The sequence below is a fragment of the Colwellia sp. F1 genome (assembly GCF_056238625.1).
This window is the reverse complement of sequence record NZ_JBWDLI010000008.1, coordinates 119,797-177,153: the sequence shown is the minus strand read 5'-3', so window position 1 is coordinate 177,153 and position 57,357 is coordinate 119,797. Positions and strand designations below refer to the sequence as shown.

Annotated in this window: 61 protein-coding genes (1 of these 61 only partly in view); 20 read left to right on the top strand and 41 right to left on the bottom strand. The window is 39.8% G+C overall.

Going from position 1 to position 57,357, the window contains the following annotated elements; genetic code table 11:
* From rlmD to rpoE, 13 genes are all read right to left on the bottom strand, one after another.
* Positions 1-733, bottom strand: the beginning of a protein-coding gene (rlmD, locus tag AC0UA9_RS09765) for a 23S rRNA (uracil(1939)-C(5))-methyltransferase RlmD (protein ID WP_475659585.1). The gene continues 761 nt to the left of window position 1, outside the view; the window shows 733 of its 1,494 coding nt (coding positions 1-733); it begins with the start codon at positions 731-733; the stop codon falls past the left edge of the window.
* 385 nt (positions 734-1,118) lie between these two features.
* Positions 1,119-1,361, bottom strand: coding sequence for a hypothetical protein (locus tag AC0UA9_RS09760; RefSeq protein ID WP_475659584.1), 243 nt, complete (start codon positions 1,359-1,361; stop codon positions 1,119-1,121).
* A gap of 160 nt (positions 1,362-1,521) precedes the next feature.
* Positions 1,522-1,953, bottom strand: a complete 432-nt coding sequence (gene acpS / locus AC0UA9_RS09755) for a holo-ACP synthase (RefSeq protein ID WP_475659583.1) — start codon at positions 1,951-1,953, stop codon at positions 1,522-1,524.
* Between the two features lie 149 nt (positions 1,954-2,102).
* Entirely contained in the window at positions 2,103-2,843 is a 741-nt protein-coding gene (pdxJ, locus tag AC0UA9_RS09750; protein ID WP_475659582.1) for a pyridoxine 5'-phosphate synthase, read from the bottom strand.
* Between the two features lie 45 nt (positions 2,844-2,888).
* Positions 2,889-3,611, bottom strand: coding sequence for a DNA repair protein RecO (gene recO / locus AC0UA9_RS09745; RefSeq protein ID WP_475659581.1), 723 nt, complete (start codon positions 3,609-3,611; stop codon positions 2,889-2,891).
* Between the two features lie 68 nt (positions 3,612-3,679).
* Positions 3,680-4,591: a GTPase Era gene (gene era, locus AC0UA9_RS09740; RefSeq protein ID WP_475659580.1), complete on the bottom strand. Its 912-nt coding sequence runs from the start codon at positions 4,589-4,591 to the stop codon at positions 3,680-3,682.
* A gap of 3 nt (positions 4,592-4,594) precedes the next feature.
* Positions 4,595-5,323: a ribonuclease III gene (gene rnc / locus AC0UA9_RS09735; protein ID WP_475659578.1), complete on the bottom strand. Its 729-nt coding sequence runs from the start codon at positions 5,321-5,323 to the stop codon at positions 4,595-4,597.
* Complete coding sequence (gene lepB, locus AC0UA9_RS09730; RefSeq protein WP_475659577.1) at positions 5,323-6,255, bottom strand: signal peptidase I; 933 nt, start codon at positions 6,253-6,255, stop codon at positions 5,323-5,325. Before lepB ends, rnc begins: the two co-directional genes overlap by 1 nt.
* Positions 6,256-6,320: 65 nt before the next feature.
* Positions 6,321-8,111: a translation elongation factor 4 gene (lepA, locus tag AC0UA9_RS09725; protein WP_475659576.1), complete on the bottom strand. Its 1,791-nt coding sequence runs from the start codon at positions 8,109-8,111 to the stop codon at positions 6,321-6,323.
* A 90-nt stretch (positions 8,112-8,201) separates the two neighbouring features.
* Positions 8,202-8,693 carry a SoxR reducing system RseC family protein gene (locus AC0UA9_RS09720; RefSeq protein ID WP_475659574.1) on the bottom strand — a complete coding sequence of 164 codons (492 nt, stop codon included), beginning with the start codon at positions 8,691-8,693 and terminating at the stop codon, positions 8,202-8,204.
* On the bottom strand, positions 8,693-9,814 hold the full coding sequence (locus AC0UA9_RS09715) for a MucB/RseB C-terminal domain-containing protein (RefSeq protein WP_475659573.1): 1,122 nt from the start codon (positions 9,812-9,814) through the stop codon (positions 8,693-8,695). Before AC0UA9_RS09715 ends, AC0UA9_RS09720 begins: the two co-directional genes overlap by 1 nt.
* A gap of 153 nt (positions 9,815-9,967) precedes the next feature.
* Complete coding sequence (locus AC0UA9_RS09710) at positions 9,968-10,597, bottom strand: sigma-E factor negative regulatory protein (protein WP_475659572.1); 630 nt, start codon at positions 10,595-10,597, stop codon at positions 9,968-9,970.
* Between the two features lie 86 nt (positions 10,598-10,683).
* The gene (gene rpoE, locus AC0UA9_RS09705) at positions 10,684-11,265 is read right to left on the bottom strand and encodes an RNA polymerase sigma factor RpoE (protein WP_475659570.1); all 582 of its coding nucleotides are present in this window, start codon (positions 11,263-11,265) and stop codon (positions 10,684-10,686) included.
* A gap of 240 nt (positions 11,266-11,505) precedes the next feature.
* Between rpoE and nadB the strand changes: the two genes are divergently transcribed.
* A complete protein-coding gene (gene nadB, locus AC0UA9_RS09700) occupies positions 11,506-13,164 on the top strand; it encodes an L-aspartate oxidase (RefSeq protein ID WP_475659569.1) in 1,659 nt (552 codons plus the stop codon).
* Here nadB and AC0UA9_RS09695 read toward each other — a convergent pair.
* Complete coding sequence (locus AC0UA9_RS09695) at positions 13,139-13,585, bottom strand: hypothetical protein (RefSeq protein ID WP_475659568.1); 447 nt, start codon at positions 13,583-13,585, stop codon at positions 13,139-13,141. The genes nadB and AC0UA9_RS09695 overlap by 26 nt on opposite strands.
* Positions 13,586-13,634: 49 nt before the next feature.
* Positions 13,635-13,919: an FAD assembly factor SdhE gene (locus AC0UA9_RS09690; RefSeq protein ID WP_475659567.1), complete on the bottom strand. Its 285-nt coding sequence runs from the start codon at positions 13,917-13,919 to the stop codon at positions 13,635-13,637.
* A 200-nt stretch (positions 13,920-14,119) separates the two neighbouring features.
* Between AC0UA9_RS09690 and ygfZ the strand changes: the two genes are divergently transcribed.
* Positions 14,120-15,097 (top strand): tRNA-modifying protein YgfZ, encoded by a 978-nt coding sequence (gene ygfZ, locus AC0UA9_RS09685; RefSeq protein WP_475659565.1) that lies wholly within the window; start codon positions 14,120-14,122, stop codon positions 15,095-15,097.
* A 94-nt stretch (positions 15,098-15,191) separates the two neighbouring features.
* A complete protein-coding gene (locus AC0UA9_RS09680) occupies positions 15,192-15,683 on the top strand; it encodes an FKBP-type peptidyl-prolyl cis-trans isomerase (protein WP_475659564.1) in 492 nt (163 codons plus the stop codon).
* A gap of 218 nt (positions 15,684-15,901) precedes the next feature.
* Here the strand turns inward: AC0UA9_RS09680 and AC0UA9_RS09675 are convergent, their stop codons facing one another.
* Positions 15,902-16,384 (bottom strand): YajQ family cyclic di-GMP-binding protein, encoded by a 483-nt coding sequence (locus tag AC0UA9_RS09675; protein ID WP_475659563.1) that lies wholly within the window; start codon positions 16,382-16,384, stop codon positions 15,902-15,904.
* A gap of 142 nt (positions 16,385-16,526) precedes the next feature.
* Here AC0UA9_RS09675 and AC0UA9_RS09670 point away from each other — a divergent pair, with 142 nt between their 5' ends.
* Together AC0UA9_RS09670 and AC0UA9_RS09665 are read left to right on the top strand one after the other, a co-directional pair.
* Complete coding sequence (locus AC0UA9_RS09670) at positions 16,527-16,928, top strand: VanZ family protein (protein WP_475659562.1); 402 nt, start codon at positions 16,527-16,529, stop codon at positions 16,926-16,928.
* Between the two features lie 8 nt (positions 16,929-16,936).
* Entirely contained in the window at positions 16,937-17,866 is a 930-nt protein-coding gene (locus AC0UA9_RS09665; protein ID WP_475659561.1) for a ketopantoate reductase family protein, read from the top strand.
* 20 nt (positions 17,867-17,886) lie between these two features.
* On the opposite strand, the gene thiI is transcribed toward AC0UA9_RS09665, so the two are convergent.
* The 3 genes from thiI to pomA form a co-directional block, all read right to left on the bottom strand.
* On the bottom strand, positions 17,887-19,341 hold the full coding sequence (thiI, locus tag AC0UA9_RS09660) for a tRNA uracil 4-sulfurtransferase ThiI (protein WP_475659560.1): 1,455 nt from the start codon (positions 19,339-19,341) through the stop codon (positions 17,887-17,889).
* Between the two features lie 165 nt (positions 19,342-19,506).
* Complete coding sequence (locus tag AC0UA9_RS09655) at positions 19,507-20,448, bottom strand: flagellar motor protein MotB (RefSeq protein WP_475659559.1); 942 nt, start codon at positions 20,446-20,448, stop codon at positions 19,507-19,509.
* A 23-nt stretch (positions 20,449-20,471) separates the two neighbouring features.
* On the bottom strand, positions 20,472-21,236 hold the full coding sequence (gene pomA, locus AC0UA9_RS09650) for a flagellar motor protein PomA (protein ID WP_475659558.1): 765 nt from the start codon (positions 21,234-21,236) through the stop codon (positions 20,472-20,474).
* A gap of 260 nt (positions 21,237-21,496) precedes the next feature.
* Between pomA and AC0UA9_RS09645 the strand changes: the two genes are divergently transcribed.
* From AC0UA9_RS09645 to dxs, 3 genes are read left to right on the top strand one after another with little or no spacing between them, the layout of a single operon-like run.
* Positions 21,497-21,763 carry an exodeoxyribonuclease VII small subunit gene (locus AC0UA9_RS09645; RefSeq protein WP_475659556.1) on the top strand — a complete coding sequence of 89 codons (267 nt, stop codon included), beginning with the start codon at positions 21,497-21,499 and terminating at the stop codon, positions 21,761-21,763.
* A complete protein-coding gene (ispA, locus tag AC0UA9_RS09640) occupies positions 21,760-22,650 on the top strand; it encodes a (2E,6E)-farnesyl diphosphate synthase (RefSeq protein ID WP_475659554.1) in 891 nt (296 codons plus the stop codon). Before AC0UA9_RS09645 ends, ispA begins: the two co-directional genes overlap by 4 nt.
* Before the next feature lie 33 nt (positions 22,651-22,683).
* On the top strand, positions 22,684-24,552 hold the full coding sequence (gene dxs / locus AC0UA9_RS09635; protein ID WP_475659553.1) for a 1-deoxy-D-xylulose-5-phosphate synthase: 1,869 nt from the start codon (positions 22,684-22,686) through the stop codon (positions 24,550-24,552).
* Positions 24,553-24,700: 148 nt separating this feature from the next.
* Here the strand turns inward: dxs and nqrM are convergent, their stop codons facing one another.
* The 10 genes from nqrM to AC0UA9_RS09585 form a co-directional block, all read right to left on the bottom strand.
* Positions 24,701-24,931 carry a (Na+)-NQR maturation NqrM gene (gene nqrM, locus AC0UA9_RS09630; RefSeq protein ID WP_475659552.1) on the bottom strand — a complete coding sequence of 77 codons (231 nt, stop codon included), beginning with the start codon at positions 24,929-24,931 and terminating at the stop codon, positions 24,701-24,703.
* Positions 24,932-25,033: 102 nt separating this feature from the next.
* Entirely contained in the window at positions 25,034-26,065 is a 1,032-nt protein-coding gene (locus AC0UA9_RS09625) for an FAD:protein FMN transferase (protein ID WP_475659551.1), read from the bottom strand.
* 333 nt (positions 26,066-26,398) lie between these two features.
* Positions 26,399-27,622, bottom strand: a complete 1,224-nt coding sequence (gene nqrF, locus AC0UA9_RS09620) for an NADH:ubiquinone reductase (Na(+)-transporting) subunit F (RefSeq protein ID WP_475659549.1) — start codon at positions 27,620-27,622, stop codon at positions 26,399-26,401.
* Between the two features lie 63 nt (positions 27,623-27,685).
* Positions 27,686-28,309 (bottom strand): NADH:ubiquinone reductase (Na(+)-transporting) subunit E, encoded by a 624-nt coding sequence (gene nqrE / locus AC0UA9_RS09615; RefSeq protein ID WP_475659546.1) that lies wholly within the window; start codon positions 28,307-28,309, stop codon positions 27,686-27,688.
* Positions 28,310-28,313: 4 nt separating this feature from the next.
* Positions 28,314-28,937, bottom strand: coding sequence for an NADH:ubiquinone reductase (Na(+)-transporting) subunit D (locus tag AC0UA9_RS09610; protein ID WP_475659544.1), 624 nt, complete (start codon positions 28,935-28,937; stop codon positions 28,314-28,316).
* Complete coding sequence (locus AC0UA9_RS09605; protein ID WP_475659543.1) at positions 28,937-29,707, bottom strand: Na(+)-translocating NADH-quinone reductase subunit C; 771 nt, start codon at positions 29,705-29,707, stop codon at positions 28,937-28,939. Before AC0UA9_RS09605 ends, AC0UA9_RS09610 begins: the two co-directional genes overlap by 1 nt.
* Positions 29,700-30,902, bottom strand: coding sequence for an NADH:ubiquinone reductase (Na(+)-transporting) subunit B (locus tag AC0UA9_RS09600; RefSeq protein ID WP_475659542.1), 1,203 nt, complete (start codon positions 30,900-30,902; stop codon positions 29,700-29,702). Before AC0UA9_RS09600 ends, AC0UA9_RS09605 begins: the two co-directional genes overlap by 8 nt.
* Before the next feature lie 2 nt (positions 30,903-30,904).
* Positions 30,905-32,242, bottom strand: coding sequence for a Na(+)-translocating NADH-quinone reductase subunit A (locus AC0UA9_RS09595; protein ID WP_475659540.1), 1,338 nt, complete (start codon positions 32,240-32,242; stop codon positions 30,905-30,907).
* 428 nt (positions 32,243-32,670) lie between these two features.
* The gene (gene fabV, locus AC0UA9_RS09590) at positions 32,671-33,861 is read right to left on the bottom strand and encodes an enoyl-ACP reductase FabV (RefSeq protein WP_475659539.1); all 1,191 of its coding nucleotides are present in this window, start codon (positions 33,859-33,861) and stop codon (positions 32,671-32,673) included.
* Between the two features lie 172 nt (positions 33,862-34,033).
* Positions 34,034-34,348, bottom strand: a complete 315-nt coding sequence (locus AC0UA9_RS09585; protein WP_475659537.1) for a BolA/IbaG family iron-sulfur metabolism protein — start codon at positions 34,346-34,348, stop codon at positions 34,034-34,036.
* A gap of 311 nt (positions 34,349-34,659) precedes the next feature.
* On the opposite strand from AC0UA9_RS09585, the gene AC0UA9_RS09580 reads away from it, so the two are divergent.
* From AC0UA9_RS09580 to AC0UA9_RS09555, 6 genes are all read left to right on the top strand, one after another.
* Positions 34,660-35,853, top strand: a complete 1,194-nt coding sequence (locus tag AC0UA9_RS09580) for a methyltransferase (protein ID WP_475659536.1) — start codon at positions 34,660-34,662, stop codon at positions 35,851-35,853.
* A gap of 59 nt (positions 35,854-35,912) precedes the next feature.
* Positions 35,913-36,512, top strand: a complete 600-nt coding sequence (locus AC0UA9_RS09575; protein WP_475659535.1) for a YajG family lipoprotein — start codon at positions 35,913-35,915, stop codon at positions 36,510-36,512.
* Positions 36,513-36,601: 89 nt separating this feature from the next.
* Positions 36,602-37,198 (top strand): peptidylprolyl isomerase, encoded by a 597-nt coding sequence (locus AC0UA9_RS09570; protein WP_475659624.1) that lies wholly within the window; start codon positions 36,602-36,604, stop codon positions 37,196-37,198.
* A 340-nt stretch (positions 37,199-37,538) separates the two neighbouring features.
* Entirely contained in the window at positions 37,539-37,868 is a 330-nt protein-coding gene (locus tag AC0UA9_RS09565; protein ID WP_475659534.1) for a hypothetical protein, read from the top strand.
* 85 nt (positions 37,869-37,953) lie between these two features.
* A complete protein-coding gene (locus AC0UA9_RS09560; RefSeq protein ID WP_475659533.1) occupies positions 37,954-39,204 on the top strand; it encodes an AmpG family muropeptide MFS transporter in 1,251 nt (416 codons plus the stop codon).
* A gap of 49 nt (positions 39,205-39,253) precedes the next feature.
* Entirely contained in the window at positions 39,254-39,424 is a 171-nt protein-coding gene (locus AC0UA9_RS09555; protein ID WP_475659531.1) for a hypothetical protein, read from the top strand.
* A gap of 5 nt (positions 39,425-39,429) precedes the next feature.
* Here AC0UA9_RS09555 and AC0UA9_RS09550 read toward each other — a convergent pair whose 3' ends face one another.
* Entirely contained in the window at positions 39,430-40,353 is a 924-nt protein-coding gene (locus tag AC0UA9_RS09550; RefSeq protein WP_475659530.1) for an ATP-grasp domain-containing protein, read from the bottom strand.
* Between the two features lie 148 nt (positions 40,354-40,501).
* Between AC0UA9_RS09550 and AC0UA9_RS09545 the strand changes: the two genes are divergently transcribed.
* Positions 40,502-41,341 (top strand): HDOD domain-containing protein, encoded by an 840-nt coding sequence (locus AC0UA9_RS09545; RefSeq protein WP_475659529.1) that lies wholly within the window; start codon positions 40,502-40,504, stop codon positions 41,339-41,341.
* A 47-nt stretch (positions 41,342-41,388) separates the two neighbouring features.
* Here AC0UA9_RS09545 and AC0UA9_RS09540 read toward each other — a convergent pair whose 3' ends face one another.
* The 3 genes from AC0UA9_RS09540 to AC0UA9_RS09530 form a co-directional block, all read right to left on the bottom strand.
* Positions 41,389-41,769 carry a YacL family protein gene (locus AC0UA9_RS09540; RefSeq protein ID WP_475659527.1) on the bottom strand — a complete coding sequence of 127 codons (381 nt, stop codon included), beginning with the start codon at positions 41,767-41,769 and terminating at the stop codon, positions 41,389-41,391.
* Positions 41,770-41,857: 88 nt separating this feature from the next.
* Positions 41,858-43,174 carry a hypothetical protein gene (locus AC0UA9_RS09535; RefSeq protein WP_475659526.1) on the bottom strand — a complete coding sequence of 439 codons (1,317 nt, stop codon included), beginning with the start codon at positions 43,172-43,174 and terminating at the stop codon, positions 41,858-41,860.
* Between the two features lie 57 nt (positions 43,175-43,231).
* Positions 43,232-43,456: a hypothetical protein gene (locus tag AC0UA9_RS09530; protein WP_475659623.1), complete on the bottom strand. Its 225-nt coding sequence runs from the start codon at positions 43,454-43,456 to the stop codon at positions 43,232-43,234.
* Here AC0UA9_RS09530 and AC0UA9_RS09525 point away from each other — a divergent pair.
* The gene (locus tag AC0UA9_RS09525) at positions 43,365-43,556 is read left to right on the top strand and encodes a hypothetical protein (protein ID WP_475659625.1); all 192 of its coding nucleotides are present in this window, start codon (positions 43,365-43,367) and stop codon (positions 43,554-43,556) included. The genes AC0UA9_RS09530 and AC0UA9_RS09525 overlap by 92 nt on opposite strands.
* On the opposite strand, the gene AC0UA9_RS09520 is transcribed toward AC0UA9_RS09525, so the two are convergent.
* The 3 genes from AC0UA9_RS09520 to tviB all read right to left on the bottom strand — a co-directional run bounded on the left by AC0UA9_RS09520 (position 43,553) and on the right by tviB (position 46,518).
* Positions 43,553-43,984, bottom strand: a complete 432-nt coding sequence (locus AC0UA9_RS09520; RefSeq protein WP_475659525.1) for a hemerythrin domain-containing protein — start codon at positions 43,982-43,984, stop codon at positions 43,553-43,555. The two genes, AC0UA9_RS09525 and AC0UA9_RS09520, sit on opposite strands and share 4 nt — an antisense overlap.
* A gap of 153 nt (positions 43,985-44,137) precedes the next feature.
* Entirely contained in the window at positions 44,138-45,178 is a 1,041-nt protein-coding gene (locus tag AC0UA9_RS09515; protein WP_475659524.1) for an NAD-dependent epimerase/dehydratase family protein, read from the bottom strand.
* A 59-nt stretch (positions 45,179-45,237) separates the two neighbouring features.
* Positions 45,238-46,518: a Vi polysaccharide biosynthesis UDP-N-acetylglucosamine C-6 dehydrogenase TviB gene (gene tviB, locus AC0UA9_RS09510; protein WP_475659523.1), complete on the bottom strand. Its 1,281-nt coding sequence runs from the start codon at positions 46,516-46,518 to the stop codon at positions 45,238-45,240.
* Positions 46,519-47,106: 588 nt separating this feature from the next.
* Between tviB and AC0UA9_RS09505 the strand changes: the two genes are divergently transcribed.
* The 4 genes from AC0UA9_RS09505 (at position 47,107) to serA (ending at position 51,593) form a co-directional block, all read left to right on the top strand.
* Positions 47,107-48,630, top strand: coding sequence for a peptide MFS transporter (locus tag AC0UA9_RS09505; protein WP_475659522.1), 1,524 nt, complete (start codon positions 47,107-47,109; stop codon positions 48,628-48,630).
* A gap of 84 nt (positions 48,631-48,714) precedes the next feature.
* A complete protein-coding gene (locus AC0UA9_RS09500; protein WP_475659521.1) occupies positions 48,715-49,311 on the top strand; it encodes a 5-formyltetrahydrofolate cyclo-ligase in 597 nt (198 codons plus the stop codon).
* A 137-nt stretch (positions 49,312-49,448) separates the two neighbouring features.
* Positions 49,449-50,105, top strand: a complete 657-nt coding sequence (gene rpiA, locus AC0UA9_RS09495) for a ribose-5-phosphate isomerase RpiA (protein WP_475659518.1) — start codon at positions 49,449-49,451, stop codon at positions 50,103-50,105.
* 237 nt (positions 50,106-50,342) lie between these two features.
* Positions 50,343-51,593, top strand: a complete 1,251-nt coding sequence (gene serA / locus AC0UA9_RS09490) for a phosphoglycerate dehydrogenase (protein WP_475659516.1) — start codon at positions 50,343-50,345, stop codon at positions 51,591-51,593.
* 114 nt (positions 51,594-51,707) lie between these two features.
* Here the strand turns inward: serA and maiA are convergent, their stop codons facing one another.
* The 5 genes from maiA to phhA all read right to left on the bottom strand — a co-directional run bounded on the left by maiA (position 51,708) and on the right by phhA (position 56,598).
* Positions 51,708-52,346, bottom strand: coding sequence for a maleylacetoacetate isomerase (gene maiA / locus AC0UA9_RS09485; protein ID WP_475659514.1), 639 nt, complete (start codon positions 52,344-52,346; stop codon positions 51,708-51,710).
* A gap of 45 nt (positions 52,347-52,391) precedes the next feature.
* Complete coding sequence (locus AC0UA9_RS09480; RefSeq protein ID WP_475659513.1) at positions 52,392-53,393, bottom strand: fumarylacetoacetate hydrolase family protein; 1,002 nt, start codon at positions 53,391-53,393, stop codon at positions 52,392-52,394.
* Between the two features lie 230 nt (positions 53,394-53,623).
* Positions 53,624-55,186 (bottom strand): transcriptional regulator TyrR, encoded by a 1,563-nt coding sequence (tyrR, locus tag AC0UA9_RS09475; protein WP_475659512.1) that lies wholly within the window; start codon positions 55,184-55,186, stop codon positions 53,624-53,626.
* Between the two features lie 199 nt (positions 55,187-55,385).
* Complete coding sequence (locus tag AC0UA9_RS09470; RefSeq protein WP_475659511.1) at positions 55,386-55,724, bottom strand: 4a-hydroxytetrahydrobiopterin dehydratase; 339 nt, start codon at positions 55,722-55,724, stop codon at positions 55,386-55,388.
* A 40-nt stretch (positions 55,725-55,764) separates the two neighbouring features.
* On the bottom strand, positions 55,765-56,598 hold the full coding sequence (gene phhA, locus AC0UA9_RS09465) for a phenylalanine 4-monooxygenase (protein ID WP_475659510.1): 834 nt from the start codon (positions 56,596-56,598) through the stop codon (positions 55,765-55,767).
* Between the last annotated feature and the right edge of the window lie 759 nt (positions 56,599-57,357).

The window sequence follows — 57,357 nt, the reverse complement described above, 5'->3', positions numbered from 1 at the left end:
TTAAAACAAGTTTGCGCTGCGCTTTAGTTGGCTCAGCCAATAACGCTGTACAATGACTGCCCCGCTCTCTCTGTTCCAGTTCATCGAGGCCAAGCACTTCAATATGGCCAATTGCTTTTTTAACACTTAGCTCGCTAATAAGCTTTTTTAACAGAGGAAAGATATGCTCTGCTTGCTCAACCAGTACAGGACACGATTTGATAGCAACCAGTTGATTCGTTGATTTTTGCCTAAAGCCAACCGTCGCTTGCGCGTTTTTATCAAACTGCACGCCTATTCTCGCTTTACGCCGGTAATGCCAAGGTGAGCTCACTATCGGTGTTTGCCAAGGAAGCGCTGCAACGGCATTATTCACATGTGTTGAGCGAGTAATGCCTGCACGGGAAAATAATTCAATCACTTTATTTTGTTTAAAGTTCAGTTGCTCTGAATAGTCAAGGTGTTGTAAGTCACAACCGCCACACAGTGTAAAATGCTGACACTTAGCTGTGACTCTGTTTTTACTCGCTTTGTTAACGGTTAATAATTTAGCAATACTATACTTATTTTTTTGTTCAACAACGCGAATATCCACGCTTTCATTAGGTAAAGCTGCAGGAATAAAAATAGGTTTTTTCTTGACATAAGCAACGCCACAACCGTTAAGATCGAGCTTTTGAACATTAACCGTTAATGTGGGTTTATCTTGCGCTTTAGCTAACTTTTTACTGTTTACTTTGAAGAAATTTGCCATGATTACATACCAAAGGGATTTTTTATTTAGTGTTAACTTACCTAAGTGGCTAAAGCTAAGCGCAACTATGCTGTGTAATAAGCACTGTTATTTATTAACACCATAATATAAGAGGCTAATGATGAGTATTTTACACGAGTTTTATACTCATTCCACCTGAAGATAGGCTTTTAATAGACTTGATATAAACAATGGTTAATTAGGCTGGTATGCTGGAAAACTCGGAATAGGTTTTATTTGGTTTTATTGAATAAAATGATAGCAATGCATATAAAAAAGCGTGTGGAGGTGTCGGGCAACTCACTTAACTAGTACGAATTACCGAATTAAGGTAGTCGATAAGGCTATTATTAGCATTCTTAGCTAAGTGCCTTTACACCCAATGTTATTTACGCATCGCAATATCGGGGGCTGTATTGATATCACCATCTTCGGTTATTACTGCCACGCCTGTATCACTACTAAGAACAGCTAAACTCTCGCCATTTTCATCGCGTACAAAAAGTAATTCATAACCAAACTTTCCTAAACTACTCGCTGAAAATTTTTGTGCTAATGAAAGTTTATCCCACCAAATAGATTTTTCAGGTGAACGTCTTTCAAGCATAGGCTCTTCTTGCGCTTGCATGACCACTCCTTTTTAACCTCTGGATAATAGCTGCTATGGTATATTGTAGCAGTTGATAACGACTTAACAGTTAACGCACTGCAGCATTATGATAGTATAAAAAAGTAGTAAAGCAAAACAATATTGCTTTCGTTGGCTTATTGCTGCTACTTACTTGTTGTTAAGTAGATGAAAGTGTGACAAAAGCAGTGGCATAATGTTTTTCATCGGCAAGAGAAATATGCCAATCATTTGCCTTTTTTTCTTGTACTATCGCTAAAGCATGCCCAGTAAAGGTTAATGTTGGCTGTCCGCTGTCGAGTGTTATTATCTCTATATGCTGAAAAGATACGCCGCTCGCAATCCCTGTGCCTAAGGCTTTAGCTGCAGCTTCTTTCCCCGCCCAACGTTTAGCAAGATAACGCACAGCTTTATTTGCATGTACTGTCTGGGCGGTTGTTTCTGAGTTATTAACAGTGGTATTCATTGAACAAAAATGTTGATACTCGGTTGGTGTCAACACTCGCTGGGCTAAGCGATCACGTGTATTATCAGCCATGGTGGCAATACGGCTTATTTCTATAATATCGGTACCAATACCAACAATGGGCATAGACGATCCTTTAAATTATATAGGTTTTAGGGACTAGAGACTAGAGACTAGGTACTAGGTACTAGGTACTAGGTACTAGGTACTAGGTACTAGGTACTAGGTACTAGGTACTAGGTACTAGGTACTAGCGCCTAGTCTCTTCCTAGCGTCTAGTCTTTCCCTAATCTCGCTGCAAGCATTAAAGCTTTCATGTCTCTAACTGCTTTATCAAGGCCATCAATAGCCGCGCGAGCAATTATTGCATGGCCAATATTTAATTCAACTAACTCTTCAATGGCCGCAATAGGCTTTACATTAAAGTAAGTTAAACCATGCCCCGCGTTAACCTTTAAACCAATACTATGCGCATACTTAATTCCGTCAGTTAAACGCCTTAACTCTGCTTGTTGGTCAAGTTCATTATCCGCGTCGGCATACTGCCCTGTATGAATTTCAATATAAGGTGCACCACTGGCTAAAGCTGCATCTATTTGCGCTTTATCAGCGTCAATAAATAAACTAACTTGTGTACCAACAGCAGCAAGTTTTTCAACAGCTTCTGACACTTTAGCCAGTTGGCTAACAACATCTAAGCCACCTTCTGTCGTTAGCTCCTCTCTTTTTTCAGGGACTAAACAGCAAAAAGCAGGTTTAACATCACAAGCAATGGCAATCATTTCATCAGTGACCGCCATTTCAAAATTCATCCGTGTGTGCAATGTTTGTTTTAATAAATAAATATCGCGGTCTTGAATATGACGTCTGTCTTCACGTAAGTGAACAGTGATCCCATCAGCACCTGCATGCTCAGCAACACTTGCTGCATAAACAGGATCAGGGTAATTAGTGCCTCGGGCTTGGCGTAATGTGGCAATGTGATCCACATTCACCCCTAAGAACAATTCTTTCATTTTATTCTCTCTTATCTCTCTATTCGTGGTGATATTATATCACTATTATCTGACAAATAATTTTCGGCTATTTAATGGCTTACCTTCAAGCAAATGGTGTAGAACATTGCGCATTAATAGCTTAAACGTATGGGCTACATCACCTGCTAGCACTGTCCCATGGTGAATATGCTCAGCAATCATTCGTAAGTGCTCGGTACTAAACCAAGGGGTGCTGATATTAGTAATTGAATATTGATAAGCGGGGACAAAGCCTTCCTCGGCAATGTAATAAAAACCTACAATCTGCGTGCTTGTTTCATTAAATATTGGGCTAAAATCAAAACAGAGCCCTAACTCTTCCAACAAACATAATTCAAACAGCCTTAATTGTGGGGCAATGGGTAAATTATCAGATAAGGCCTGCAGCGTAGACTGATACTGGCTAAATAAAGCTTCACAAGCAATACCCTGGGCTAATAGCCTGACCATGAGCTCATTTAAATAAAAACCACTATATAAACTATGTTTACTTAATGGATAAGAGTTTGCTGTTGTTTCAAGGCTTTTGATCAGTTTTAACGAAGTGTTGTTGTCTTTAACAATACACTTTAACGGTAAAAATGGCTGGATCATGCCTTTTTTAATAGACCGCTTAGATTGCCCTACATAAACAAGCGCAGAAATTTTACCTTCAAATTTAGTGAGCAACTCTAGCAATTGCTGGTTTTCTTTAAAGGGGCGTGAGTGGAGTACAAAGGCATCTTGTTCTAGCTGAATATTTGACATGTTGTCTACTTTTACACTCGTCACTCATCATAGGATGTAAATCGTTGGTTAGTATAACATGGCGTTAACTAACCTGAGTAATCATCACCATAGCCAAGACTTCTTAAAGCGCGCTCATCGTCTGCCCAGCCTGATTTAACTTTTACCCACGTTTCTAAGAATACGCGACTGTCAAACAAGGTTTCCATATCACGCCTAGCTTCTTGACCAATAGTTTTCAAGCGCTCGCCCTTATTACCAATAACCATACGCTTTTGACTGTCTCGCTCAACCAGTACTAAGGCGTTAATATGAATAGTGCCTTTTGTGTCTATTTTAAATTGTTCAATTTCAACGGTAATAGAATAAGGAAGCTCGTCACCAGTAAAACGAATCAGTTTTTCTCGAATAATTTCTGAAGCCATAAAACGGCTTGATCTATCGGTGATATGATCTTCTGGAAACCAAAAATCACTTTCTGGCAAACTGGCTAAACACAGTTTTTTTATCGTGTCTACGCTATGACCTTTACTTGCAGAAATAGGCACAATATCAGTAAAATTATGCATTGCACCTAACTTTTGTAAATGCGGCAGTAGGTCATCTTTATCAACAATATTATCAATTTTGTTCACAACAAGAATACAAGACGAACCACTTTTTTTAATTTTATTAAGGACTAATTCGTCATCGGTAGTCCAATGAGTTCCTTCAACTAAAAAGAGCACAAGTTCAACTTCCGCAATAGAGCTACTAGCTGCGCGGTTCATCACGCGGTTTATCGCACGCTTTTCTTCTGCGTGCAATCCCGGTGTATCGACTAAAACCGCTTGCTTATTACCCTCTGTAAATATACCTAAAATGCGATGACGTGTGGTTTGTGGTTTACGCGAGGTTATGCTTATTTTTTGGCCAAGCAACGCATTAAGCAAAGTAGACTTACCTACATTGGGGCGACCAACAATGGCAATTAACCCTGCATGGGTAGATTCATGATTCATTAACTAGTTTACCTTATTGTTTTTCTTCTTTGAGCCAAGCTGCTCTAACTGTGCTAAAACTTGTTGCGCGGCCGCTTGCTCAGCTTTTCGTCTGCTTGTTCCCTTAGCAATAACTTTGGTATTAACCACCTCGGTTACACAACTAACAGTAAAACTTTGGTTATGCGACTGTCCACTCGTTTCAATAACATCATAAACAGGTAATGGGATCTTTCTGCCTTGAAGGTATTCTTGTAAGCGGGTTTTTGGATCTTTTTGTTCATTACCTGGTTTGATTTCGATTAACCTTTGGTCAAACCAAGTAAGGATCAACTGCTTACACTGTGCTATATTTGAGTCGAGATACACAGCGCCAATGATGGCCTCTATAGCATCTTCTAAAATAGAGTCTCGCCTGTGGCCACCGCTTTTTAGCTCTCCAGGCCCTAGTATCAGGTAGTCACCTAAGTGAAAGTCCCGACCGATTTCAGCTAAAGTCACCCCTTTAACTAAACTAGAGCGCATGCGAGTTAAATCTCCTTCATTATGGTTAGGAAATCGTTCAAATAACGCTTGGGCAATAACAAAACCTAAAATAGAGTCACCTAAAAATTCTAACCTTTCATTGTGCTGCCCTTTGGCACTTCGGTGCGTAAGGGCTTGCAACAATAATTCAGGCTTGGTGAAATTATAACCAATTTGTTTTGATAAACGCTTTAACATTAGCGCACTTGTCTGCTTTTTATTGCCCATCAGTTTATTGCACCAATACGCTCAAAGCGCACATTGGTCGGTATCCAACGCGGTAAAAAGCTATCGTCGCTACGGTCAAAGTCAAAACTCATCCAAATTGCAACCGCTTGACCAACCAGGTTTTCTTCAGGTACAAACCCCCAAAATCTACCATCTAATGAATTATCTCTATTATCACCCATAACAAAATAATGGCCTGCTGGCACTAAAAACTCATCTTGGGCTGTACCTGCTTGCTTAAAATAATGGCCAGTTCTTGATAACGTGTTTTGATCATTTAAAATACTATGGGTTTTACCAAACATAGTCGTTTCAAATTGATTCATGCCGTCTTCTGCGTCAGGGCCTTGGTACTTCTTACTAAAGGTATTTACAATTTGCACAAAATCAGGGCAAGTGGTATCAGCTTCGGTACAGGGCTTTTTAATGTATAAAGACTTATTACGATAAATAATACGGTCTCCAGGAAGCCCTATAACACGTTTAATATAATCTATACGTGGGTCTTCAGGGTATTTAAACACGATAACATCACCGCGTTCTGGCAAACCAATGTTATAAAATTTATGACGAGTAACAGGCTCACGTAAGCCATAATTAAATTTATTAACTAAAATAAAATCGCCGTCAAGTAAGGTTGGCATCATAGAGCCTGAAGGTATTTGAAAAGGCTCGTAAATAAATGAACGTAATATTAAGACAATAGCAATAACAGGAAAAATTTGCGAGAAAGTGTCAACGACAGGCGATGGCTCTGACAGCTTGGCTACCGTGCTTTGTGATAATTCAGCACCACCTTGTGCTTTTATTGCATTTTGTGCTTGTTCAAGGTTTAATTTACGTTGTGGTGCTAAATAGAGCTTATCGGCAAGCCAAACAATACCGGTGATTGCCGTAATTGCTACTAGGATAATTGAAAAATAAACAGCCATAGGGATCCTATTGTTAATGAGTATACCAACAATAAACCACGCGGGTTTATTGTTGGTCGTGTTAATTAACTATCTAATTTAAGTACGGCTAAAAACGCTTCTTGAGGCACTTCAACATTACCAACTTGCTTCATACGTTTTTTACCCTCTTTTTGTTTTTGTAATAACTTTTTCTTACGGCTGATATCACCACCATAACATTTGGCTGTTACATTCTTACGTAATTGTTTCACTGTTGTTCTAGCGATAACGTTATTACCAATTGCCGCTTGAATTGCAATATCAAACATTTGACGATGAATTAACTCTCGTAGTTTATCAACCAACAAGCGCCCACGAGGTACTGAGTTTGTTCGATGCGTTATCATGGCTAAGGCATCAACTCTGTCGCCATTAATCATCACGTCAACACGCACCATATCTGCGGCATCAAAACGCACAAAATGGTAATCAAGTGAGGCATAACCACGACTGGTTGATTTTAATCTATCAAAAAAGTCCATGACCACTTCCGCCATGGGAAGTTCGTATGACAATGCGACTTGGTTTCCATGATAAATAAGATCTTTCTGAATACCACGTTTTTCAATACACAAGGTAATAACGCTACCTAAATATTCTTGTGGTACCAAAATATTGGCTTGTACAATAGGCTCACGAATTTCTTCAATATTATTAATTGCTGGTAAATCAGCAGGGTTATCAATTGATAATATTTCACCATTAGTACAAGCAATTTCGTAATTAACCGTTGGCGCCGTGGTTATTAAATCAAGATCATATTCGCGCGCCAAGCGCTCTTGAATAATTTCCATGTGGAGCATACCCAGAAAACCTATGCGAAAGCCAAAACCTAGCGCAGATGAGTTTTCTGGTTCAAAAAACAAGGATGCGTCGTTAAGGCTTAGTTTGTTTAGGGCATCACGGAAACTTTCATAGTCATCAGAGCTAATCGGAAAAATACCCGCATAAACTTGTGGCTGTGCCTTTTTAAAGCCAGGTAAAGGGTTAGCTGTTTCTTTTTTGCTGATAGTAACTGTATCACCTACAGGCGCACCATGAATTTCTTTAATGCCTGCAATAACAAAACCCACCTCGCCTGCGCGTAAAATGTCGGTATCAACTTGTTTCGGTGTAAATATACCAACTTTGTCCACTTGGTGAACTTGCCCAGTAGACATCACTAACATTCTGTCGCCTTTGCGAATTTCACCGTTCATCACTCTAACTAAAGAGACAACACCTTGATAGTTATCAAACCATGAGTCAACAATTAACGCTTGCAACGGCGCATCATACTCTCCTGTTGGCGGTGGAATATTTTTAACTATGGTTTCTAAAACATCTTCAATGCCAATACCTGTTTTAGCTGAACAGGTCACCGCATCCGTTGCATCAATACCAATAATATGTTCAATTTCTTCACTGACCCGATCAGGGTCTGCTTGTGGTAAATCTATTTTATTTAAAATAGGAATAACTTCTAAATCCATTTCAATGGCGGTATAACAGTTAGCAACAGTTTGTGCTTCAACACCTTGGCCAGCATCAACCACTAATAACGCCCCTTCACATGAGGCTAAAGAGCGAGAAACTTCATAGGAAAAGTCAACATGTCCGGGGGTATCAATAAAGTTAAGTTGATAAGTTTCACCATCGTTAGCTTGATAATCTAAAGTAACACTCTGTGCTTTAATGGTAATACCGCGCTCACGTTCAATATCCATTGAATCAAGCACTTGGGCTTCCATTTCTCGTTCTTGCAAACCTCCACAATGCTGAATTAGACGATCTGATAGTGTCGATTTACCGTGATCGATATGGGCGATAATTGAGAAGTTACGTATGTATTTCATAAATGGTATTCAGATAAAGTTATTAATTCAAGAATGCGCTGATCTTAACGAATTTAGCGCGCTGGGGCTATCTTTTGTTTTTGATTGCTCTTAATTAGTGCTGATATTATCAACATCCAAGGGTTTAGGTAAAATTCGCAAAATTTTAGGCTGCAATTTTTTCGACTGATTTGGCTTATTTTGTAAATATTTGGCTAGGCGATAACCTAAATAACCACCAAAGATGCCAAGCAAGACCGCCATTAACTCATGCGCTAGTCTATCTGTTTGTATTAACCATTGACCCAAAGCGGAAAAAACAAACAGCCCAAAAACCGGCAGTAAATACACTTGCCAAGCACTGTGCAACACATTGCTTTCAGGCACTGTCAGCACAACACTGTCACCAATTGCTACCTCTTGTTTTTTCAGTGCGGCTGGCTTGTTCAAGCGAACAGAAAGTCTTTTCTGCGGAATGGCTTTCGCCACTTGCCCATTAGCACAGCTGTCGACTTGTGCACAACTATTGCAGGTAGATTTAATTTGACTTTCTACAGTAATGTTGTCATTACTAATAGCAGTTACTGTTGCTAACTCTTCCATTAGGGCGCAACTAATTTAGGGTTAAAGCTGACAGAACTCACAATTTCTTTCGCTGTTTCTAAGGGGATTTTCCCAACCACGCTTACCTCAACATTATTGATAATTTTGCTCAATACGAGTGTTGCGCCATCATTGGCAAACTCCACCGCTCTGTTTTTTTCTTGGCTGGGGTTAACATAAACAGAGATATCTATTAACCCATCATTAAATAGCATAAATTCAACCGGTTGCTTGCTGTGATTAATTCGATGTCTATCAGACTTTACCGGTTCAAAACCCTCTGGCAACCAATTTACTTGCCAGGCTAACTCAGTTTCTGCTTGTTGCGCTGACACGTCAATCACACTGGGTAACTCTGCCACCTGCAAATGGTGCAAGTTATCAGACACAGTATCGGTAATATCTAGGTGGGTAAACTGAATTTGCTCGAGTAAATTACCTTTACGTGTGATAACGGCTAATTTAAGTAATAAACCACTGTCTTGATCTAACCAAAGCCAGTATCCAAAACGATGGATATCTTTAGGTACAATACGAACTAACTGTGCTGCCCGGCCTAACACCCGATTTTTACCGACAACAACTAAATGATAGTTTTTTTCCAACACACTAATATCTTGGCTAAAAACAGTAGGGATTGGCCCACTAATGTGTGTTGCTTTTATAGAGTAAGGTGCATATTCTGGCTCAATATAGCTGACCGTATTATCAATACGTAAAATATCACGACGCGGACCATTTAGTAGTGCTAATATTTCCAGTTCTATCGTGTCACTTTCAACCACTTCACTTGCTATCGCCGAGTTTTCCGTTGTGGGGGTTTCTGCCTTTGCGCTGTTTTCAACACTATCGTCCGTGGATGAGTTTTCTTCCGCTAAATGTTGTGCAACGGTATTGTCAACTTTAGTGACAATGCCGTGCATCCAGTGATAGGGCTCAGCTTGGTTATTCTTAACTACTACAAACGAGGTATTAAAATTAACCTCACGTAAAGATTGAGACAAGCGCTCTAGCAGCATTTTTGCTTGCTCTGTATCCGCAGACTTAACTGAAAAGCTAGCCAACAAACTGGCCATACAAATCAAAACACAAGCAAAAGAGAATGAGGTTAGTAGTTTCATATTTTCTCGACATAAAGGAAAAAAAAGTGAATAACTCATTATACTTAAGTTATTCACTTTTTATAAGGCTATTATGTTGCGCTAAGTATGTAGCCTGGTGCTAACTATTCAGCGCTATCACGATATAACAAATAATATAAGACAAATGGCGCGTTAATTAGATGTTTCTAACTCTGTTTTACGTTCTGCCGCTGAGTTCTCACTGTTATCTTGTATCACAGCACTCAACTTAACTTGTTGCTCGTGGTCTGACAATAATGCTTGAAAGCGTCTTTGCTGTTCAATTCTTTGTTCAAGAGCCGCTTTTTGCTGTAGTTTAGTGTTTTGTGGGTAATTGAAGCTAACAGGATTAGCAAACCCACCTAAAGGTTTGGTTTGCACTATTTGGCTTGGCATTATGATCTCATCGGTATCGGCAGTATTCTGCTGTACACCAATAATCATCAGCCCTGCTGCTGAGGCTGCAATTGCTAATTGGCCAGCAGGCTTTATAAATTGAATAACTTTTGCCTTAAACCCAGTAGCGCTTTTGTTGGTGCTAACTTTTGGTGCTAACACAGTTGGCTCTTCAGTAATCGCGGCGGCAATTTGTGTGGATAAATCAAGTTGTAATGCAGTTGGGGTTTCATTGCGCATTACATCACCAATTAAATGATAGTTATGCCATGTATTTGCTAAGTGGTCATCCTTGAGGACTTCATCAATAATTTGCTCTGCTTCTTGCTCAGAAACGCGGTAATTATCAACTATCGATGATACTGTCTCAAACTTACTTTCACTCATACTTTTACCTTTTAATTCGCACCTTGTTGGTGCTAAAAATTGATAAACTTTCGTTTAACTAATCGCTATAACGAATATAACTAATATTACTCACTTTTTAACAGTGGCGTAATTTTTTTATCTATCACATCACGTGCTCTAAAAATCCTTGAACGTACTGTCCCAACAGGACACTCCATAATTGTCGCTATTTCTTCGTAACTTAACCCTTCAATTTCTCGAAAATTTATCGCTACTCTTAAATCATCAGGTAATTGCGCTATAGTGTCAAAAATAACTTTTTTAATTTCTTGCGTAAGCAGTACTTTTTCAGGTGTAGCATTTTCTCTTAACGCTTGCCCACCGTCGTAAAATTCAGCATCTTCAACCTCAACGTCATTACTTGGTGGCTTACGTTTTAAAGCAACACTGTGGTTTTTTGCACAATTAACAGCAATTCGATATAACCAAGTATAAAAAGCACTCTCGCCTCTAAAATTAGGCAAGGCACGGTAAGCCTTAATAAAAGCTTCTTGTACTATATCGGGTACATCGCTGTAATTACTCACATAACGTGATACTAAATTAGACACTTTATGTTGGTATTTCGTTACTAATAGGTTGAAGGCGTTTTTATCACCTTGCTGCACCCGTTCAACCAATAATTGATCGACGTTCTGTTCGCTCATTTGAGCCATTTCTCCTAAGTATACTCTTTATAATTTAGAGTAAAAAATCACTTTACACATTTGGCTCATAACAAACGCATTAATTAAGACTGCACTTTATTTAAAAAGTTCTATTTATTTTAACTTTATCATTAGTTTTTTATAAATTACTGGTAATTCATACTGGTTAACACTGTTATCAAACGCTAATAAACGTTAATATTGTACTATAATAACTGATTTTACTTAAAATTCGTATATATGAATCTACAAAACAACTGTGATGTTTTAATTATTGGTAGCGGTGCTGCTGGTTTAACACTTGCCTTACACTTAGCCAAAAATGCCGATGTTGTAATTTTAAGTAAAAGCCAACTCAATGAAGGCTCAACTTATTATGCCCAAGGTGGGGTGGCCGCTGTTTTTGATGAAAATGACAGCATTCAAGCGCATGTTTCTGACACCCTAATTTCAGGTGCGGGTTTGTGCGATGAAAAGGCAGTGCAATATACCGCTGAAAACGCTAAAGCTTGCCTTGACTGGCTTATTCAACAAGGTGTTGATTTTGATAAAGAAGATGACGAACAAGGTGGCGAGACAAAATACCACTTAACACGTGAAGGCGGCCACAGCCATCGACGCATTTTGCATTCAGCAGATGCAACAGGGAAAGTAATACAAACCACGTTAGCCCAACGTGTTAAACAACACTCTCGCATCCGTGTATTTGAACGCTACAACGCCATTGACCTTATTTGCGAGCCAAGAACAGCTAGCGCTGAAAATAAAAGCGAAAAACAATGTATTGGCGCATATATATGGAATAGAAACACTGAAAAAGTAGAAAGCATTTACGCCCAAAAAACCATTTTAGCCACGGGTGGTGCAAGCAAGGTTTATCAATACACCTCTAACCCTGACGTAGCCAGTGGTGATGGTATTGCAATGGCTTGGCGCGCAGGTTGCCGTGTCGCAAACATGGAGTTTAATCAGTTCCACCCTACGTGTTTATTTCACCCTGACGCTGGTACTTTTCTCTTAACTGAAGCTCTACGAGGTGAAGGCGCGAAATTAAGACGACCTGATGGCAGCCGGTTTATGCCCGCCTTTGATGAGCGTGCTGAATTAGCCCCCCGTGATATTGTTGCCCGCGCTATAGACTATGAAATGAAGCGTCTTGGCGTTGATTGCATGTACCTTGATATAAGCCATAAATCTAGTAGTTTTATTAAACAGCATTTCCCAACTATATATCAACGCACCAAAGATTTAGGTATTGATATAACCAAACAGCCTATGCCTATTGTCCCTGCCGCCCATTATACTTGTGGGGGGGTTATGATTGACCAACACGGCAGAACAGATGTTCACCAACTCTATGCCATTGGCGAAATGTCCTACACTGGGCTACATGGTGCCAACCGCTTAGCAAGTAACTCCTTACTGGAATGTTTAGTGTATGCACGCGCTGCGGCACTCGAAATTAGCGAATCATTAACTCACGACAACTGTTTTATTAAGTTACCTCCTTGGGATGAAAGCCGGGTAACAAATTCTGATGAAGAAGTCGTAATTCAACATAACTGGCACGAACTACGACTATTTATGTGGGACTATGTTGGCATTGTTAGAACAACGAAAAGGCTTGAGCGCGCACTACACCGCGTAGAGTTATTACAGCGAGAAATTCAAGAATATTATCGAAACTTTAGGGTGAGTAATAACTTACTCGAGCTAAGAAACTTAGTACAAGTAGCGGAATTAATCATTCACTGTGCTTTAAAACGAAAGGAAAGTAGAGGGTTACATTACACCTTAGATTATCCCGACACCTTAGCAGAAGCAAAACCCACTATACTGGTGGCAAAATTAACATCTGACAAAAGCTTAGTACCTAAGGTTGATGACTCAATTGAGTAATAACCTTAGTTAACCGAGAGAAGTCCTGATCGCTTAAACTATCTCTATAGATAAACAGGTTTTTGCCTGTGTTTAGACAGCTGTTGTTTTGACCGTACTTACCGCGCTTGTGTCGTTGATCAAATAAATGCTGATCAGCGACATTAACAGCAAGCATAGTGTTAACCGCTGTCATAGGCTGTAAAACCAACCAACAACCTAAAAAACTAAACCGACTATTGGGATGTAGTTGATAATAGTGCTCGCCTGCAAAAGTACATACCCCTTGCTGGCTAAGCTCAAACTTTGTTATCGTAGCAGAGTTACCCTCTTTGTATGACAGACCAAAGAGGAGCAAAATAAAGCTAAATACCACTATAGCTAATGCTAAGTGATAAGCATAAGTAAAAAACAGTAAAGGCAATAACAGTATAAAAACCAAGCCTCCCGCAGATAAAAGTTTTTTATAACGAGATTTTTTAACGCTTATATTATACTTTAACTCGATTGAGAATAAATTGCACCATGGTGTTAAGTTCGGTGTCTTCACAGGTTTTATGCCCCATAAACCAAGCAAACAGTTCAGGATCTTGTTCAGTGAGTAAGCGCTCAAAAACTTGTTGTTGTTTGGTTGTTAAGCCATCATAAACGTTATCAACAAAGGGAATAAATAAAATATCTAACTCTAGCATTCCACGTCGACAAGCCCACCTTAGTCGCGCTTTATTCACTTTGGGGATTGTAGGGGTTGCTAAAGAATTTACTGCTGTTGGCATAATGAAGTAACCTAAAAAGTTTAACTAAGAGAAAATCGCTTTTATTCGAACATTTAAGTACATTGTAGCAATAATATTAATTTTTTCGCCAATTATTATCTCTTTTTTGCAACTTTACTTGATTTATCATCAGATCACCCATACCTATCTTCTATTCACCCCGCTATTATCTGATATTTATCACTGTATAGGCTTCCTTTATGTCATTAAATTTTGAAGAAAAACTTCCCACCCTAGCACAGTTACCCAGTACTTATTTAGTTTCCTTAAGCCATTATAGTGCTATTTCATTGTATGGCGATGAACAAACTAAATACCTACAAGGTCAAGTGACTTGTGATGTTGCAACAAGCACCGAGCACACTTTACATACAGGCGCACATTGTAATGCCAAAGGTAAAGTATTTAGTGTTTTTCGTTTGTTAAACAGAAATGCAGCTCACTTATTGGTGCAACCTAAAGCAAGTATTGAGTCGTCACTGGTGGAGTTAAAAAAATTTGGTGTGTTTGCCAAAGTAGCGATATCAACAACGGATGACTTAGCCTTTTTAGCGCTAGTGGGAGATAATGCCGTTAGCCTGCTCAAGCACCATTTTTCTAGCATTCCTGACAGTTTAACCCCTGTGGTGCAGTCAGGTTCAACCACCATTGTATATATTGCGGGAAAACAAGCACGCTACCTATTAATTGACACCCAAGCTAACTTAGACAGTGTGATTGAAAATAGTCATTTACCCCTATACCCTAATGCTGTTTGGGACTTACTGGAAATAAGCGAAGGGTTTGTGCAAATTTCTAATGAAAGTAGTGCTGTGTACGTACCACAAATGCTTAACTTACAAGCAGTTAATGGCATTAGCTTTACTAAAGGCTGTTATTTAGGACAAGAAACTGTCGCGCGTATGCAGTATTTAGGTAAAAACAAAAAAGCTTTATTTTCGTTAACCGCCTTATTAAAGCAACCCATACAAAGCGATGATGTTCTTGAGCGTAAATTAGGTGAAAACTGGCGCAAAGCAGGTGATATTTTATCGACTTACCAAGCTGATGACGGTACATGTTACCTGCAAGCCGTATTAGGCAGCGAGGTAGACAGCTCATTTGAATTAAGAATAAAATCACAGCCCGACTCTACCGTGACAATTGAGGCACTACCATATTCCTTAGTCACTGAATAAAGACGAACGAATACGTCTTTATACAAAATGGTTTCACAGAATTTTTTTACTTGAGTGAATTATTATGTTCACTTTTAACAACAGAGAGAGATATATGAAAATTACCCAAAATTCAGTAGTGGTAATGCACTACGCGGTATCAGATAGCGAAGGCACATTAATCGATAGCTCTTATGATGATAAACCTATGTCTATTATTCAAGGGTCTGGCTATTTAATTGAAGGCCTTGAAAATGCATTAATTGATCACCAAGCAGGTGACAAATTCGAAGTAGCAGTAAGTGCTGACCAAGCTTATGGTCAACGCCATGACGATTACGTGCAAACCGTTCCCAAAGAATTACTACAAGGCGTTGAAGACTTAACCGTGGGTACTCAACTACGTGCTAGTACCGATGAAGGTGAGCAAACCGTTATTGTTATTGATGTAGCTGATGACGCAGTAACTGTTGATGGTAACCACCCATTAGCCGGCATTGATTTAAATTTTGAAGTAGAAGTGTTAGAAGTTCGTGCAGCAACCGAAGAAGAGCTTGCTCATGGTCATATCCACAGCGAAGGTGAAAGCTGCGGCAGCACCCACTAGTCATCAAGCTGGATGAATATCGTAGCAGCACCACAGATATGGTGACTGAAACGGTGTTTATACAAAATGACCTTCGGATAACTGCCAGGAAAACAGTTGAAGCGGCCTTGGCTGCTTTTATTGACTGCTACTATAAAAGACCTTCACTGCATCAAACTAAACGTTGGTATTGCGTTACGTAAAACGAATACAACTAAGCTTAAAACAAAGGTTCAAAACTAGTCTTTAAAGTTGGTAAACTGAAATGATTGCGCTAAGTCAGCTTCACGAATTAAGCGCATTACTGCTTGTAAATCATCACGCTTCTTTCCTGTTACTCGTACTTGCTCACCTTGAATAGCCGCTTGCACTTTAAACTTTTCTGCTTTAATCAACTTAACCACTTTTTTCGCAACGTCTTGCTCAATGCCTTCTTTAAACGTCACTTGTTGGCTCCAGTTTTTACCCGTTGCCGTTGCTTGGCTAATAGTCATTGCTTTCGCATCAACATTGCGTTTAGTGAGTTGACTACGCAACATATCGCATAGTTGTTTTAACTGAAAGTCCCCTTCTGCTTTTACCGTCACTACCGGCTTTTTCCATTCAAAACTGGCTTCGACACCACGAAAGTCAAAGCGCGTTGTCAATTCACGGTTGGCATTATCGACAGCATTACGTACTTCTTCTAGGTCTGTTTCAGACACGATATCCATTGATGGCATAATCTTCTCTCTATTAACTAAGTGATAATGCCTATTATACCTGGCAACAACAGCCAAACAAGCAAGCATTATTGATAAATTTCATTCTTAATTCCCTCAAGCATGATAATATTAACTTCTAGTTTGTTTAACCTAATACACTGTGAAAATTTATCACCACTTAAGCTTTTTTATTCTTATTGTCTGTTGTGCAACACTCTTGTTTTTTTCGAGTGAACTGCAGTTACCAGCACAACTGACAAGACTCGTATTTCGCTCACCACAAATTGATACTATCGGCCATTTTATTGCTTTTTTTATTTTAACTTGGTTTGTTGCTTCTGTGATAAAACTTTCATTATTAGCAACTTTCTTTACATTGTGTTTTTATGCCGCGCTTAGTGAGTTAGGCCAATATTATTTAGGCTTTCGCAATGGTGAGTTCAGTGATTTTTTTGCAGATGTAGGCGGGATTGGTTTATATATACTGCTTAAACTGGCCTATTTTCGCTATAAAATATATACGCGCAAAAGTACAAAAAAGTGCGGTTTAGATCAGAGGTAACTCAGTAGATGAATATTATTATTGTTGGCCAAGGAGCCATTGGATTACTTTGGTACCATCACCTATTGCAGCTAATAGCTAGCACTACTCATAACAGTAAACACCAAGTCCATTTATTAACTTCGAGTAAAGCAGCTGCTGCTAACCAATACCATTTTACCGACCACACAGGCGTGTTACACCAACATAACATTCATTATGCCAAAACTCAGCATATTGAAGCTGCCGATGTTGTGATTTTTTGTGTAAAGTCTTTTCAAATAGCACAAGCGCTTAATACAATAGCAGACAAATTAACAAGTCATTGTAGCCTACTACTGGCTCATAATGGCATGGGAACCTTAGCTGAATTGCCTGAAAACACCGTAAATAAACATAACTTTTATGCCTTACTTACAACCCATGGCTGTTTGCGAACAGCGCCCTTTAGCGTTACTCACACAGGTGTGGGGTCAACAGATATTGGTTTATTGTCTGGTACTGTTAATGTAATGCAGCAACAAGCACTTACCCGATTACTTAACAAGGCATTGCCAAAGGTGTTTTTTCATCAAAACATCGCACAAAAACAATGGATAAAACTGGCAATAAACTGTGTAATTAACCCTTTAACTGCGGTGCATAATATAGAAAATGGCCAAATAAACACTCGAAAATTTTCAGCCATTATGCAGCAGGTACTTGAAGAGGTTGTCACCATTGCAAGCTGTGAGGGGGTAAAGTTAGCGCAAGATGAATTGATACAAACAGTACAAGAAGTAGCGCAGGCAACCGCTAAAAACAGCTCGTCTATGCGCTGTGATATTCTCGCCAAACGCACCAGTGAAATAGACTACATTAATGGTTACATTCATCGTTTAGGGATTCAGCATAACATTGCCACCCCTACGAACAGTGAATTATGGCAAGCAGTGACAAAACTAGACGCTAGCGCCTAGTTCCTTCCTAGCACCTGTCTCTAAGGACGATAAACCTTAACATTCTTGTACCCATTATCAAGGAGGTATAAAGCTTGTAGTTTACTCATAACCCCATGATCACAGTAAAGTAAATAATCCTTATTCATATCTAAATCGCCAAATTGTGTCGCCAGCTTATAAAACGGGATATGTTTAACTTCTACGTCGTCTAGGTCTAAGGGCTTTTCTTCTTCTTCTTCCGGGCTGCGAATATCTACCACAATGGCATTAGCTGCTATGTTTTCAACTAGGTCAACGGCATGAATTTCTTTTTCAGTTTCAGAGCCAATATCACGAATATCAAACACCCGTGTTTCACTAACCACTTTGTCAAGAATTGTAAAATCAAAGTTCGCTTCCTCTTCTTCGATTTTTGATAATACTGCTTTTACTGTCGGTTTTTGTGAAATCACACCACAGTATTCAGGAATAGTTTTAGCAAAGTCTTCCGTGCCAATTTTTCTAGCAATATCAATAATATCTTGTTTATCATAAGCAGCTAACGGGCGCAGAATAAGCGTCTCTGTTACACGATTAATCACGTTTAAATTGGTTAACGTTTGGCTAGAAACTTGCCCTAAACTTTCACCGGTAACCAGTGCTTGAATGTTACCTTTTTCAGCAATTTTACTGGCGGCACGCATCATCATACGCTTGAGTATGACCCCCATTTGCCCGTTTTCAACTTTCTCTAAAATTTCAGCAACCACGGGTTCAAAATCAACCGCGAAAAACTTAATTTTATGTGATGCACCAAACTTATTCCATAAATAATAACTGACCTGTTTTACGCCCACTTCATGGGCTGAGCCACCAAGATTAAAGAAACAATAATGCGTACGCGCACCCTTCTTAATCATTTGGTAACTCGCCACGCCTGAGTCAAAGCCACCTGACATTAATGATAAGACATCTTCTTGCGTAGCAATCGGGAAACCACCTAGCCCTTGGTGGCGCTGAGTCACAATAAACAAATCTTTATTTTTTATCTCTAAGTGAATCGTCACCTCAGGTTTGGTTAGTTTTACTTTGGCACTCTCTACTGCCTGGTTTAGGCCCCCTCCCACGTACTGCTCTACTTTAATGGATTTAAAGTCATGATTCCCAGTGCGTTTAACACGAACACAAAAGGTTTTATTTTCAATCGTTTTAGCATGAACCGCTAATGTTTTTTGGTAAATGTCATGAAGATCAACAAAGTCTGTTTGTAGCACTTCTAAAAATACAGGCACCCCAGGAATACATTTTAGCGCCTCAACTAAACGCTCACGGTTTTCAGGCGTATTATTTTTAGTATTAACTTCAACGTTATCCCAATTCATCCGCGTGGTAACTTGCTCATCAACACGGCGTAGCACCCGGTTAATATTGGTTTCTAATATTTTCGTAAAACGTTTACGAACCGGACGAGATTTGATGGTGATTTCAGCTTGCAGCTTTACGATAAATTTCATCGACGTTGGCCTAATAAATAATAACTATAAGAATAATGGCGCGCATTATATACCCAAACCACCTTAATATGCGAGTTTCGCTGTGCATTGAATACGCAAAAAAAACTGGCTGCTGCTATTTAAAATAGCAGCAGCCAGTTTCAGTTGTTGTTGACCCAGCTAAATTTATTCAATCACTTGAATGGGCGCGCTTTCTTTGGCTTTACCTTGATTAATAGCAATTTCAACTCGGCGATTTCTGCGACGATTTAACGGATTAGTATTAGGCACTAGCGGGCGCGTATCAGCATGGCCTGCAACCACTAACCTGTTTTTATTAAAACCAGGTATTTTAATAAATTCATGGGCGATAGCCACAGCACGTTTACTTGATAAATCCCAATTAGAGTCAAACAACTCTGAGCTAATGCCTTGGTTGTCTGTATTGCCTGAAATCATAATTTCACCCGGCATGGTGTTAAGTAACTCACCAATTTTTCTAATCGTGGGTTTAAATTGTGGCTGCAAAAAAGCAGAGCCAGAGGGGAATGAACCATTTTCTCGAATACGAATAATAACCTGCTGCCCTAACGATTCTAACTCAATAGCACCATCTTCAATTTGCTGCTCAAGTTGCTCGGCAATTTTCTTTACTAAATCATTAACTTGCTCTTGCGCCGCTTTTTCCATTTGCGCTTGTGCTTTTTGTAAAGCTTGTGCTGACAATGTGTCGTCTGTACTTTGTGAATGGCCACCGCGCTCACTACCACGTTGCTCTTGACGCCCACCAGCAGAACTTTCATCACCCGCTTGAAACTCTAGCATTTGCTGGGTCATTTCCATGGTTTGCTGTTGAATAAGCTCAATGGGGGTTGGTTCAGGTTTACCCGGACGAAATTCTTGCGCAATAATGCTAGTGCCTTTGGGGATATCTTTGACTTCAATTTTATTTTGTACACCAAAAGCAAACTTCATTGAACCGGCTATTTGTTTAAACTTCAGTATATCCATTTCAGAAAAGGACAATAACAAAACAAAAAAGCACATCAACAACGCCATAAGATCAGCAAAAGTGCCCATCCATTGAGGTAACCCAGGTGGTGGACATTTACATTTTTGCTCAGACATATATCCTCCCAATCAAGCTAGTGTTAGTCTTCATCTGTCGTCGTTTGGCGTTTACCTTCAGCAAGGTAGCTTTTTAGCAAACCTTCTATTACACGTGGGTTTTGCCCATCTTGAATGCCCAGCACAGCATCAAGTACTAACTCTTGGTTGAGTTTCTCTTCTTCCATGCGCAGCCTTAATTTACTGGCCAATGGAATGGCAATAACATTGGCTAAAAAGGCACCATAAAGCGTAGTGAGTAAAGCAACTGCCATTGCAGGCCCAATAGATTTAGGGTCATCCATATTTGATAACATAGCAACCAAACCGATCAAAGTACCTATCATGCCCATAGCAGGTGCAACATCACCTAAAGCTGTTAGCATACCTGCGCCTTTTTCATGGCGATCTGTTGTTAAGTTAATATCTTTTTGCAAGGTAGCACGCACCACATCAGCATCATGCCCGTCTACCAGCATATCCACCCCTTTTTGCATAAAAGCGTTACTGATTTCTGCTTCTTCTAACGCTAAAAAGCCACCTTTACGTGCAGCATCCGCCATATCTACAGCTTTATCAATTAATTCTTCTGGTTTTTCTAGTTTAAAAACAAAGGCTTTAACTATAATTTTTCCAATCCCAAAAAATTGCCCTAAGTTATAATTCGACAAAACAACAAAAAGTGAACCACCAAAAACAATGAGTATTGATTGCGTATCAGCAAACATCATGATGTCGCCAGACAGTACCATTGCCATAACGAGAAAGCCAATAGCGCCGAGAATGCCTACTAAGGTTGCTAAATCCACACAAATCTCCTAAAACTACAAAACCATCAAACTAATAAAATAATAGTACATTATGATAAAAGTATTCGCTATCACTTATCTATTTATATCTTTATTTCCCTTATGTTATCGTCCCAATTGTCAATTACTTAAGCGCTTTTTTAAAGCGCTTAACTAAAATCATAGTAGCCGACATTAATCAGTGCTACATTGACCATCGACCTTAGCTAAGGTAAGTTTGCGCCTAGAATTTAGCAAGGCGAGTATAAAGAGAATTTAAGATGGCAAAAAAGAAATTAGAAAACCTCACATTTGAAGAGTCACTCAACGAATTAGACATAATTGTACAAAGCCTTGAACAAGGAGATTTAGACCTAGAAGAGTCTATGGCATTGTTTGAGCGCGGCTTAACCTTAAGTAAATTAAGCCAAAACAAACTACAAACAGCAGAGCAAAAAGTCAAAATATTGCTCGAGCAAAACAATACGCAACAACTAGAAGACTTCGACCCCACTGAAAATCAACTACCAACAGGTGACTTTTCATGACCGACTTAGCTAATCACGATATTTATCAACAGCGTATTAATGATTTTTTAGCACAAAAACTTAATAACTTACCCATCAACGATGACAGACTTCATCAAGCCATGCAATACGGGTTATTAATCGGTGGTAAGCGAATGCGCCCCTATTTAGCCTATATTACAGGTGAAACATTAGGTGTTGACTTAAATGATGTTGACGCAATAGCAGGTGCGCTTGAATGTATACATGCCTACTCATTACTCCATGACGATTTACCCGCTATGGATAATGATGATTTAAGACGCGGTAAACCCACTTGCCATAAAGCCTTTGATGAAGCCACGGCAATACTTGCGGGTGATAGCTTACAAACACTTGCTTTTGATATTCTTGCTAATCACCCATTTTCAGCCAAAGTAAAACCACAACAAATTACATTAATTCAGCAACTCACTCGTGCTGCTGGTTACCAAGGTATGTGTGGTGGGCAAGCGCTTGATTTAGCCGCAGCAAATCACGCAATATCACTCGCGCAACTCGAGCAGCTCCACTCGCTAAAAACTGGGGCTTTAATTGAAGTATCTTTGTTAATGGTTGCTCAATGTAGCCAAGACACGACACCCCAAGATATAGCAGCCCTACAAACTTACGCGCAACTCATTGGTTTGGCTTACCAAGTACAGGATGATATTATTGACATTACCTCAACCCAAGATCAACTAGGCAAACCTTGTGGCTCTGACCTTGCTGCTAATAAAAGTACCTACCCTGCACTGCTAGGTTTACAAGGGGCGCAAGAAAAAGCTGAAAACTTATTTCAACAAGCCCTTCAAGCTTTAGCCCGTTTGCCTTACAATACGCAATCCTTAGCTGAGTTTGCTACCTTCATTATTAAACGTAGCTATTAACCAGTTAAAAATATAAACAACTATAGAACAACTATGATAACAAACCTTGCTGATTACCCATTACTTGCTCAAATAAATTCGCCGGATGATTTGCGCGTTTTTCCTCAAGAACAATTACCTAGAATAAGTAATGAGTTACGTAAATTTCTGTTAAATTCAGTCAGTAAGAGCAGTGGCCACTTTGCTTCTGGGTTAGGCACTATCGAACTCACTGTGGCTTTGCACTACGTCTATAATACGCCGTTTGACCACCTAGTTTGGGATGTAGGACATCAAGCGTACCCCCATAAAATTTTAACCGGGCGACGAGATCAACTGCATACCATTAGGCAAAAAAATGGCCTTCACCCCTTTCCCTGGCGTGAAGAAAGTGAATACGATATCTTGAGTGTTGGTCATTCAAGTACCTCAATATCTGCGGCGTTAGGTTTGTCGGTTGCCGCTGAAAAAGAAGGTAAAAATAGAAAAACAGTCGCGGTCATTGGTGATGGTGCCATGACCGCAGGCATGGCATTTGAAGCACTCAATCATGCCGGTGACATCAAAAAAGACATGCTAATTATATTAAACGATAATGAAATGTCTATTTCAGAAAATGTTGGGGCATTAAATAACCATTTCGCCAAAATGCTCTCCAGTAGTATTTATACAGGGATTAGAGAAGGGGGTAAGCGCTTACTCAATAATATTCCCCCTATTAAAGAATTAGCAAGCCGAGCGGAAGAACACCTCAAAGGCATGGTTGTTCCTAGTACTTTTTTTGAAGAACTTGGCTTTAACTACATTGGCCCCATTGATGGCCATGACGTAAATGGCTTAGTTGAAACCATAAAAAACATGCGCAGCCTAAAAGGCCCGCAATTGCTGCATATTGCCACCAAAAAAGGTAAAGGGTATCAAGCAGCAGAGCAAGACCCGATTAAATACCATGCAGTACCTAAGTTTAACCCTAGTGAAGAGAAACTGCCGCAAGCTAAACCGACTTTACCTACTTACTCACAAATTTTTGGTGATTGGCTCTGTAAAACAGCAACAGTAGACAAAAAATTGGTAGCGATTACTCCTGCCATGCGTGAAGGCTCTGGCATGGTTGAATTTAGCCAACGCTTTCCAGATCAGTACTACGATGTTGCCATCGCCGAGCAGCACGCCGTAACTTATGCTGCGGGCTTAGCCATAGGTGGCCAACACCCCGTTGTGGCCATATATTCTAGCTTTTTACAGCGCGGTTATGATCAACTCATTCATGATATAGCCATACAAAATCTACCTGTTATGTTTGCCGTAGACAGAGCCGGCGTTGTTGGCGCTGATGGGGCAACACACCAAGGTCTATTTGATTTAAGTTATTTACGCTGTATTCCTAACTTAATTATTATGGCTCCAGCAAATGAACGTGAATGCCAACTTATGTTAAATACTGGGCATAAAGCAAACGCTCCCACTGTAGTGCGTTACCCGCGTGGTAGTGGCACAGGAGAACCTCTGCCAAGTATAGACGAAGTAATTAACCTAGGTGAAGCGAGAATCATTACTAAAGCACCAGCAAACGATATAGCTATTTTAAGCTTTGGCACCATGTTAACTGAAGCAAACAAAGCCGCTATTGCCCTAGGCGCGACACTTATCGACATGCGCTTTGTTAAGCCACTTGACACTAACATGATTGACCAATTAGCAAAAGATCACAGCACACTGGTTACCGTAGAAGATAATGCAATTGCTGGTGGCGCTGGCTCAGCAGTTAATGAGTATGTTTTATCTCAAGGCATCATGATAAAACTATTAAATATAGGGGTTGCTGATCACTTTGTTAAGCACGGTAGCCAAGAAGAAATACATCACGAATTGGGGTTAGATAGCCAAGGGATCATTAAAAAAATACATACCTTTCTTAACTAATATTAGGCCGGTTAATCAACCTTGCCCTAGCAGCTTTTGCTTTAATTGTTAATGTTTTAACCCTTAATGCATGCTTTAGGCAATAAAAAAAGGAGAGTAGCAAAACTCTCCTTTTTTATTTTTACATGCAAAGTGCAAATACTAAATACTAAATATTTTCAACATCGATTCTATTGTGTAAATTCTCTTCAAGTGCTGCTTTGCGATCACGCTCTTGACGCTTCTCGCATGGATTATCACAGTTACATGCTTTCTCAATGCCAACACTGGCTAAGCCACCACAGCTACCGGCTAATGTTTTATGTTGAACAAGGTAACCCACAGCCATCGCCAAACCAACGGCAAGAAAAAAGCCAAAAGTAATAAAAAAAATCATCATAATAATTGCACGCCTATAATTAATTTGGAAAATGTTGGGCGAAAAAACTGTCGGACTAAAGCCCGACCTACTACCTTACTTGGGCTAAAACCCAACCAACGACTACTTTAAATATTGTTTGAATTTTACCGTAAATTGCTCTTCAAAGCCATGTTCAGATTTAAAAATAAACAAAGCCGCAATATCGTGCTTTTTAGCAAAGGCCATTCCCTGCTCTGCCCCCATAACCATCATTGCTGTCGATAAGCCATCAGCAGTCATTGATGCAGGCGCAATAACGGTCACTGACACGAGATTATGCTCAATTGGTTTGCCAGTATGCGGGTCTATAATATGAGAAAAACGCTGGCCGTCAGCTTCAAAGTAATTTCGGTAACCGCCCGAAGTCGCCAAAGCATTATCTTTAGGAATAATCACCTGCTGTACCGCCCTATGATTACCCAAGGTATCATAAATGGGCTTTTCGATGGCTATCGCCCATAACTCTCCGGTGTGTTTAAAACCTTTTAAGCGAATTTCTCCGCCAATCTCAACTAAATAATTAAAAAAACCATTGGCTTCAAGTAACTCAGCCACGATATCAACGCCATAGCCTTTAGCCGTAGTCGATAAGTCCACATAGAGGTTGGCAATATCTTTTGACAACAAATTACCGTTTAAATGCAAGTTGGTAAAGCCAACCCGTGCGCGCTCTTTTGCTAACGCTGCCTCACTCGGCGCTTGTTCAGGGCGTAATTCAGGGCCAAAGCCCCAAAGGTTAACCAAAGGGCCTACCGTAATATCTAACTTACCGTCACTTAACTCAGCCAAGCGAAGCGACTCAGCCAATACCCGCCTAAAACCTTCCGACACTTCAACCGGCTCAAGCGAGCTTGAATTGTTAAAACGTGATATTTCAGAATCAGGCATGTAGGTCGACATTGCTTGATTCACTTGCACTAATGCCGCGTCAATCTTCTCTTGTAAATTTAACCTTTCAACTTCATCAACAGTGGCAACCACTTTAATATTATACGTTGTCCCCATCGTTCGGCCTTGCAATAAAACTTCTTTTTTGCCTGAGTCATTATTCGGAAAGCAAGCGGTTAAACTGATAATCAGTAATGTAATAAGTAGGCATTTAACTTTATTCATAGGAATGTTCCAACATTTATTATTTAACGAATAAAACTCACGATAATTTTATTCGTTAAATAATAAAGACGACCGAAGTCGTCTTTAATCAATACTTAGCCGTGCTTATACTTTAAAGTTAAGCGCTCAATAGTAGCGCTAATTCAACTTCAACACGGATGCACAAAGTTGACGCTAGTCAATAAGTACATCCAACGCAAAAGTAGTGCCAATAGGCAAGCTTATAAGCGCATAATAGTGGCGCTAATTCAAGGCGGATGCACGGCGTTGACGCTAGTCAATAAGTACATCCAACGCGGAAGTAGTGCCAATAGGCAAGCTTAAAGTAACCTATTAGCCGCCAAAGTCGTCAAGCATGATGTTTTCATCTTCTACGCCTAGGTCTTTAAGCATGTGAATCACCGCAGCATTCATCATTGGTGGACCACACATATAGTATTCACAATCTTCCGGTGCTTCATGGTCTTTTAAATAACTTTCGTACAGTACGTTATGAATAAAACCAGTTTTGCCTTCCCAGTTATCCTCAGGTTGTGGATCACTTAGGGCAACATGCCATTCGAAGTTATCGTTAGCCGCTGCTAAACCGTTGTAATCATCTTCGTAGAACATTTCACGCAGTGAACGTGCGCCATACCAGAAGCTCATTTTACGCTTAGATTTTAAACGTTTGAGTTGGTCAAATATATGCGAACGCATTGGCGCCATACCCGCACCACCACCGATAAATACCATTTCATTGTCTGTTTCTTTAGCGAAAAACTCACCAAACGGACCTGAAATAGTCACTTTATCACCTGGCTTAAGGCTGAAAATATAAGAAGACATTTTACCTGCAGGTAAATGTAGCTTTCCTGGAGGTGGCGTAGCAATACGCACGTTAAGCATGATAATGCCTTCCTCTTCAGGGTAGTTAGCCATAGAGTAAGCACGTAATGTGTCTGTGTCTACTTTTGACTCTACATCGAAGAAACCAAAGTGATTCCAGTCACCTTTATATTTTTCATCAATATCAAAATCTTTATATTTAACATGATGCGCTGGCGCTTCAATTTGAATATAACCACCCGCTTTAAACGGTACTGACTCACCATTTGGAATTTTAAGCTTTAATTCTTTAATGAAAGTTGCTTTATTATCATTTGAGATAACTTCACATTCCCATTGCTGAACACCGAAGATTTCATCTTCAACTTCAATTTCCATGTCTTGCTTAACCGCAACTTGACAAGCCAAACGACAGCCTGCTCTTGCTTCGCGCTTAGTGATATGGCCTTCTTCTGTTGGTAGAATATCGCCACCACCTGAATGCACATCAACACGACACTGGCCACAAGTACCACCACCACCACAGGCTGATGGAATAAAAATGCCTTGGTCTGCTAATGCGCCTAATAATTTGCCACCCGCAGCAGTAACTACTGCTTTTTCTGGGTCGCCGTTTATGCTAATCGTTACGTCACCACTTGATACTAACTTAGACTTAGCAAATAAAATCACTAACACTAAGGCAAGTACTATCGCTGTGAACATCGATACGCCGAGAATAATTTCCATCGACTTTTCCTTAAACTTTTCTAAGGGTGCAACACAAAGTAAATTGCCTTACACCGACCAAATTTATAACGAAATACCACCGAAAGACAAGAAGCCAAAAGCCATTAGTCCAGCAGTAATAAATGTGATACCTAAACCTTTTAAGCCGTCTGGTACATCAGAATATTTCATCTTCTCGCGAATACCAGCAAGCAAAACAATCGCTAATGCCCAGCCAACACCAGAGCCTATACCATAAACAACAGACTCACCAAGCGTTAAGTTTTTAGATACCATAAATGATACGGCACCAAAAATCGCACAGTTAACGGTTATTAGGGGTAAGAAAATCCCTAGTGCTTGGTAAAGCGCAGGAAAGTACTTATCAAGCACCATTTCAAGGATCTGAACTAATGCTGCTATTACACCAATAAAGGTAATAAAAGATAAAAAGCTTAAATCAACAGATTCACTTGGGTCAGTGATGCCTAGCACACCATCAAGCGCACCCGGTGCTAATACGGCTTGGTAGATAATTTGGTTCATTGGTACAGCCAAACCAAGTACTACAATAACCGCAACACCTAAACCTATGGCAGTATCTACTTTTTTCGATACAGCAAGGAAAGTACACATACCTAAGAAAAACATTAATGCGATGTTTTCAATAAAAATAGATTTAACTAATAATGCAATATAATGTTCCATGGTATTAATCCTTCTCTACTTGTTCTGGTTTCCATTGGCGAATAGCCCAAATGATTAAACCAATAACAAAGAATGAACTAAATGGTAATACTAATAAACCATTCGCTTGATACCAACCGTCATTTTGAATTAATGGCAAGATTTCAATACCAAATAAAGTACCAAAACCAAGTAACTCACGGAAAAAGGCAACAATCATTAAAATAAAGCCATAACCTAAACCGTTACCAACACCATCAATGAAGCTAACAACTGGCTTTTCTTTCATGGCGAATGCTTCAGCACGTCCCATAACGATACAGTTAGTAATAATTAAGCCAACAAAAACTGACAGCTCTTTTGATAACTGGTATGAAAAGGCTTTCAGTACTTGGTCAACCACAATTACCAATGATGCAATAATCGCCATCTGTACAATGATACGCACACTTGATGGTATTTGATTACGAATAATTGAAATAAACAAGTTGGAAAATGCAGTTACAAAAATAACGGCTAAGCTCATTACTAACGCGTTCGCCATTGAACTGGTTACCGCTAAAGCAGAGCAAATCCCTAATACTTGTAATGCTATTGGGTTATTGTCAACAATAGGACCCGTTAATACTTTTTTAGCATCTGAAGACATTATTTAACCCCTTCTGCAAGATATTTAGTAATAAAGGTTTTATAACCTTCTTCACCAAACCAGAATTGTAATGTATGAGTAACGCCGTTACTTGTTAAGGTTGCACCTGATAACGCATCCACACCGTGAACATCATTTGGTTTCGCACCACCTTTAACAAGACGAACTTTTACTTCACCTGCATCGTTATATATTTTTTTACCTGGCCATAAAGCTTTCCATTTTGGGTTCAATACTTCTGCACCCAGCCCAGGAGTTTCCTTATGATCAGAATAAATAACGCTTTTCACTGTGTTTAAGTCTGCTGCTAAACCAACGTAACCAAACATTAGGTCCCATAAACCCGACCCAACAATAGGAAGAACAACAGTATCAACACTGCCTGAGTCTGACTTTATTAAGTAAATAACCGCAGTATTAGAACGACGGTTAATACCGGCTATATCGTTTTCAGGCTTAATAGATAACGCTTTATCACGGGCATTACGGCGCTCATCAAACAATAATGGATCACTGTCAATAAATTCACCTGTATCAAGGTCAATCATTCTCGCGTCAACATACTTATTGTAAGTGCCAACAATGTCACCGTCTGCTTTTTCAATTAACAGTGCGGCTTCTAATACTTTAGTTTGTTGATCAAGTAATTTATTCGCTGCTTGTTTATCTTTTAAACCAACCGCAGAAATAGATACTAATGCCGCACAAACTAAACAGACTGCTAGAACAAATAATATCGTTCCTAATGGCGTTTCTTTATTACTAGACATTACGTGCAAGCCTCCGTTTAATATTGCTTTTCACTACAAAGTAGTCAAACAATGGTGCAAACAAGTTAGCAAATAAAATCGCTAACATCATACCTTCTGGGAATGCAGGGTTAACCACACGAACCAGTACTACCATGACACCCACTAAGGCACCAAACCAGTATTTACCCGTATTAGTAAAAGACGCTGAAACTGGGTCTGTTGCCATAAACATCATACCAAAAGCAAAACCACCAACCACTAAGTGCCAATGCCAAGGCATAGCAAACATAGTATTCGTCTCACTGCCAATAAAGTTGAATAGTAATGACGTTAGCACCATACCGCCAAACACACCTAACACGATGCGCCATGAAGCAATACCTTTATATAAAATATAAGCACCGCCTAGTAACACAGCAAAGGTTGATACTTCACCAACAGAGCCTGGAATAAAGCCCCAGAAAGCGTTCCACCAATCAGCATTAATTGAGTAATCAACAAGGCCTTGGTTAGCGGCACTTAACATAGTAGCACCAGAGAAGCTGTCAGCGGCAACCCAAACGGCATCACCTGAAATTTCTGCTGGGTAAGCGAAGAATAAAAACGCACGACCCGCCAAGGCAGGGTTTAAGAAGTTTTTACCTGTACCACCAAAAATTTCTTTAGCAATAACAATACCAAAGGTAATACCTATAGCAACTTGCCATAAAGGAATACTGGCAGGCAAAATTAAAGCGAATAAGATAGAAGAAACGAAGAAACCTTCATTCACTTCATGTTTACGCACTGCTGCAAAAAGTACTTCCCAAAAGCCACCTACAATAAAGGTAACAGCATAAATAGGTAAGAAGAACATGGCACCATAGAAGGTCATTTCAAACAAGCCAGAGCTTGCTGTTAATGTACCGCCTAAAAAGTTAAATAAATCAACTTGCCAAGATTGTGGTAAAGCATAACCGGCAGCTAAAGCGTCAACCGCTTGGTAACCAATATTATACATACCAAAGAACATGGCTGGGAAAACCGCAAGCCATACTGTGATCATAATACGTTTTAAGTCGATACTGTCACGTATGTGAGTTTTACCCTTGTTGACATAACCAGGGGTAAATAAACCTGTGGCAATCGCTTCATATAACGCAAACCATTTTTCGTGTTTACCGCCTTTTTCAAAATGCGGTTCAATATCTTCAATAAACTTTTTCAAGCCCATGACTAACCTTCCTTCTCAATTGTGGTTAGACAATCACGAAGATATACGCCGTAATCTGTTTTGCCTGGGCAAACAAATGTACAAAGCGCTAAATCTTCTTCGTCCAGCTCTAAGGCACCAAGTTTTTGAGCTGTGTCGGTATCACCGGCAACTAAATCGCGCAATAACATGGTAGGTAAAATATCTAGTGGCATAACACGTTCAAAGTTACCAATTGGCACCATGTCACGCTCACTACCATTACTGGTGGTGGTCATATTAAATAATTTCTTCGGAAAGAAATGAGACATATAAGCACGTGTTACTGAGAATTTATTTGGTCCAGGATACATATAACCTAAAAATTCTTTATCGCGGCCTTCGTTAATTAACGACACTTGCACATGATAACGACCTAAGTAACCATGCACAGCTGTTGCTGTTGCCCCCATCAATAATGAACCTGAGACTACGCGTACTTCACCGTCAGTTGTTTCACCTGCTGTTAAATCGCTGGTGCTTGCACCGAGTACAGTACGAACTAAACGGGGGTTATTAGCAGCTGGGCCAGCTAAAGCAATAACCCGTGTGTTATCAAGCTCACCTGTTGTGAATAGTTTAGCGATGGCAATCACATCTTGATAACCAACATGCCACACAAACTTTTCAGCACTCGCAGGTTTTAAGAAATGAATATGTGTGCCCACTAAACCTGCTGGGTGCTTGCCTGCAAACTCAGTGACAGTTGCCTTCGCATCAACAGGAATATTAGCCCCTGGTGCTTTACTCACAAAAACTTCGCCTTCAGTTAAACGAGACAGAATCGTTAAACCTTGTTGAAAAGCTTCTGCTTGCTCTGCAATAACCACTTCAGGGTTGGCCGCTAATGGATTGGTATCCATAGCACTGACAAAGATTGCTTGAGGAATGCTGTCAATGGCTGGGTTTTTGCTAAATGGGCGAGTTCTAATTGCCGTCCACAAACCAGATTCAACTAAGTTATTCACTACGTTTTCACGAGAGATCGTACTTAACTCGCTGGCTGGGTAACTGGCAAAGGTTTCTTGTTCAGTGCCATCAACCTCGATAACAACTGACTGTAAAACACGTTTTTCACCACGGTTAATTTCTTTAACAACACCGGCAGCTTGAGCTGTGAATTTAACGCCAGGATTCTTTTTATCGCTAAAAATCACCTGACCTTTTTTAACGCGATCACCCACTTTTACAAACATGGTTGGACGCATACCCACAAACTCTTCGCCTAATGTTGCAACGCTTTTGATGGCAGGACCATCATGGATTACCTGCTGCGGCGCACCTTTAACAGGAACATCTAAGCCTTTTTTTATTGTAATCATAAACACTTGCACTACTTTTGATGGGAGTAAAAAACCAACGATTTATTTACCTTTAATAATCGGCATAACCCAAATAACAAAGATAGGTAAACAATTGATTTCAGTGTATTTCAGTAAAGTACTTATTTATTCTTGCGAAAAAATAAGACCCACTGGCTCTAAGTTAAAATTTTCTGGCGCGAATATTACCACAAACTCGCTATTTTGTTCTAGGCTCATTAGCAAATTTTCATTACAAATTAGACTATAGTGGTAGCTTTAATGGTTAAATAAGGCTAATTCGTCTTTTTGCTTCCACATAAAGCAATAAAATGCGCGGTTCATAACAAGATTCCCCTTATTGTGATACAAAAAAACCGATGACAAGCATCGGTTTTTTAATGGTTAAACCATCGGGCTAACTCAGCTAAAATAGCAGTTACAAAACATTAGCTTAAGTTATTAATAACCACTTCAGGGTCAACATCGGCGTCGTAATCAACCGCCTCAATACCAAAACCAAAGAGTTTTAAAAACTCATGATGATAACCCACATAGTCGGTTAGCTCGTCAATAGTCTCTGTTTCCACTGTATGCCAAATATCGGTAATACGTTGTTGGACACTTTGTTCAAGCTCTTTATAATTTTGGCGAAAACGTCCCTGCTCATCAAGGCGTGGAGTATCACTGTATATATTTTCTTTAAATAAGTTAGCTATTTGCTCAATACAGCCTTCATAAGTGCCGTCGGCTTTCATCACTTTAAACATAGACGATATATACAATGGCATAATAGGGATAGCAGAGCTGGCTTGCGTCACTACCGCATTAAGCGAAGTAACACGGGCTTGGCCATTAATGCTTGCTGTTGCCGCATTAATCGCGCTAGCAGCACGATCTAAGTCTTCTTTTGCTTTCCCAATCGTTGCCTTGCCGTAGATTGGCCACGTTAATTCTTTACCAATATAGGTGTAAGCAACGGTTTTCACGCCCTCTGCTAACACGTCAGCTTCTTTCAAAGCATTTAACCATAATTCCCAATCAGCACCGCCCATCACATCAATAGTGCCTTGAATTTCCTCTTCAGTTGCTGCTTCAACGGAAATAGTGTCAATAATGCGCTTAGACGTATTCAAGTTTTTTGTCGTAACACTTTCACCAATTGGCTTTAATGTAGAAGCATAAACTTCACCTGTGTCAGGGTCTGTTCTACGTGGTGATGCTAACGAGTATACGACTAAATCAATTTTCCCCATATCGGCTTTAATTGCTTCAATTGCTTGGGCTTTAATTTCATGAGAAAAGGCGTCACCATTGATATTTTTAGCATAAATGCCTGCCTCGTCTGCTGCCTTTTGAAAAGCAGCGGTATTATACCAACCAGCAGAGCCAGTTTTCTTTGGTGTTGGTGGTTTTTCAAAGAAAATACCTAACGTACTTGCCTTATGACCAAACGCAGCGGTAATGCGCGACGCTAGGCCATAACCAGTAGATGCGCCAATCACTAAAACATTTTTAGGGCCGTTATCACTAAATGTTTGTGTTTTAACATAAGAAATTTGCTCATTAACGTGGGCTTCACAGCCAACCGGGTGAGCATTAGTACAAATAAAACCACGAATTTTTGGTTTGATAACCATAAGAAAACCTTCTAAATTGTTTTTATTGAGAATAAATTTATCGCCATACCACCTTAACGTAGCATGAAAATGTGTCGCTATTGTACCTCGCTAAGCAATTAAAGAGGTACGACCAATTGCGCCTTAAACTAATGAACTAACTTGTTCCGCCTTACCTACCACAGCGCAGTAGTTATTTTCCGCCACCTAAACAGTTTGGCGACACCGGCGTGTTACCCGCATACTCTTCTTGCCACTGCGCTTGGGTATATGTGTGTAACGCCAAGGCATGAATTTTTCCAGACAACTCTTCTGCTAAAACAGAATTAACAGCGCGGTGGCGCTTGATTAAACGCTCGCCTTCAAAACTATTAGAAACAATAGTAACTTTAAAGTGCGACTCACTACCGGGTGGCACATTATGGTTATCACTTTCGTTAATAACTTCTAAATGTACTGGGGAAAAAGCACGAAGGAGTTTCTCTTCAATGACAGCAGCTATAGACATGATTATCCTCAATAAAGCAGTGTAAATATTGTATTTATGTTAACCTACGGTGATCACAACATAACCGATAGTTCACGCGATTGATGCCTACACGCTAGTGCGATATCACCTAAATAATTTATTTAAGCTTCCAATGAAAGCTTACGCTAAGCAAGCATTATTTCTTTAGGTAAAATGAACAACAAGCATAAGTACATAAGTAGCACAGTATTTATGGGGACGAACCGGCCGTTAAACAAGTATATTTTGAAGTCGCTTAAGGATATGTCACAATAACTCATCTTAAATAATCTCCTTATATTACTTTTATAATGCTTAGCCCCTTTTACATTGATGATCAACAATTATCACTTGTGCGTTTCCCTATAGCGCAAGTTAACCGAAGTTTACAAGCGTGGGATGCTGCAGATGAATACTTAATTAACCATGTTCGGGCTGAACAGTTAATACCAGCACAAGCCCGCGTCGTATTATTTAACGATGCTTTTGGCGCGTTAGCCACGCACTTTGCCTGTACAAAACAGTCAAGTTCGCCCGCGTTAACTACAACCTACTGTGTTAACGACTCTTATATTAGCCAACAAGGCATCTTACATAATATTAAACAAAATCAACTTAATGGCGAAAATATCACCCTATTAAATTGTCTAGACGCGCTGCCGAAAAACATTGATGTTATTCTCTTTAAAATACCAAAAAGTAAAGCCTTATTAATTGCCCAATTAATTAAAGTTAAGCAAACGGTTGAACAAAATGCCCCTGGACAAAAAACCGTGTTTATCGCGGCCGACCGAGCAAAAGAGATTCATCGTTCAACACTCAAAGTGTTCGAAAAATACTTGGGCACCACAACCACCTCTTTGGCAGTAAAAAAAGCACGCTTAGTTTTTTGCCAATGTGATCAAACACAACTGCATCAATCGCCTTTTCCAACCGTATGGCCATTAACCAATAAAGCCTTGGGCCGTGACTTAACCATAAGTAACCATGCCAATGTGTATTCACGCGAAAAGCTTGATATAGGGGCGCGATATTTTATTGAAAACTTGCCCACTGTAAAAGAAAATAGCCAAGTGATTGATTTAGGTTGTGGTAATGGTGTTATCGGGTTAAGTATTCTCGCCCAACAACCCAGTGCACACATTCAATTTTTTGATGAGTCACATATGGCCATAACCTCAGCTGAAACCAATATAAAAACAAACTTTCCTGCGTTAGTAACACAGTGTCAATTCACCTTAAACGATTGCTTAACTGGGGTTGACAGCAATAGTGTTGATCTCATTTTGTGTAACCCGCCTTTTCACCAGCAAACAGCCACCACAGACCATATTGCCTGGCAAATGTTTAAAGACAGCCACCGCGTATTAAAAAAAGGCGGTGAGTTACGTATTATTGGCAACAGACAACTGGCCTACCACATTAAGTTAAAACGTATATTTGGCAATGAAAAGCTTATTGCCAGTAATGACAAGTTTGTTACACAATCAGCGATAAAACGCTAAAATTACTTGCCCCCCCAAACACAGCGAAAAAAATAACGATAACCCACTGGTATTTACTTATGAAATTTAACATTTTTATCAATAAAGCCTTCACCCTAATACTAACACTGGGCTTAACCCTAGGGCTATACGGTTGTACTAGCTTTCCAAGCCACATTATTGTTGCGCCTGAAATTATTGCCGGCACAGCAACCCCAAGCAGTATAGGCAAAACTAACAAGCAAGCCCAACTGAGTGTCACTGACATGCGCATTGCTAACCACATAGTGCAAATATTACGTAAAGACAAAGCAGCCACCTTAGTTTCAGCACAGCAAAGGCTTGAAAACACCCTAAACGCCACTTTACGGAAACATTGGCAACAACACGGTTTAAGCATTAATGACAATGCCAAAAACCAAATATTAGTGTCAATAGAAAAAGCCATCATCAGTGTTGACCAAAGCACCTTTGAATATACGGTACAAACTGAAATTGTATTAAAGGTCGTGGTCAAGCAAGGGGGAGATACACTCACCATGACATTTAAAAACCGGGGTAATAGCGAAGGCCCGCTTAAGGCCGATGTTGCCATATTAGAGCGTAACTTTAATCACCGTTTAAGTAAGTTATTACAACAAATTTTAACCAATAGCAAAATCCATGATTTTTTAACCTAACCAGCCCATTACTTAACTTGTCTACAAAAGGCGTTCACATGCATTATTTTACTCACTTTCTTACCGTCAATCGCGCAATTTCCCCAGTTATGCGTGCGTTTTTACTTAGCGTAGCACTGGTCAATACCGCATTATTTAGCGCAACCGCACTCGCCAAAAACCTGGCAATTGACCCAACCAACATTTACCCCAAAGTAAAGTTAGAAACCTCCTTGGGGGTTATTGTTGTTGAATTAGATCGGGTAAAAGCCCCTATCACCGTCGATAACTTTTTAACGTACGTCGTAACAGGCGAATACAACAACACAGTCTTTCATCGCATCGTTGCAGACTTTATTGTCCAAGGTGGTGGTTATGACGCTGAATACACTCCTAAAAAAACCAATAAAGATATCATTAACGAATCAGGCAATGGCTTAAAAAATGAAATAGGCACTATTGCCATGGCAAAAGAGCGCAGGCCTCATTCTGCTAACCGCCAGTTCTTTTTTAACATTAATGACAACACTAATTTAGATCCAGGCAGACGTTGGGGCTATGCTGTTTTTGGCATGGTAGTTGAAGGAGAGGCGGTACTTGAAGCATTAGCAAAAGTACCAACAGATTATAATGAAGCACTGGGCTGGGAGAACGTACCAATAGAGCCCGTAATGCTAATAAAAGCAACACTGTTACCTGCTGAATAATAAATGTAACCACAGTGAGGGTAAATAGCACAGTCATAGCAACCAAGCCAACGGCAACCTCCTGAGTTGCCGTTACGACAATAGCTATGACACACTGATAAAAATAGTGTTATAAAACAACTACCCGTGCCAGCAGTAAAGTAAAATTGTACATTTATTTAATAAACTTAAGTAAATTTTTTGACAAAACAACTTTTATCACCGATATATATAATAGCTTAAACGCGTTTTTATTAACTAAATAACCACAGCGTCGCTTAAGCAATAACTCAGTTTTTCTTATCAATTTTTTTTCACTATACAATATTCAAGAGACAGGAATGCCTCTGCGGAGTCAGTCATGGTAATTGAGCAGTTTATCAATGATAAAATAGTACAAATGGCCTTTTATGTTAACGCGGTGATTAACAATACCATCCATTACACAGAGTTAGACAACTTTATTTCTGACACACTCAGTGAGTGGACTTTATTAAACGTCACCGACGAAACCCCCTGCAACGCACAAGAGCGTGTTTTTTGGCATTTAATTCACGAGGTCAGCTTACATGGTGCTCAAGCATTAACTAATGATTTATTTTTTAAAAGTGAAATGAATACCTGCCTTGATTTTTGTAACGGTGTTGGTAGCTACCCAATAGACTGTATTGGTTGGCGTCCTATTGCTTAATAATGTACTTAAAAAAGTTAATTTTCTTCTGCTTAGCTGAACTCTCTGATAAGCTTAAAAAATAATATTTATAAAGTAGTAATGAATGTCCAACACATCGTTTAAGCAAGCCATTTTAAACAAACGCATGCTCATTTGTATTTTTACAGGGTTTAGCTCAGGTTTACCCTTATTTGTGCTCTATCAATTAGTGCCTGGTTGGTTGCGTGACCAAGGGGTTAGTTTAGCTGAAATAGGCCTGTTTTCATTAATTGGTATTCCTTATGTATGGAAGTTTATTTGGTCTCCTCTGCTAGACCGCTACTCTTTAGGTGGCTTAGGCCGAAGACGAAGCTGGATGTTAATGACCCAGCTATTATTACTGTGCTCTATTGCCGCGTTTGGCTGGGTAAACCCTGTTGCTGATATATGGTCAGTCGCCTACCTTGCAGGCGCAGTGGCCTTTTTCAGTGCCAGCCAAGACATTGTACTTGACGCTTACCGACGTGAGCTATTACCTGACAATGAACTAGGACTAGGTAACTCTATTCATGTACAAGCCTACCGTCTTTCTGGCTTAGTGCCTGGGTCGTTAGCTTTTATTCTTGCAGATCATATTAGTTGGCAGTCTGTCTTTATTATTGTTGCCGCCTTTATGGTGCTAGGGGTTTTGTTAACCTTGTTTATAAAAGAATTAGACACAGAAGATAACGCGCCCAAATCGTTAAAAGAAGCGGTAATTTTACCTTTTAAAGATTTTATTAACACCAATGGTTTAAAACCTGCCTGCTATACCTTAGCTTTTTTAGTGCTGTATAAACTCGGTGATAACATGGCAACCGCGCTACAAACCCCCTTTTTTATTGACATGGGCTTTAGTAAAACAGAAATTGGTGTCATTGCAAAAACAGCTTCTATGATCGCCATGACCATAGGCATAGTGGTTGGTGGCCTTGTCATGATTAAGCTCAGCATAAATCGCGCATTGTGGTTATTTGGTTTTGTGCAAATCGCCAGTATTTTGGGGTTTGCCGCGTTGGCAGAAATTGGCCATAATAACGTTGCGCTCGCAGTAGCAATGGGGTTTGAATATTTAGGGGTTGGCTTAGGTACCGCTGCTTTTACCGCGTTTATTGCCCGCACCACTAACCCAGCCTTTGCCGCTACACAAATTGCTTTATTTACAGCGCTAGCAGTATTGCCTAGAACTTTTGCTAATGCCACCACCGGCTTTATTGTTGAACAAATAGGCTGGACTCAGTTTTATTTTTTATGTACCGCATTGGCCATTCCAGGGATGTTAATGCTATTTAAAGTAGCGCCTTGGCACGAGCAAACGCACAGTAAACCCGCATAAATATTTGCTCAAAAAAAACAATAAATTTGAGCCGACACAGGACATTATTATGATCAAGTTTTTCTTTATACTCCCTATTATCATGAGCGCTATTTGGTGGTGGTACCTTGACAACCATGGCTACACCTTAAAAGAAGGGATCAAAGGGTTTGCTTACATTGTCATTTTTAACACCGTTATTATACTTTTTTTCACCACCATGATTTACGTAACCCGGTAGCAAGTTTACGAATTAGCGCACGCCATTCGCTTAGCATAAGTATTAGCGAACGCCTGAGCAAACTTAGACGCCGCATGGCTGTCCATATTAAAATACAATGACGGCTCTATTAATTCAGCTTCCATTAATGCAAACGCTTCACTAGCAGCCCCTGGGCTATTGCGAACAAAGTCAACACGAGCGTACAAGGGCAACTCTCCCGTTAACTGAGTTATTGCATCTACACAGTGCTCAGCTTGTTGTAACAACGCCTTTTCTGGGGTAATCGCCTTTAATACTCCACCGTGCTCTTCTTGTACCCTAAAGTCATCTGTTTTCGGTGTTTTTAAAATAGCATGGCTATATTCACCCGCAAAATAAAACAAGGAAAACTCGCCCTCTTCAACAACGCTTGGCATAAAGGGTTGTACCATAAAGTCGCTTTGGCAAAAAACAGCTTCTAATTGGCTAACACATTGGGCTGCCGTTTCTTTTTTAAGCCAAAAGGTATTGTCTGCATTCGCGCTTATTCTGGGTTTAATAACCAGTTGTTGACAATTAAAGGCATCAAAAAAGCCCATTAACTGTTCAGAAGAAAAGTGAGTTTGCCACAGCGTAGGCACAATGGTAACTTGCTGTTGTAGCAATGATTTCAAATAGATTTTGTCTATATTCCAGCGCACTGTCGCTAAAGAGTTTTGCAAAAGCGCTGTGGAGTTATCAATGGCTGCTAATACCGTTAAAAACTCAGCAGCATTGTCTTGATAATCCCACGGACTACGAATAAGCACAGCGTCGAATTGCTGCCAATTTACCTTGTTGGCTCGCCATGATACCCATTGCGTTTGCCAACCCAACGCTTGCAAAGGTGCCTCTAATAAATAATCATAACATTCAAAATCAGACAAATTGTCCATGGTTAAAATTGCACACTGTTTCATTAAATTCATCTCATTCTTAGGGCGGAAATAATCTTGGCTCGCTATACTAGCCACTATTTTATCAAATCGTCTGTGGATTCATAAGCAATCCCGACTAATATGTTTTACTATTTGTTTATTCAGTTATTTTTTATGGTATTTTTTTCGGTGAAAAATTATGATTATTGTTGATCAAAAGGTTTTAGATGATATTAGCAAAGGTTTTGCAGTCCCGGCACAGCCTAAACTACTACTTGAGCTTTTAAAATTAATGGCGAAGCCCTACCCTGACATTAATGCTATTGCAGACTGTATTAGCCAAGACATCGCCGTTAGTGCCGCCATTTTAAAAACGATTAACTCGCCCTTGTATGGGTTAGACAGAACCGTGACCGATATAAAAATGTCGGTCAATTATATCGGTATTTATGGTGTGGTTATGCTGGTAACCGGTAGTTTACTCAAAAAAAGCTTTGACCCGAAAAATTGCAGTATCGATCTTGAGCTATTCTGGCGCACAACCACCGACCTTGCTAACGCGACCATTGCTATTGGTCAACGATTTAAACCCAACATTGCCATAGACAAACTGAACAGTTTAGGGTTATTTCATGGGTGTGGCATTCCGGTGATGGCCATGAAGTATCGTAACTACCAAGATATTATTGACCAACTCATATTCTCGCCTAACTTATCATTGATCGCATTAGAAGAACAATACTACCAAGTAAACCATGCCGTCATTGGTTACTATGTCGCAAGCTCATGGCGCTTGCCAAAAGATGTTTGCCAAATAATATTGCAACACCACGAGCGAGACTATTTAGACAAGCTTAACGGCTCACAAGAGCAAGACTTATTCGCCATATTAAAATTGGCTGAACATATTATTTCATTAAAATACTTAGGTGTTGCATCAGCCGACTGGCCCCCGTTAGCAGACGCTGTCTTGTCAGTGTTAGCCATTGAAGAAGTCGATCTTGATAACGTAATTACCCAAATCAGTGACTCGTTATAGTGAGCCAAACAATTAGCCAAAATAGCGCTAACAACTTCGTTTTGTAACTACCAATTTCCTGTAAACTTTGACCAAGAAAGTAATAACTTTCTAAAGTCATCAAGGCCGCAGGCAGCGCCATCACTTTCATCAAAGTGAATATGTTCTGTTGTTAACATATCAGGCAATAATTCGTCGTCACGTAAACTGGCGTTAGCGTGTATTTCAACATCATTTCTACTGATCAATACAGTGTATTCATGGCCAGTAATAACAACCTCGTTTTTAATATCCTTTTCAACATCGTCAATTGCTGTTAATAGCTGGGTTAACTTAGCACTGTCATGCCCTAGTTCCACTTCAATCCATGGGCCCAACACTTCATGTTCAAAAGAAAACCGTGCTTTGGCATTACCTGTTATGGCATCATGTATAAATTCATATTCCATCGTTTTTCACTTAATTATTTGCCTGAATTAAGCGTAATTATAGCAAAAATAAAGTTAACTCGGGCTAAAGACAACAAGAGATTGTAAGTTATTCTTTCACCGACGAATTAATTTTGTTAAGGACCGAAAAATACAAGCGCACTGTTGTTATCATTAACTTGAACAGCCATGAAAACTCAAGCATTAACAAGCAAGCTAACAACCAATACATGCTTGGAAATATTACCGTAAGCAGCAAAATACAACCCGTTAGTATATGTAAATAAAACAACCATTGCCCCTGTTGTTTATTTAAAAAGTCATGCATGTTGGGTAAATACTGCATCGCTGAAAAATTTGTTAAACAACGCTGTTGTAAGTGGGTGTAACTTAAAAATGGCAATATTTTTAATAACATTCCCTGAATAACGCTCACTAAGTAGAAATAAATAAAAAATACCGCCAGCAAAATTTCTTTTTTATTTGCCAGTTGCGCTACCATATAAGCTTTTGGGAAAAAATACACAACGGTAAAAATTAAGAGCGATAACGCTGATAGCTGCCAATAACGAATGGTGGTATCGGCTATTTTTCGCTTACGCTTTGACATAACCGACAACAAGCTACCAGCAAAAACCGCATGCAGTAACACTACCATAGGCGCAATTACCGCCGGCTTTAACATAAATAACAGAACAAAAATGAACAAGGTGGTTGGCAAGTAACGGCTTATATTTTTATTAAAATTTGGCGCAACATGGAATAAAGGGATCACTTGAAAGCTAACAGAAATAATCATTAAGCTACCCCAACCAACTAGCCCCAAAACCGCGTGGCTATTGGTTAGGGCTTTTCCTGTAAGGTCTGAACTTAGTAATGACACCAGCGGCGCTAGCATCCCCTGAGCAAACAATCGCGGTAAACTCAGTATTAATACGCCCAATACCAACACAATAAATAAGGCAATGATTGCAAGACGAAAACCATTAAGTGAATCCCCTTGGCTTAGTTTTTTCAATAACACAAGCGCAACAGCAACACTATAAACGCCAAGGCTTAGCACCAGTAATACTAATGCCATTATGGTAAATAGAGTGCTTGGCCAAATAAAGTTTAGTAGTAAACACCCAGTACCAAATGTTAACGTGCTATGACAAACTAGGGTTATGAAACGCGGCTGCTTAATACCTACCCCGCCAATCACCGGAAGTAATTGCAATAATGCGCCCATCATCACCATGGTAATAAAACCCAAAGTAAAGCCATGAGTGAGTGCTAACATGCTGCTATGCCAGCGGCTCACCCACAAGGTTTCCCCTGAAAACAGGATAATAAGCGCAGACAAAATAACAAAAATAGGCGCGGTGAGAAAAAAGCGAAAAGGGAGATCAATCGGCGGCAATGCATTAAAGGATAAATTATTCATCTTCATCATTTGCTTTAATGGTGTGGGTAAAATCTGGACCTGCAGCTAAGCCACGGGCTAATAGCGCTTGAAAAGCCGCTTGCATTTCGTCATGAAAAATATATAAATCAACCGCATCTTGGCTATGCTTAACACAGTGGTATGAAAAGCCCGCACCAACCAGTTTGTCATACAGCGGAAAAGGCTCACGTTGTCATACAGCGGAAAAGGCTCACGCCTATGCTTTACTACTAAACATTCTGCCTTAGCTAAACTTGCCAACCGCTTTATTATCACAGACATTGGCTCAGGTGGAGCTAAAGCACTGACATCCACCGTTAGCAATGTTAATTTGTCAGACATAAGATTAACAGATTGCGCATTAACGGGCTTAATAGCTTAACTGGCTTGAAACTGCGCAATCAGTTGCTCACCATCAGTAAGGTTTTTATCCATCATGGGGTAAAGCATCATTTCTTCTTTCATATTATGCTGCTGCATCATGACCATCAAGGTTTCACTTAAGCCTAAATACGTCGCTTTGGCTTTATCAGCCAAGGCATTGTCTAACTCTTGTAGTAGTGCACGCATTTGTTGATGCTCCATCCGCATCACTTGCGTTGGGCCTGAAGTCATCCCAGTTGCTTGTTCAAACTTAGGAAATAATACATCTTCTTCTTGGCTAAAGTGTTCACTTAACTCTTCAGCAAAAAGCTGCCACTTTGTTAAGGCAAGCGGCCAGTCTTCTGTTGCCACTGCCGCTTCAGCCTCAATAAAAAACTCATCGCACTCGCGATGTTTATTGGTCATAAATTCAGGGATAGATGTCATGTAAAATCCTGTTAAAAGTTAATGAGCAATAAACGGGTAAAGTTTATTGCTTGAATAACGGAATTTTACCCAATGAAGTAGTAAAAGTTTTGACCTACATTAACAAAGTCATAAATAGCCTAACCAAAACCAGCAATTGTTATTACCGTGGGCTTATTTATTCGATAAAAAAGCGACATACCAAGGCATGGCTTTACTAATGCCTTGTTGAATTTTAAATGCTGGTTCAAAACCAATTTTTGATTTTGCCTTCGAAATATCAGCTTGCGAATGACGGACATCACCTGCCCTAAAATCACGGTACTGAGGAGCTTTTGTATATTCAATACCATTAGCGTGTAACGCAGTTTTCAAACTATCAAACAAGGTGTTTAATGATGTTCGGTCGCCTAAAGCAACATTGTACACTTGGTTTTTACCACTATCAGGCGCTGTTGCGGCTAAAATATTGGCTTGCACGGCATTTTCGATAAAACAAAAGTCACGGCTAGTTTCACCATCACCATTAACGTAAATCGTTTCATTTTCAATCATAGCAGCTGTCCATTTAGGGATCACCGCAGCATAAGCCCCATCAGGGTCTTGACGTTTACCAAAAATATTAAAATAGCGTAAACCGGTCGCATTAAGCCCATAAGTTTTATTAAAAACATCTGCATACAGTTCATTTACATATTTTGTCACCGCATAAGGCGATAAAGGTTTTCCTATGTTTTCTTCAACTTTAGGCAACGCTGGATGGTCACCATAAGTAGAGCTAGAAGCAGCATAGACAAAGCTACTAACCTGAGCGTCTTTAGCTGCAACCAACATATTTAAAAAGCCGGTAATATTAGCCGAATTGGTTAAAATAGGATCTTCAATAGAGCGCGGTACTGAACCCAGCGCCGCTTGATGGAGAATATAGTCAACACTATTACCAAGAGTCCCCACTGCTTTAACGCAGTCGGTAGCGCTGCGAATATCCCCTTCAATAAAAGTAAAGTGTTGCCACTGCGCTGCTGACACCTGCCCTTGCACTTCATCTAAATTATGTTGATGACCTGTGGCAAAGTTGTCTAAGCCCACTACTTTTTGGTTTAATAATAAAAGTGTTTCTAATAAATTAGAGCCAATAAAACCAGCACAGCCAGTGACTAACCAAGTTTTAGGGGAAGATTTTAATTGCTCTTGTACTTCTTGATAACGGGGCATGGTAATCCTTAGTTTTGATTTGCTTGTTGGCCTAAAGACCAACCTACATCTGCATTTTTTTACAAACGAATATCGGCTAATTGCGGGTCTAACATATATTTCAAATCATAAATGACGTGGTCTGTTTTCATTAAACCTTGAATATCTTCATTTGATAATGCTTTAAACTCATCATGAGCAACTGCAAAAATAACCGCGTCGTAGTTGCCGGCTTTTGGTTTGTCAATCAACTCAACGCCATATTCATGTTTTGCATCTTTTGGGTTAACCCAAGGATCATAAACATCTACTTTGGTATCGTATTCTGCCAGCTCGGCTAAAATATCCACCACTTTAGTGTTTCGTACGTCAGGGCAATTTTCTTTAAACGTTAACCCCATCACTAACACGTTAGCGCCATTAACGCTGATATTGCGTTTAATCATGGTTTTAATCAGTTGCGACACAACGTAAGCGCCCATGCCATCATTAATGCGGCGGCCGGCAAGGATCACTTCTGGGTTGTAGCCAATAGCTTGTGCTTTATGCGTTAGGTAATACGGGTCAACACCAATACAGTGACCGCCTACTAAACCTGGGCGAAATGGTAAAAAGTTCCATTTGGTGCCTGCGGCTTTTAATACCTCTTCGGTGTCGATGTTGAGTTTATTAAAAATAACCGCTAACTCATTAATTAAAGCTATATTTAAATCACGTTGTGTATTTTCAATGACCTTCGCCGCTTCTGCCACTTGAATACTAGACGCTTTATAAGTGCCTGCGGTGATAATTGAGCTATATAAATCATCAATAAAGTCAGCAATTTCAGTAGTAGAGCCAGAAGTTACCTTTAAAATATTGGTTACCCTATGCTCTTTATCGCCCGGATTAATGCGCTCAGGAGAATAGCCCGCAAAGAAGTCTTTGTTAAACACCAAGGCTGAATTTTTTTCTATTTGAGGAATACAAACATCTTCAGTCGCACCTGGGTAAACTGTTGACTCATAGATAACAATATCACCTTGTTTAATCACAGAGGCCAACATTTGGCTTGCTTTAATAAGCGGGGTTAAGTCGGGTTGTTTATGTTCATCGATAGGCGTGGGAACAGTCACAATATAAACATTACTTGCTTTTAGTGCTTCAACATCACTCGCGTATGAAATAAAAGCAGAGTCAGCTAATTCATCTGCAGACACTTCTAAAGTGAAATCAAAGCCCTGTTTTAGCTCTTCTACCCGTTTGCAATTCACATCAAACCCAAGCGTTGGGTATTTTTTACCAAATTCAACTGCCAAGGGTAAGCCAACATACCCTAAACCAATCACTGCTACTTTTACTTCACTTAATGTATATGACATTAAAATATTCCATTTTTAAATTTATTCGGCTTCACCAACACTATGCAAAGCCAGTACCAATTGCTTTTATTAAAACAATCCTAAATGACGATAAAAAACTTAAATGCGCTAAAGCAAATTGTGCCGCTTAGTTACCGGTTATGCGCTTAAAGTAATGACACAAAAGTTTAGCAGTATATTTACATCCAAACAACATCAGCAAAGCAGGGGCAAGGCAAAATAGCTACAATTAACAAGGCGTTTAATGGCCTGCCATTACGCTGATTATCACTAAAAATACCACTGTATTTCCCATGATAATAGCAATTACCCGTGTTTATTTCTTAAACACTGGCCTAAAGCCGTCTATTTACCACGGTTAAAGCCTCAGGTTACTTTTTGGCTTATAAAGGAAAGATTTCGCTACACAAGGCACAATAACAAGCCGTTGCGTCATTATTGAAACTTGCCTTTAGCTAAAAGCACAGGTATAAAAGCACCTTGTATAACTTTTTTGCTGTTAATATTTGCTATGAATATTTATTGGGCAAAGTGTGCATCCTCGCAAGTATATCTACTTATTATAATAATTAAAATTAGGACAATTATATGTCATCAGAACCAGCAAAAGATTTTTTTGGTCAGCCTAGAGGCCTTAAAACACTCTTTTTTACCGAAATGTGGGAACGCATGAGCTACTACGGTATGCGTATGTTGCTTGTGTTATTTATGACCGCAACATTACAAGACGGTGGTTTAGGATTAACCGTTGCTTCTGCAGCGGCAATTTACGGTTTATACACCGGCTGTGTCTATTTTATGGGCTTACCCGGGGGCTGGCTTGCCGATAGATTAATTGGTGGACAAAAAGCAGTATGGTATGGCGGTATCATTATTATGACTGGTCATATTATTCTAGCCTTTCCAAGTGATTACTCCTTTTTTATTGGCTTAATTTTTGTCGTACTAGGTACTGGGTTATTAAAGCCCAATATTAGCGCTATGGTAGGACAGCTTTACTCTGAAAAAGACGTACGCCGTGATAGTGGATACGCCATCTATTATATGGGGATTAATATTGGCTCAGTCATAGGCTACGGTGTTTGTGGCTACTTAATGGAAAGCCAAGGTTGGCACTGGGCATTTGGCGCTGCCGCTGTTGGTATGGCGATTGGCTTAATTCAATACAAAGTGACTACGCCTAACCTACAGGGTGTTGGCGCAAAGCCAGCTTACCCTTTGTCAGCCAAAGCACAAAAGCTAAGTTGGACTATTATTACGGCATTTTTAGCCGGTGTTGCCCTACTCACTTACCTCGTATTTCAAGGTATTGTTACTATAGTGCCCGTTGCTATTGCACAATATGTGGCCGTGGTATTTTCGGCTATTTTTGTTATTTACTATGCCACTATATATTTTGGCGGCTCTTTAAGCCGAGTTGAAAAGAAAAAATTAGTTGCGCTGCTTATTATTTGTGTTGCTTCTGCTTGTTTCTGGTCTGGTTTTGAACAAGCCGGTTCGTCAATGAATTTGTTTACCCGTGATTATACCGACCGAATTGTTGGTTCGTTTGAAATTCCTACCGGTTGGTTCCAGTCGTTAAACGCAATTTTTATCGTATTATTGTCGCCTTTCTTTGCGGCTTTATGGATTAACCTAGGGAAAAGATGGGTCAGCCCTTCATACGGCTTAAAGTGTGCTGCTGGCTTAATTATTATGGGTAGTGGCTTTATTGTGATGTTTTTTGCCGCGCAATATGCCGCGTCAGGCATGAAAATTGCGCCCTATTGGTTAGTTGCAACCTATTTCTTACACACAGTAGGTGAACTTTGCTTAAGCCCAGTAGCATTAAGTGCGGTCAGTCGATTATCGCCAAAACGCTTCTCAGGCCAAATGATGGGCATTTTTGTCTTAACCTACTCAATCGGAAGCATTATTTCTGGTTTATTAGCCGGTAACTATGATCCAAACAATGTCTCGCAAATACCTGCGCTTTACATACAAATTAGTTTGTTTACTATTGGTATTGGTTTAATTGTTTTATTACTTGGTTTTAAATCAAGGTTCTGGGAAAACTTAACAGACGAACCTCAAAGCAAAAACAACGCAACGTTAGCAAGCAATAATACTTAATTAACGTTATTACTATCTTGGTTAATATTGGGTGGGTGCTACCAAGCGCCCACCGTTATTTTCCCTAATAAACATACAACTTACATGCCTAAGCCTTTGTTAGTAACAAGATCATCACTGAGAAAAACAGTACGCGATAAAAGAAAAGCCCTCAGCGCTACATTTCAACAAAACGCTGCTAACGCTTTAGTGCAAACCCTAACAAACCAAGCGCAGGTAAACAAAGCCCAGCATATCGCACTATACCTAGCGAATGACGGTGAGTTGAACCTCCAACCCTTCATTCATTGGTGTTGGCAACACAACAAAAAAGTTTACTTACCGGTATTACACCCTTTTTGCCCCGGCCATTTACTCTTTCTTTTATATGAGCATACCAGCGTAATGGTGAAAAATCGCTTTGGCATTTTAGAGCCTAAATTAGCGGTTAACAAAGTGTGCCCATTAGCTCAGCTTGATATACTTTTTACCCCTTTAGTTGCCTTTGACAGTACTGGCGCTAGGTTAGGTATGGGCGGTGGTTTTTACGATAGAACCCTAGCTAACTGGCAACAATATCAAATGCACCCTATTGGCCTCGCACATGACTGCCAGCAAGTCGCCAGTATCCCTGTCGAAGCTTGGGACATTCCTTTACCTCACATTATTACCCCCACGCGCATTTTCAACTATAGCGCTTAACGCTTTAGCGATTCTCTTAACCTAAAACCAATCGCAACCCCTGTAATATTCACTGGGTATTGCTATCTTTTTCACAAGCTACTGCTATAATCTTCGCCTATAAATGACGTCGGCTAAATTTCCCATAAGGTACCCACATGACGCAAGATGATATGAAAAAAGCAGCAGCTTACAAGGCATTAGAATATATTCAAGAAAACACTATAGTTGGTGTTGGTACTGGCTCTACGGTAAATTATTTTATCGACGCTTTAGCAACAATAAAAGACGATATTAAAGGCGCTGTTTCCAGCTCTGAAGAGTCAAGCAAACGCTTAAAATCACACGGCATTGAAGTGTTTGACCTTAACAACATTGACACGTTAGACTTTTATATAGACGGTGCTGATGAAATTACCAAGCACTTAACCATGATCAAAGGCGGCGGCGCAGCGCTCACCCGTGAAAAAATTGTCGCGGCGGTAGCCAAGCAATTTATTTGCATTGCCGACGAGTCAAAACTTGTTGGAGTATTAGGTGATTTTCCCCTACCGGTTGAAGTAATCCCCATGGCGCGCAGCTATGTTGCCCGACAATTAGTCAAGCTGGGCGGCGATCCAGAATACCGCCAAGGCGTTATTACCGACAATGGCAATGTTATTCTTGACGTGCACAACTTAAAAATTACCGATGCTAAAAAACTAGAAGCAGACATTAATGCCATTGTTGGCGTTGTTACCAATGGTTTGTTTGCCGCCAGAGGCGCTAATTTACTTATACTTGGCGGCACCAACGGGGTAGAAGTTATTCAGTAGCATAACCCCCTTTAACAGCCTTTCAACTGCCCTTTGCACACTTACGCAAAGTTAACGGCAAACTGAATCAAATGGGGATTACTTAAATATTTACTTTAGAGTTTATGCACTATATGGTATCTTTATTTAACTATATAGATATCTAGCCATCTAAACGTTTTTATTTAGCTGACTTTTATTTAACAACCTTTTTTACTAACAATGTAATTCTAACTTAAATAAGCGAAGCCACACATTATGACAACAAACAAAAAATCATTAGCAAAAGACAAAATAAAAATCCTTTTACTTGAAGGTGTACACCAAAGTGCTCTAGATGAACTAAAAGCAAAAGGTTATACAAATATTGAATATATTAAAACTTCGCTTTCTAATGAAGATTTAATTGAAAAAATAGCCGACGTACACTTTATTGGTCTTCGCTCACGTACCCAACTTACCGACGAAGTTATCGCGCACGCTAAAAAGTTAGTCGCAATCGGCTGTTTCTGTATTGGTACTAACCAAGTCAATATTAAAGCTGCGAAACAACGTGGTATTCCTGTATTTAATGCTCCTTTTTCTAATACACGCTCGGTCGCTGAGTTAGTTATAGGCCAAACATTACTACTGTTGCGCGGCATTCCAGAAAAAAGTGCTAAAGCACATCGTGGCGAATGGTTAAAATCAGCAGTTGGCTCATATGAAGCGCGTGGTAAAACATTAGGTATTATCGGTTACGGTCACATTGGCACACAGCTTGGTATTTTGGCTGAAACGCTAGGGATGCGCGTTAAGTTTTACGATATTGAAACTAAATTACCGCTAGGGAATGCCAGCCAAGTCTTTTCATTAAACCAATTATTGGCTGAATCAGACGTGGTTAGTTTACACGTACCTGAAACACCGCAAACACAATATATGTTTGGTGAAAAAGAATTTGCTGCGATGAAAACTGGCGCAATTTTTATTAATGCTTCACGCGGCACAGTTGTTGATATTGACGCACTTGCCAAAGCCCTTACAGACAAAAAAGTAGCCGGTGCTGCTATTGACGTATTCCCGGTTGAACCTAAAGGCAATGACGATGAGTTTGTTTCACCATTACGTGGTTTTGACAATGTTATACTCACACCACATATTGGTGGTAGCACAAAAGAAGCGCAAGAAAACATTGGTTTAGAAGTCGCAAGTAAATTGGCTAAATATTCAGATAATGGCTCAAGCTTGTCAGCAGTTAACTTCCCAGAAGTATCATTACCTGAACACTCTTTACCAGGACAAACAGGAAGAAGTCGTTTATTGCATATTCACCACAACCAACCGGGTGTGTTAACGCAAATTAACCAAGCTTTTGCCCAAAACGACATCAATATTGCGGCACAATACTTACAAACCGACCCAGAAATTGGTTATGTGGTTATTGACATTGAATCAGCCGATAGCGCCCAAGCATTAAAAGCGTTAAAAGCGATTGACGGTACAATAAAAGCAAGAATATTACATTAGTGTAAAGAGTAGAGTCTAGGTGCTAGGTTCTAGGTGCTAGTTACTAGGCTCTAGATGCTAGGTACTAGTTACTAGTTACTAGGCTCTAGTTACTAGCTTCTAGTCTCTATCCCCTCAAACCGCATCAGCTTGATTTTCTGGTAACGCCCGTTGAAAAGCTTCTAGTTTATTACAGTTATCCACCACTCGGTTTATGTAGGGGTATGCGCTCATATCAACGCCAAAACGCGTTGCATTATACACTTGCGCTACTAAACAAATATCTGCCACGGTAACTTGGTCTTTAACACAATAACAGCCAGATATTTTTACAAGTTTTTTTTCTATGGCATGAAAACCCACTGTCATCCAATGATCTATCCAGGCGGCTTTCGCTTCATTACTAACACCAAGATCAACGGCTAGATAATGCTGTACTCTTAAGTTGTTTAGTGGATGAATTTCACAAGCAATATCTAATGCTAATGCTTTCACTCGTGCAGTATCTTCAATTGTATCTGGGTATAATGACAAACCAGACTTGGTCGATTCTAAATAATCAATAATTGCCAACGACTGATGCAATGAAAAATCACCATCAACTAGGGTTGGCACTAACTGGCTCGGGTTAATTGTGGTATATTCCTCTTGAAACTGCTCACCACCATTATTCACTAAATGTACCGGTATAGATTCAAACTCAATGCCTTTAAGATGTAAAGCTATGCGTACTCGATAAGCTGCTGTTGACCGCCAATAACCATAAAGTTTCATCGTCTCCCCCCAACAATAATCTGTTTATTTATAATTTTTTTCAGACTAAACCTTATATTCCACCACGGTTTGATCAATTGCACCAAAAATACTGTCACCGCTGTCGCTAAACATCTCAATACGCACATTGTCGCCAAACTGCATAAATTCAGTACTTGCACTGCCGTCGGCAATAATTTCTAACATGCGTTTTTCGGCTAAACAACTTGAGCCAGCAGAGCGATCATAATTAGAAATAGTGCCAGAGCCAACAATACAGCCCGCCGATAACGGCCGTGTTTTTGCTGCATGGGCAATCATGGTGGGAAAATCAAAGGTCATATCAACACCGCAATTAGGCTGGCCAAAGAGGGTGTTGTTGAAATGTGTTGTTAACGGTAAGTGCAGTTTTGCACCGTCCCATGCGGAGCCTAATTCATCTGGGGTCACAGCAACAGGAGAAAAAGCACTAGATGGTTTTGAATTAAAAAAGCCAAAGCCTTTTGCTAATTCTCCCGGAATTAAATTGCGCAAAGAAACGTCATTAACCAGCATTAATAATTTAATGTGCTCGGCGGCTTGCACTGCTGACGCTCCCATAGGCACATCATCGGTGATCACCGCAACTTCTGATTCAAAATCAATACCGTAACTTTCGCAAGCAACGCTTATATCATCACGTGGGCCAATAAAAGCATCTGAGCCACCTTGATACATTAAAGGGTCTGTCCAAAACGTCTCTGGCATATCGGCATTACGTGCTTTGCGCACCAGCTCTACATGATTAACATAGGCGCTACCATCCGCCCACTGATAAGCTCTAGGTAAGGGCGATTCACAATGCGCTTGCACAAACGCTATTGCCTTATCCATTTGATGGTTGCTACTGATACTTTCATTTAAGGTGTCATACACCTGTATTAACTGCGGAGCGGCTGCTTGCCAGTTATCCAGCGCACTTTGCAATGTCTGAGCAATCTCAGGTACCGGTACGGCTCTAGTGAGATTTTTACTGACAACCACTAACTGCCCGTCACGGGTATTATTTTTAAGGCTCGCTAATTTCATAAAACACCTTTGTTGTAAAAGCAAAAATAGTAAAACACTATAAAAGTTTTATATTAGTACAAGGCCTTTATCTTACGAGCATTTAGCCAAAAGCTACAAGCGATAACAAAAGAGAAGGTATTTATCTATGGAAGTAATTGTTTACATGGTTTTGACACTGTGAAGTTGGCATTAACTTTTACCGCCAACTTCACAGCGTTATTTTTCATCCCTGCGAGCCAGAGCGGTTGTTATATTTTTACCGTTTTCTTATTAATGTCATACTCACGTAACTTGTTGGCAATAGCGGTATGGCTCAATCCCAGCTTCTTCGCTAACTGCCGGGTACTGGGGTAGGCAGGATAAAGCTTGCGCAATAAGTCAGCTTCGTAATTTTTTACCGCATTGTCTAATGTGCCTTCAAACTCTTGTTCTAAATAACCATGTTCACGTGTGTACGCTGGTAGTTGCAAATGGCACTCTTCTATTTCATCGCCTTCTAATAACGACGTTGCCCGCGTTAACACGTTTTCTAATTGCCGCACATTACCTGGCCAAGGGTAGTGTTCAATAAAGTCACGACACTCAGGTGTTAGTGTTAAATTCACCCGGCCAATTCGCTGCCCTGCCAAGGCAATAAAAGATTCAGCCAGAGGGAGAATGTCATTACGGCGCTCACGCAGTGGTGGAATATTTAAGCCAAACACGTTCAAGCGGTAATAAAGATCTTCTCTAAAAGCGCCAATCGACACTAAATGAAGCAAGTCTTTATTGGTCGAGCTAATAATACGCACATTAACCGTGACTTCTTGCTCTGAATTGACCCGCCTAAAACTGCCGTTTTGAATCACCCGTAACAGCTTGCTTTGCAGTTTTGTTGACATTTCACCAACTTCATCAAGAAACACACTGCCGTTATCTGCCAGTTCAAAAATACCACGTTTGCTATTTTCGTGGTCTTTTTCCCCTACGCCAAATAATTCAGACTCAGCCACATCATCTGGCAAAGCAGCACAGTTTAAAGTCATAAAGGGTTGTTCAGCACGTTCGCTAGCGGCATGACACGCTCTCGCTAATAGCTCTTTACCAGTGCCCGTTTCGCCAATAATAAGTATTGAAGAGTCAAGCAATGACATGCGCTTTGCTTCTCTAATAACTTTTCGCATGCTGGTGCTACTGGCTTGTATACCTGAAAAAGTATTTTCACTGGGCTGCTTAAAGGCACTAATTTGCTGTCCTAAGCGCGCTTCTGACTTTAAAATTAACACTGCGCCGGCTAAAATACGTTTTTTATTGTTAGCGTCATCTTCACTAGTGACATTAATGGGCATAATATCAGCAACAAAATCTTCCCCTTGAAACTTCAAACGCCGTGTTTGCGCTAAAACATCGTCGCTGTCTAACCAACGGGTAAAATTAAAGCCTTTTAGCCACTGGCTAACATGTTGGCCTTTCACGCTAGCTTCATCACAACCCATAATGCTAGAAGCTATATTGTTTACTATGCGTATGTTGCCTTTAATGTCTAACGAAATAAAAGGATCAGGGAACGTTTTTATTAATGTAACAAGTTCATTGCGCTCGCGCTCTGAAGGCATATAAGGCACAGTTCGCACATCTATCACGCCTTCTAACAAACGCAATTGTGGCATAAAGGTTTGTAAATCTGAAAATTCTAAATCAGGTATATTGATAAATATTCTGCCTGATTTTTTTAACTCTATACCACGAACACTAATTTCATGCTCAACAAAAATACCTAACACTTTTTGCGCCATACCAACACGGTCATGGCAAGTGATTTCTAAGCGCATGTAAACAATCCTTGCAAAGATCAAAAATGTTATTGTAAACTATTTTTTACAATAAAAAACCCTTAAAAATAATTATTCTTAAGGGTTTTGCTGTATTTAGCCAACAGTTTGCAAAAAAGCTAACCTAAAATGTCAATACAAATTCTTAAAATAGCAATTTAAAACAAATAGTTAAAATAAAAACCTCTCATCAGTGCCACTAGCGTAACGCGTCTGTTTTAGCTGCACAAATAAAGTCATTTTTGTGTAAACCACCAATGGCATGGGTCCACCAGGTAACAGTCACTTTGCCCCACTCAAGTAAAATAGCCGGGTGATGAAATTCAGCCTCTGCTAACTCACTGACTTTATTAGCAAAAGCCCATGCTAATTTATAGTTTTTAAACGTGTATTCGCGCTCTAACATCATCACTTTATCACGCACTTGAGGAACCCAATCAGGTATTTGCTTCAACAGTACCGTTAATTCATCCCCGCTTACTTGGGGGGCATCGGCATGGCAGGCTTCACATTGTTGTGTAGATAATTCTTTACTCATTTTATCTTCCTTACTCGCTTAATATTAGTGAATGAATTAGTTAATTCGCATAAGACGTACTTGCTATATCCCCCTTTACTGGGAATTTGGCATCAAATAAACCAAGCTTTTTCGCCGCTTCAATTAACGCAAATATTTCATCAATGCTTAGCGATCTAATACTGTCTAAATCACTGATACTCTTTAACATATAATAAATTGGTTGCATAATATCTATACGGTACGGCGTTCTTAAAACGTCAATCACCTTGGCTTTATCGAGCATTTTACGCTCAACTGTTTTATCTGATAACGCGTATTGTGTTTCACTTGGAGAAGATAAAATACCGCCCCCATAAATTCGTAACCCTTTAGGGGTGTCTAGTAAACCAAACTCCACAGTAAACCAATACAAACGTGCTAAAAATACGCGTTGCTCCTTACTCGCATTTAAGCCCATTTTCCCATAAGCTTGAGTATAATTAGCAAAAGAAGGGTTGGTTAACAGTGGGCAATGGCCAAATATTTCATGAAATATATCAGGCTCTTGTAAGTAATCTAACTCTGCTTCGCTGCGAATAAAAGTAGCGACCGGAAATTTTTTTTCAGACAGCAGCTTAAAAAACTCACCAAAGCCAATTAAAGCAGGTACGGGATAACATTGCCAAACAGTGGTTTTTAATAATACTGCTGACACATCAGCAAGCTGTGGAATTCTGTCTAAAGGTAATTGTAACTTGGCTAAGCCGACAAAGTATTCGTCGCAAGCTTTACCTTCAATGTGCCTAAGTTGACGCGTAATAAGCTTACGCCACACTGTATTTTCTGCCGCACTCCAATGAATAACGCCGTGCTCATCAGCTTGCTTAGCAACATATGTTGTACCTTTTGCCATTACAGTAACCTTTTGTCATTTACGATGAAATGTTTTAGTTACACTTATCTTAAGGGAAGACGTTAGCTAAAGGAAAGAAATGACCAATGGCCAAAAAACAGCCCATGGTGATGAGTGTAAAATAATAGTTACGCAAGAAAAACCAGATCCTGAATCAAGTTCAGGAAGACGCGGTGAGCATTAACCATTAACCATTAACCCCTCCACCTCGTCATTCCGTAGGTCTCTTAATACGGAATCTCGTCTCTTTGTTGTGAAGGGCTTTGTTGTAAGGTACTAGGTTTTAGGGACTAGGTGCTAGGAAGAGAAAAACCTAGATCCTGAATCAAGTTCAGGAAGACGAGAAAAAGCGACAAAAACCAGATCCTGAATCGAGTTCAGGAAGACGAGAAAAAGCGACAAAAACCAGATCCTGAATCAAGTTCAGGAAGACGCCCCACCTCGTCATTCCGTAGGTCTCTTAATACGGAATCTCATGGCTTTGTTGTAAAGGGCTTTGTTGTAAGGTACTAGGTTTTAGGGACTAGGTGGTAGGAAGAGAAAAACCTAGATCCTGAATCAAGTTCAGGAAGACGAGAAAAAGCGACAAAAACCAGATCCTGAATCAAGTTCAGGAAGACGAGAAAAAGCGACAAAAACCAGATCCTGAATCGAGTTCAGGAAGACGAAAAAACAAACGAAAAAACCAGATCCTGAATCAAGTTCAGGAAGACGAAAAAACAAACGACAAAACCAGATCCTGAATCAAGTTCAGGAAGA

Coding starts and splice junctions, on each gene's coding strand:
- ygfZ (WP_475659565.1), top strand. CDS start 14,120: ATGTCATTAAATTTTGAAGAAAAACTTCCCACCCTAGCACAGTTACCC.
- acpS (WP_475659583.1), bottom strand. CDS start 1,953: ATGCCCATTGTTGGTATTGGTACCGATATTATAGAAATAAGCCGTATT.
- AC0UA9_RS09595 (WP_475659540.1), bottom strand. CDS start 32,242: ATGATTACAATAAAAAAAGGCTTAGATGTTCCTGTTAAAGGTGCGCCG.
- AC0UA9_RS09530 (WP_475659623.1), bottom strand. CDS start 43,456: ATGTCTGTGATAATAAAGCGGTTGGCAAGTTTAGCTAAGGCAGAATGT.
- pdxJ (WP_475659582.1), bottom strand. CDS start 2,843: ATGAAAGAATTGTTCTTAGGGGTGAATGTGGATCACATTGCCACATTA.
- AC0UA9_RS09570 (WP_475659624.1), top strand. CDS start 36,602: ATGCGTGCGTTTTTACTTAGCGTAGCACTGGTCAATACCGCATTATTT.
- AC0UA9_RS09470 (WP_475659511.1), bottom strand. CDS start 55,724: ATGAGTAAAGAATTATCTACACAACAATGTGAAGCCTGCCATGCCGAT.
- AC0UA9_RS09515 (WP_475659524.1), bottom strand. CDS start 45,178: ATGCCCCGTTATCAAGAAGTACAAGAGCAATTAAAATCTTCCCCTAAA.
- AC0UA9_RS09545 (WP_475659529.1), top strand. CDS start 40,502: ATGATTATTGTTGATCAAAAGGTTTTAGATGATATTAGCAAAGGTTTT.
- AC0UA9_RS09710 (WP_475659572.1), bottom strand. CDS start 10,597: ATGAGTGAAAGTAAGTTTGAGACAGTATCATCGATAGTTGATAATTAC.
- phhA (WP_475659510.1), bottom strand. CDS start 56,598: ATGGCAAAAGGTACAACATATGTTGCTAAGCAAGCTGATGAGCACGGC.
- AC0UA9_RS09675 (WP_475659563.1), bottom strand. CDS start 16,384: ATGCCATCAATGGATATCGTGTCTGAAACAGACCTAGAAGAAGTACGT.
- AC0UA9_RS09520 (WP_475659525.1), bottom strand. CDS start 43,984: ATGACATCTATCCCTGAATTTATGACCAATAAACATCGCGAGTGCGAT.
- AC0UA9_RS09645 (WP_475659556.1), top strand. CDS start 21,497: ATGGCAAAAAAGAAATTAGAAAACCTCACATTTGAAGAGTCACTCAAC.
- AC0UA9_RS09680 (WP_475659564.1), top strand. CDS start 15,192: ATGAAAATTACCCAAAATTCAGTAGTGGTAATGCACTACGCGGTATCA.
- lepB (WP_475659577.1), bottom strand. CDS start 6,255: ATGGCTGTTTATTTTTCAATTATCCTAGTAGCAATTACGGCAATCACC.
- rpiA (WP_475659518.1), top strand. CDS start 49,449: ATGACGCAAGATGATATGAAAAAAGCAGCAGCTTACAAGGCATTAGAA.
- AC0UA9_RS09605 (WP_475659543.1), bottom strand. CDS start 29,707: ATGTCTAGTAATAAAGAAACGCCATTAGGAACGATATTATTTGTTCTA.
- AC0UA9_RS09610 (WP_475659544.1), bottom strand. CDS start 28,937: ATGTCTTCAGATGCTAAAAAAGTATTAACGGGTCCTATTGTTGACAAT.
- AC0UA9_RS09480 (WP_475659513.1), bottom strand. CDS start 53,393: ATGAAATTAGCGAGCCTTAAAAATAATACCCGTGACGGGCAGTTAGTG.
- tyrR (WP_475659512.1), bottom strand. CDS start 55,186: ATGCGCTTAGAAATCACTTGCCATGACCGTGTTGGTATGGCGCAAAAA.
- serA (WP_475659516.1), top strand. CDS start 50,343: ATGACAACAAACAAAAAATCATTAGCAAAAGACAAAATAAAAATCCTT.
- AC0UA9_RS09625 (WP_475659551.1), bottom strand. CDS start 26,065: ATGAATAAAGTTAAATGCCTACTTATTACATTACTGATTATCAGTTTA.
- AC0UA9_RS09600 (WP_475659542.1), bottom strand. CDS start 30,902: ATGGGCTTGAAAAAGTTTATTGAAGATATTGAACCGCATTTTGAAAAA.
- tviB (WP_475659523.1), bottom strand. CDS start 46,518: ATGTCATATACATTAAGTGAAGTAAAAGTAGCAGTGATTGGTTTAGGG.
- AC0UA9_RS09690 (WP_475659567.1), bottom strand. CDS start 13,919: ATGCCAACAGCAGTAAATTCTTTAGCAACCCCTACAATCCCCAAAGTG.
- AC0UA9_RS09580 (WP_475659536.1), top strand. CDS start 34,660: ATGCTTAGCCCCTTTTACATTGATGATCAACAATTATCACTTGTGCGT.
- nqrM (WP_475659552.1), bottom strand. CDS start 24,931: ATGATGATTTTTTTTATTACTTTTGGCTTTTTTCTTGCCGTTGGTTTG.
- AC0UA9_RS09565 (WP_475659534.1), top strand. CDS start 37,539: ATGGTAATTGAGCAGTTTATCAATGATAAAATAGTACAAATGGCCTTT.
- thiI (WP_475659560.1), bottom strand. CDS start 19,341: ATGAAATTTATCGTAAAGCTGCAAGCTGAAATCACCATCAAATCTCGT.
- era (WP_475659580.1), bottom strand. CDS start 4,591: ATGAATCATGAATCTACCCATGCAGGGTTAATTGCCATTGTTGGTCGC.
- AC0UA9_RS09575 (WP_475659535.1), top strand. CDS start 35,913: ATGAAATTTAACATTTTTATCAATAAAGCCTTCACCCTAATACTAACA.
- AC0UA9_RS09535 (WP_475659526.1), bottom strand. CDS start 43,174: ATGAATAATTTATCCTTTAATGCATTGCCGCCGATTGATCTCCCTTTT.
- nqrE (WP_475659546.1), bottom strand. CDS start 28,309: ATGGAACATTATATTGCATTATTAGTTAAATCTATTTTTATTGAAAAC.
- fabV (WP_475659539.1), bottom strand. CDS start 33,861: ATGGTTATCAAACCAAAAATTCGTGGTTTTATTTGTACTAATGCTCAC.
- AC0UA9_RS09555 (WP_475659531.1), top strand. CDS start 39,254: ATGATCAAGTTTTTCTTTATACTCCCTATTATCATGAGCGCTATTTGG.
- rnc (WP_475659578.1), bottom strand. CDS start 5,323: ATGGGCAATAAAAAGCAGACAAGTGCGCTAATGTTAAAGCGTTTATCA.
- AC0UA9_RS09655 (WP_475659559.1), bottom strand. CDS start 20,448: ATGTCTGAGCAAAAATGTAAATGTCCACCACCTGGGTTACCTCAATGG.
- AC0UA9_RS09560 (WP_475659533.1), top strand. CDS start 37,954: ATGTCCAACACATCGTTTAAGCAAGCCATTTTAAACAAACGCATGCTC.
- AC0UA9_RS09760 (WP_475659584.1), bottom strand. CDS start 1,361: ATGCAAGCGCAAGAAGAGCCTATGCTTGAAAGACGTTCACCTGAAAAA.
- lepA (WP_475659576.1), bottom strand. CDS start 8,111: ATGAAATACATACGTAACTTCTCAATTATCGCCCATATCGATCACGGT.
- ispA (WP_475659554.1), top strand. CDS start 21,760: ATGACCGACTTAGCTAATCACGATATTTATCAACAGCGTATTAATGAT.
- recO (WP_475659581.1), bottom strand. CDS start 3,611: ATGTCAAATATTCAGCTAGAACAAGATGCCTTTGTACTCCACTCACGC.
- nadB (WP_475659569.1), top strand. CDS start 11,506: ATGAATCTACAAAACAACTGTGATGTTTTAATTATTGGTAGCGGTGCT.
- dxs (WP_475659553.1), top strand. CDS start 22,684: ATGATAACAAACCTTGCTGATTACCCATTACTTGCTCAAATAAATTCG.
- AC0UA9_RS09505 (WP_475659522.1), top strand. CDS start 47,107: ATGTCATCAGAACCAGCAAAAGATTTTTTTGGTCAGCCTAGAGGCCTT.
- AC0UA9_RS09540 (WP_475659527.1), bottom strand. CDS start 41,769: ATGGAATATGAATTTATACATGATGCCATAACAGGTAATGCCAAAGCA.
- rpoE (WP_475659570.1), bottom strand. CDS start 11,265: ATGAGCGAACAGAACGTCGATCAATTATTGGTTGAACGGGTGCAGCAA.
- nqrF (WP_475659549.1), bottom strand. CDS start 27,622: ATGGAAATTATTCTCGGCGTATCGATGTTCACAGCGATAGTACTTGCC.
- AC0UA9_RS09665 (WP_475659561.1), top strand. CDS start 16,937: ATGAATATTATTATTGTTGGCCAAGGAGCCATTGGATTACTTTGGTAC.
- AC0UA9_RS09500 (WP_475659521.1), top strand. CDS start 48,715: ATGCCTAAGCCTTTGTTAGTAACAAGATCATCACTGAGAAAAACAGTA.
- AC0UA9_RS09720 (WP_475659574.1), bottom strand. CDS start 8,693: ATGGAAGAGTTAGCAACAGTAACTGCTATTAGTAATGACAACATTACT.
- AC0UA9_RS09550 (WP_475659530.1), bottom strand. CDS start 40,353: ATGAATTTAATGAAACAGTGTGCAATTTTAACCATGGACAATTTGTCT.
- maiA (WP_475659514.1), bottom strand. CDS start 52,346: ATGAAACTTTATGGTTATTGGCGGTCAACAGCAGCTTATCGAGTACGC.
- AC0UA9_RS09715 (WP_475659573.1), bottom strand. CDS start 9,814: ATGAAACTACTAACCTCATTCTCTTTTGCTTGTGTTTTGATTTGTATG.
- AC0UA9_RS09585 (WP_475659537.1), bottom strand. CDS start 34,348: ATGTCTATAGCTGCTGTCATTGAAGAGAAACTCCTTCGTGCTTTTTCC.